Below are 40,544 nucleotides of genomic sequence, written 5' to 3'. Positions count from 1 at the left end.
ATGCGCTGGCTCCCGGATACCCCTCCGCTACGCTGCGGGGTTCCGGGAACGGGGCGGGCGGAAGCCCGCCCTTGGCGTTCCGGAAACAGGCGGACTGGCGTCCGCCTTTTGGGGCTGCGGGCCGCAGGCCCGCCCGCCCCCGGAATGCCGGAGCCTTGGCGAAGGCAGGCCCGGGGCCCAGCGCAATATGTCGCGCGCAGCGCGTCGTGATGGCTTTTTCCAATGAGCGCCGCTGCGCGGCAGCATTCCTACGCTGGCTCCCGGATACCCCTCCGCTTTCACTCCGGGGTTCCGGGAACGGGCGGACTTCGTCCGCGCTTCGGCTCCGCCGAGCGCCTTCCGTCGGCGATTCCCGAACCGCCTCTCAACCCGCCCGCGATTCCCCACCGATCCAGGCGAGACACGACGGACGAGTCCCGCCATGCATGTGGACAACATGCAACCGCGTTCGTCGGAATACAACCAAAGAGAGTAATTCTCAGTGGAAGCGCGCGTCGAATACAACCTGTAGCGATTGAATTCTGTAGCAATATTGTCACTGCCCGAGTTGAAGCGGTCGTTTCGACCTCGAAGGGCCGTCTGTACGGTTGAACGAGGGCGGTGAGCCAAGCATGTTGCCTCTCGTTACCGCTGCCGTTGTGGAGCCTCGCTCCTCGCGGTTCCATTTTAGGGAGCATTTTTTATGCGCATTTCCACCCTCCTGCTGTCGTCCGCGGCGCTGCTCGCCGGCGCGACGGCCGGCCTCGCGGCCGACCTGCCGTCCAAGAAGGCGGCCCCGGTCGAGTACGTCCGCGTCTGCTCGCAGTTCGGCGCCGGCTTCTTCTACATCCCGGGCTCGGACACCTGCCTCAAGGTCTCCGGCCGCGTCCGCGCTGACTACTACTACAACCAGCCGCTGGTCCGCGCGGACAACACCACGACGACCCGCGCGCGCGGCTATCTCGCGCTCGACAGCTACACCGCCACGGACATGGGGCCGGTGCGCGCCACCACCCGCGTCTACGTGACGAAGGACTCCCTTGCGGGCGCCTCGACGACGCTGGACTGGGCCTACATCCAGTTCGCGGGCGTGACGGCCGGCCGCATCGCCACCTCGTTCTTCGAGTTCGCTCCGTTCGGCGGCGTCTCGTTCCTGGGCGGCGGCGCGAACGGCCGCGGTTCTGACTACGGCGCGATCAACACGCTGGCCTACACCTACGCGGCGAACGGCTTCTCGGCCACCCTCGCCATGGAGGACGGCACCGAGCGCCGCACGGGCCTCAACGGCCTGGGCAGCGCCTCGCTCGGCTATGCCGGTCATGCGCTTCCGGACGTCGTGGGTCGCCTCGAGTACGGCGGCAGCTGGGGCGTCGCGGCCCTGACCGCCGCGGTTCACCAGACCCGCTATGCCCTTGCCTCGGACAACACCGACTACGGCTTCGCCATCCAGGGCGGCCTGAAGATCAACCTGCCGATGCTGGCGGCCGGCGACGCGCTGTTCCTGCAGGCGGCCTACGCCGACGGCGCTTCGTCCTACACGGGCTGGGCTTCGGGCGCTGCCAAGAACGGCGCCGGCGCGGCGCTGTTCACGGCCAGCGATTACGAGAAGAACGCGGCCGGCAACTGGGTGTCGGTCAAGACCTGGTCGCTCGTCGGCGGCGTCGAGCACTACTGGGTGCCGACGATCTCGACGGCGCTGTTCGCCGGCTACGGCCACTACGACGGCGCGGACGCGAGCGACTGGTCGATGTTCTCGGTCGGCGCGAACGTGAAGTGGACGCCGGTCAAGAACCTGCTGCTCGCGGCCGAGACGACCTACCAGCGCGCGGTCGACACCCCGGTCGCGGTCGCCGCCGGCACGCAGAAGGACATCTGGAACGCTCGCCTGCGCGTGCAGCGCGACTTCTGATCGGCTTCGATCCCTCAGGATCGAACGCGGGAACCCCGGCGCGCGAGCGCCGGGGTTTTTCGTTGCCCGGCGCGCGCCGCCGAACCGGCCGGGCAGGGCGCTCCGGTCGCCGGCCTTGGCCTCGCCGCCAGCCCCAGCCGCGCGTTCCCTGCCGCTCGGTCCGCCCGCCGCCCTGTGACGTTCAAGCCACATCGCGAGACTTCGTTTCGCATCCGCACAAGCGTTGAGCGCCAAGCTCAAGCCCTGGGCAGGGTGGCGTTTCTTTGATCTTGCCGCAGTGCAGCATGGCCCGGAATCCTCGGGGACAGCGCGCACGGCCGAGGGGGCCGCGCCAGAAGTCCCGGGGTTGTTTTCGATGACTCGTTGCTTTCTTCTCGCCACCGCCGCCGGCCTCGTCGCCAGTTCGGCCTTCGCCGCCGACCTGCCGTCCAAGAAGGCGGCCCCGGTGGAGTATGTCCGCGTCTGCTCCCAGTACGGCGCCGGCTTCTTCTATATCCCGGGCTCGGACACCTGCCTGAAGATCGCCGGCCGCGTCCGCGCCGAGTATTATTACAACGAGCCGCTTGCCCGGACCGACAACACCACCTCGACCCGCGCGCGCGGCTACCTCACGATCGACAGCTATACCGCGACGGACTGGGGCCCGGTGCGCGCCACCAGCCGCGTCTATGTCACGAAGGATTCCGGCTCGTCCGCCACGCCGACGCTGGACTGGTCCTATATCCAGTTCGCCGGCGTCACCGCCGGGCGCGTCGAGACCTCGTTCTTCGAGTTCGCGCCGTTCGGCGGCGTGTCGTTCCTGGGCGGCGGCGACAATGGCCGCGGCTCGGACTACGCGTCGATCAACGTGCTGGCCTACACCTACAACGCCGGCAACGGGTTCCTCGCCACGCTGGCGCTGGAAGACGGCACGGAGCGCCGCGTCGGCATCGGCAACGCCGCCATCATCCCCGGCTACACCGTCGCCAATGGCGGCTATGGCGGGCATGTCATGCCCGACGTGGTCGGCCGCCTCGAATACGGCGCGAGCTGGGGTATCGCGGCGCTCACCGGCGCGGTGCACCAGACCCGCTATGCCGACGGGACCTACGACACCCAGTACGGCTACGCCATCCAGGGCGGCGTAAAGGTCAACCTGCCGATGCTGGCCGCCGGCGACGCCCTGTTCCTGCAGGCCGCCTACGCCAACGGCGCGTCGAGCTACACCGGCTGGAGCAGCTTCACGGTCGGCAACGCCTCGGCCCCGACCTACGACGTCTACGCGACGGCGGCGGGCGGCACGGACACGGCCCGGACCTGGTCGGTCACGGGCGGCATCGAGCACTACTGGGTTCCCACCGTCTCGACCGGCCTGTTCGCCTCCTACGGCGACTTCAACGGGTACGCCACCGACGACTACCGGGTCTTCGCCATCGGCGCGAACGTCAAGTGGAGCCCCGTCACCAACCTGCTGATCGGCGGCGAGGCGACATACCAGCGCGCCGTCGACACGCCGGCGGCGGCTCTCGCGCCCGGCGGCCAGAAGGACATCTGGGGAGGCCGCCTGCGCATCGAGCGCGATTTCTGAAGTCTCCGGGCTCTCAGCACTTTGGGCCCCACGGCCCCGGCGCGCATCGCCGGGGTCTTTTTCACGCGGCGGGGGAGGGGCCGGGCTCTTCCACCCGCGCCACGAAAGCGGCGACGCGGGCGATGGTGGGGGCGTCGCGCAGCAGCGGCGCGTGGCCCTGGTCGGGCACGGTGAGCGTCTCCAGCCTGGGGTGGCGGCGCGCCATCTCCGCCAGCGTCGCCTCGGAGAGAATGTCGGAGTTCGCGCCCCGGATCGCCAGCGCCGGCACGTGGGCGAGCGCCTCGAACAGGGGCCACAGCGCCGGCAGCGGCGCTTCCAGGTCCATCGCCTCCAGGCCGCGCAGCAAGTTGGGGTCGCGGCTGGCGACGAGGCGGCCGTTCTCCTCCCGCCACGTCGCGCGCGCCCAGGCGAGCCAGTCGTCGTCGGCAAGCTTGGGAAACTGCGCGCCGTTGAGATGGCGCATCATCTGCGCCGCCTCCGCCATGTCGCGCGGGGCCGGCAGCCCGGCCATTTGCGCACGGATGCGGATGAGCCCGCCGGCCTCGATCACCGGCCCGACATCGTTGAGCACGACGCCTCGGATGCGGCCCGGCTGCATCGCCCCCAGCGCCATCGTCACCAGCCCGCCGCGCGAGGTGCCGACGAACACCGCCTCCGTCACGCCCAGCGCGGTGAGCACGGCGATCAGGTCGTCAGCCTCGACGCGCGGGTCGTAGCGCCGCCAGTCGCCGTCCCAGTCCGAGAGGCCGCGGCCGCGATAATCCGGCGCGACGACACGCCGGGGCCGGCGCGCGTGGCCGGAGAGGGCGAGGGCGAGGTCGTGGAAATCGGCCGCGTTGCGCGTCAGGCCGGCGAGGCAGACCACCGGCAGCGCGTCGCCGGCGCGCTCGCCATAGTCGCGCGCGTGCAGGCGCAGCCCGTCGCGCGCGCTCACGAAGACGCTGTCGTAGCCCGGCTCGTTCATGACGCCCCCCGCCGCCGCGCCGCGCGGGGCGGCCGGAAGCGGTTGAACCACGCGCCGCGCGGCCTGTCTATCGCGCCCCGCGCCGCAGGTCGGCCTCGATCCGCAGCGGGGCGGAGGCGTCCAGCCGCGCGCGGTAGACCTGCAGGTTCTCCATCACGCGCTGCACGTAGTTGCGCGTCTCGGTGAAGGGGATGCGCTCCACCCAGTCGACGGGATCGACCGTGCGGTCGCGCGGGTCGCCATAGGCCTCGATCCACTTCTTCACGTTGCCGGAGCCCGCGTTATAGGCGGCGATGGTGAGCAGGTACGAGCCGCGCCACTCGCCCACGAGGTCGCCGAGGTGGCTCGCCCCCAGCAGCGCGTTGTAGGCGGCGTCGGTCGTCAGCCGCTCCAGCTCGAAGCCGAGCCCGGCGCGCGACGCGGTGGTGCGGGCCGTCGCCGGCATCAGCTGCATCAGCCCGCGCGCGCCGGCCGATGACACCACGCGGGGATCGAAGGAGCTCTCCTGCCGCGCGATGGCGAACACCAGCGGACGCTCCACCGCCGAGACAGGCGTCGCGAAGGCGGGCACGCCGATCAGCGGGAAGGCGTGGTCCTCCACCGGCACGCCGCGCTGCGCGGCCGTCTTGCCGAGGGCCAGCAGTCCGCGCGCGTCGCCGAGCGCCGCGACGCGCTCCGCCACCGCGTCGATGCGCGCCGGGTCGTCGACCGTCTTGCCGATGTCGACCAGCAGCGCCATGGCGAGGTCGCGGGCGTCGCACTGGTAGAGCATGGCGACGGCGCGCGCCTCGTCGGCGGCCGGGGCGGGGTCGGCGTCCTTGGGGGCGGCGTCCCTGGGGGCGGAGCGCAGCAGGAGCTCGCTGGCCCCCAGCCGCGTGCGCGCGAGCTGGCCGTAATAGGCGGTGCCCTGCGCGGCGGCGCGGGCGAAGAAGGCGGCGGCCTGCCGGCGCACGTCCTCGTCGCGCGACAATTCGGCCGCGCGGCCCTGCCAGTAGGCGGCGCGGGCGACCGAGATGGGCGTCGCGGCGAAGCCGGCGGCGCTGGTGAAATGGCGCAGCGCCAGCGCGGGGTCGTCGAGGAAGCGCAGGGCGATCCAGCCGGCGTGGAACTCGCCGTCGATGCGCGGCGCGCCGTCGTCCTCGGGGTGGGCGGCCGTGACCTCGTAGGCGAGGCGCGGCTCTCCGGCGTCGAGCAGCTCGCGCGCCAGCACGCGGCGCTCCGTCCACCATGCGGTGCTGTCGGCGAGCGATTTCGGATCGCGGGTGACGCCGGCGAGCGCCTTGGCGGCGTCGACGAACTGCTCCTTGCGGCGCAGGTACAGCGCGCGCGTATAGGCGAAGGACGGGTCGCCGCGGAGCGAGGGCGGCACGGCGTCGAGCGCCTTCTGCGCCTTGCGGTCGCGCCGCTCGACGGCGACGCGCGCCTTGACGAGCGCCACGGCGTCGTCGCCGGCGCGGGCGGCGTTGCGCAGGGCGGGCATGAACTGGTCGGCGAGCAGGAAGCGCTCGGCGCGCAGCCTGTGGTCGCGCGCGGTCAGCGTGTCGCCGAAGGCCGCGAGGATTTTCGCCTCGGTCTCCGCGCCGAAATCGTCGTGCCGCCACGTATCGCGGATCAGCTCGATCGCCTCGACGTTGCGGCCCTGCGCGTCGCGGATGCGCGCCAGCGCCACCCGGCCCAGCGTGGTCACGGGCGGATGCGCGGCGAAATAGGCGTCGAGCGCGCGCTGGCTCGGCCCGGAGGCGAGCAGCGCCTCCTCGGCGCGCCGGCGCAGCATGGCCTGGGTCGGCCAGTCCGGATTGGCGTCGATGAAGGCCTCGATGCGCTCAAAGCCGAGCGCCGCGCCGCGCAGGCGGATCGCAGCCCATTCGGCGAGCCGGCGGCCCACGGGGTCGGAGAGCGTCGCCGCCGCGGCGTCGCCGGCGGCCGTGTCGCCCTTGCGGTAGAGGTCGACGGCCGTGCGCAGCGCCGCCGCGTCGGCGGTCGACAGCTCGGCGGCTTGCGGCGGCGTCCAGCCAGCGTAGGAGGAGGGGGGGCCGAAATCGTCGGCGGGGCTGAGGTCGCCGACCAGGTTGGGAACCACCGCCGGCGCGTCGGCGTCGATGGCGGCGACCAAGGTCGGGGCGGGGGGCGCGGGCGGCGCGGGCGTCAGCGCCGGCTCGGGCGACGGCGCGAGGGCCGGCGGGCCCGAGATCGCCGCGATGTCGAAACGCGACAGGGTCGCCTCGTCCTCGGGGGCCATGCTCGAACCCGCCAAGGCCGAGCTCGCCGCGCAGGCGAGCAGCATCGTCGTCAGCCGAGAGAAACCCGATCGGGACATCGCGCGTCGATCCAACAGAGGAAGCCCCCTCGTCAGTCTGGCCCCGCACCGTTGACGGACGGTTAACCAGCGTGCCCGTGCGCCCTGTAGGAAAGCACCGTGGCCGCAAAGCGGCAAGAACGCGGTCCCGCGGCGGCCGGGCCGGTTTCGCGACGCGCGCCCTTCCCGTCCGGCGGGCGATTGTCTATGTGTGGTGTCCGCGCGCGCCCGGACCGGGCTCGAGGCGCGATGAGTAGACCGGGGACGCCAGATGACGAAGAGCCGCGTGAAGTTGGGAGGGTCGATCACCGCCCTGGTGACGCCGTTCCGCAACGGCAAGGTGGACGAGGACGCGTTCCGCGCCCATGTCGACTGGCAGATCGAGAACGGCACCAGCGGGCTGGTTCCGGTCGGCACCACCGGCGAGACGCCGACGCTGAGCCACGACGAACACCGCAAGGTGGTCGAGTGGTGCGTTCAGCAGGCGAGGGGGCGCGTGCCCGTCGTCGCCGGCGCGGGCTCCAACAACACCGCCGAGGCGATCGACCTCGCCGTCCACGCCGAGAATGCGGGGGCGGACGCCGTGCTGATCGTCACGCCCTACTACAACAAGCCGGGCCAGGAGGGGCTGTACCAGCACTTCAAGGCCGTCAATGACGCCATCGGCATCCCGATCATCATCTACAACATTCCCGGCCGGTCGGTGATCGACATGTCGGTCGAGACGATGGCGCGGCTCTACGAGCTGCCGAACATCGCCGGCGTCAAGGACGCCACGGGCAACGTGGTGCGCGCCAGCCAGCAGCGCCACGCCATGGGGCCGGACTTCATCCAGCTCTCCGGCAACGACGACAGCGCGCTCGGCTTCAACGCCCATGGCGGCCACGGCTGCATCTCGGTGACGTCGAACGTCGCGCCGAAGGCCTGCGCCGAGTTCCAGGCGGCGGCGCTGGCCGGCGACTACGCCACCGCGCTGCGCTACCAGGACAGGCTGATGCCTCTGCACCAGGCGCTGTTCATCGAGACCAACCCGTCGGGACCCAAGTACGCGCTCAGCGTGCTCGGCCGCATGACCGACGAGGTGCGCCTGCCCATGGTGAAGCTGACGGAACCGACCCGCGCGGCGGTCCGTTCGGCCATGGTCCACGCCGGCCTGATCAACAGCTGAGCGGGATTATCGGAACGGACCGGACGTGGCGATCAAGGGCAAGAACGACCCCAACTACAAGGTGGCGGCGGAGAACCGCAAGGCGCGCTACGAATTCGCCATTGGCGACACGTTCGAGGCGGGCATCGCGCTGACCGGGACCGAGGTGAAGTCGCTGCGCAACGGCAAGGCGACCATCGGCGAGAGCTATGCCGGCGAGAAGAACGGCGAGATCTTTCTCGTTAACGCCTATATCCCGGAATATCTCCAGGCCAACCAGTTCAACCACGAGACGCGGCGGCCCCGAAAGCTGCTGCTGCATCGGCGCGAGGTCAACCGGCTCATCGGCGCGGTGCAGCGCGAGGGCATGACCATCGTGCCGCTGAAGATCTACTTCAACGATCGCGGCCGGGCCAAGGTCGAGCTGGCGCTGGCCAAGGGCAAGAAGCTGCACGACAAGCGCGAGACCGAGAAGCAGCGCGACTGGAACCGGGAAAAGGCGCGCCTGATGCGCGTCAAGGGCTGAGGCGCGGCGTCAGCGGCCGGCCAGGCGCTCGGCCAGTTCCGCCGCCATGCCGACGAACGGGCGGAACACGAAGCGGACCTCGTGCCGTCCCGGCGGAACGGCGACGGCGCGAAACAGCACGTTGGCCTTGAGCAGCGGGGCCGGCCTGCCGTCGATCTCGGCGCGCCACCACGGGTGCCACGCATCGTTGAGCACCACGTAGCCGCCATTGGCGGACTCCGCGTCGACGATCACCTCGGTATTGGCGTAGCGGCGGATCGCCACCGTCCCCGCCGGCCCGGTTCCGGCGGACCCGCCTTGCGGCCGCTCCAGCAGCACGGTGGCGCGCGGGTCGAAGTCCGGCCACGCGCCGGTGCGGATCAGCGCCTCGAAATCGGCCGCGATCGCGCCGGAGGGAAAGAGCACGCGGGGCAAAGCCCGCGGGTTCTCGTAGACGCGCCCGTCGGCGGTGCGGCCGATCTCGGCGATGTCGCCCGGCGCGAGCGAGCGGTCGATGTCCGCGATGTCGCCGCGCGTGGCGATCAGGCGCAGGCCCAAGAGGTCGGCGAGACGCGAGCGGTAGGAGGGCATGAGCGGCGCGAAGACGCGCTGGTCCGGCAGGGCGACGTGGTCCTGCGCGCCGGTGGCGCGGCTGTAGTCGTTCAGATGCACCGGGTTGTAGCCGAGCGTGTTGTCGAGCCGGTGGACCATGCTGGCGTTCGGCCAGTGGAAGTCGACCCCCGCCAGCTCCACCCTGTCGCGCCGGTCCGGCTCGTTCGGCAGGCGCGCGCGCAGCAGGGCGATGGTCGCGTTGGCGCTGTCCGGCCGCAGCACGTCGTAGAGCACCGGCGGCAGGGCGGTGGATTCGTTGGGACCGTTGCTCAGCGCGAGGTCGGCCGTGAGCGTCGCGGCGAGCAGCAGGCCGGCGAGCCCGGCATGGCGCGGCGCCAGCCGGGCGGCGACAAAGAGCGCCAGGGCGGAGAGGGCGATGGACACGGCACCGATGGCGATGAACGGCGCCGCCTGCGCCAGCCGGCCCTTCCAGACGGCGACCGCGACGCAGGCCGCGAGCCCGGCGGCGAGCGCGACGCCGCCGCCCAGCGTTCGCGCGAGTCCGGACCGCAGGTCGCCGGCGAGCAGGCGATGGATGCAGTAGCCAGCCAGCACGGCCGCCAGCGCACCCATGAGGAACGTCGCGTCGGCGGGGCGGCGGAACAGGGACGCGCCCGGCAGAGAGTGAAAGGCCGGGGCGAAGGCCGGCGTGTAGCGTCCCAGCGCGTAGAGGGTCAGCGCGACGAACGCGACGACGAAGAAGCGCGCCTCGCGCGCGGCCAGCGCGCCGCGCGCCGCGCCCAGCACGATGAGCGCGACGAGCGGGATCGCGCCGAGATAGACGTCGCTCATGTTGCGGGCGAGGTAGAGGTCGGTGGGTCCCCACGCCGGGCTCGGCTGGCCCCAGAACTCCGCCAGCGGACCGTCGGTGCCGTAGAGATTGGCGACGAAGGCGGTCAGCAGCGAGGCCGGGTGAAGCGAACCGCGCTCGGCGCCCGGCAGATCGATGATGGCGGCGCGGCTCGTCTCGCCCGCGAGCAGCAGCGTCATCGCCATCGGCACGGCGGCGACGAGCAGACCGCCGAGGACGCCGCAGGCGAGCGGAACGAGGCTGGCGCGGAGCCGCCGCGCCCGCCCTTCGCCGGCCAGCCACCACCACGCGACCCAGCCGGCCAGCACGTAGACGGCGAGCAGCGCCACCTGATCGCGGCCGAGCACGAGGAAGCCGGCCACGAACCCCGAGGCGAAGCCCCAGCCGGCGGAGCTACGCTCCAGCGCCCGCATCAGGCAGAACAGCGCGAGCGGGAACCATCCCAGGCTCAGCACCTGCCCGGTATGCTGCACGCGCCACGCCGCCGAGGCCCCGAACGCGAAGGCGATGGCGGCGACGACCGCGCCGATCCAGTGCCAGCCTCGGTCCCGGAAGATCAGCACGATGCCGATCCCGCCGGCCAGCAGCATGCCGAGCGCGATGCCGTCGGCGAGCTGGAAGCCGGGGTTCGGCGTGACCAGCGCCGCGAGCAGGTAGGGCGGCGAGAAGACGAGCGACTGCGGGTCGGCGATCTGCGGCGAGCCGGCGAACACGAAGGGGTTCCAGAACGGCCACTCGCCGCGATGGATGCTGTCGGCGAGGAACTGGAACTGCGCCTGGAAATGCGCCTTCGCGTCCCACGGGATCGTCACCCGGCCGGAGAGCCACGGCCACGCCAGCACGAGCCACGCGCCGCAGACGAGGAGAAGCGCCGGCGCGAGGCGGAAGGCCCGGTTAGTGGGAGGCATGGCGGATCGGGAACCGGGCGAGGGCTGCGGGCGGGGGCGTCGCCCGGTTGTGCGCAAGAATCGCGCGCTTCACAAGGCCGGCCGCCGCCTCAGTCGCGGATCGGCTTGTGGGCGACGAGGTCGTCGAGATCGATGAAATGGCCGGCGCGGTCGCGCTTGGAGGCGAGATAGAGCACGTTCTCGACCGTGGGGCGGCCATGCACGCGGCGATCCTCCGCCACCTCCAGCCCGGCGGCCTGGAGCGCGGCGATCTTCACCGGGTTGTTGGTCATGATCATCACGCGCGTCACCCCGAGCTGCTTCAGCATTTCGGCCGCGAAGTCGAACCGCCGCTGGTCGAGGTCGAAGCCGAGGATCTCGTCGGCGTCGTAGGTGTCGTAGCCCTGGTGCTGCAGCTTGTAGGCGCGGATCTTGTTGGCGATGCCGTTGCCGCGACCTTCCTGGTCGAGATAGAGCAGGATGCCGCCGCCGTTCTCGGCCATCCAGCGCACCGTGCCGCGCAGCTGGTCGCCGCAATCGCACTTCAGGCTGCCGAACAGGTCGCCGGTGAGGCAGGCGGAGTGCAGGCGCACGGCCACCGGCTGGCTGAAATCGGGCTGGCCGACGATGATCGCGACCTGGTCGCGCAGGCCCTCGCCGCCGCGAAACACGACGAACTCGGTCTGCGGCGCGCCTTCGAGCGGCACCGGCGCGCGGCTGACGATATGGATCTGGCGGGCCATGGCGCGGCGATAGTCGCGCACGAGCGCGCCTTCAGCGCACACGACGCCCTCCGGCGCGGCGTCGGCCGGGACCGGCACCACGATCATGGCCGGCAGCACCAGCGAGAGCGACGCCAACTCCAGCGCCAGCATGTCAAGTCCACCGGCGGGCGACACCGGCGCGTCGATGCGGGCGTCGAGCTTCAGCGCGAGGGACTCGACGCGCGCGATGTCGACGGAGGGCAGCGCGATGACGCCGGCCGTGGCGCGCTCCGCGCCGAGACGCCGCAGGCGCGCGGGCGGCAGCACGAGCCGCGCCCGTCCGTCGGCCAGTTGCTCGAGGGCCGACGCGGCGCGCGCGTCGAGCGCCTCCATGCCGAGCGCGATCGCCGCCTCGCCATGGTCGCGCAGCAGCACCGGACGCCCGGCGCGCAATTCGCCGATGGCGCGTTCAACCTTGGCGTGTTCAGGCGTCGGAAGCAGGGAAGCCAATGCGCCAGCACGATCCATTTCGGTCCTCACGCGTACGCAGGCTGGCGGGCCAGCCCTGTTTTCTGACGCCAACGGCGGGCTCGTTTGCCTGTACCGTCCACAACACTATGTTCGGAATACGAGCGAGACGCGGTTCTAGATGCCTGATTCATACCCCGAAACCGAAAAAAGCAAGCCGGAGCTGGGCGGCTCGGACGCGCCTTCGCTGCGTTTCCTGCGCGATGCGCCGCGAGATCGCCCATTCGTGATCGCCCAGCTCGGGCAGTCGCTGGACGGGCGGATCGCCACAACCACGGGTGAATCCCGCTACATCAACCGCGCCGCCGCGCTCGACCATCTGCACCGCCTGCGCGCCCATGTCGACGCGGTGGTGGTCGGCATCGGCACGGTGCTGGCTGACGACCCGCTGCTCGACGTGCGCCGCGTGCCCGGACCGAACCCGGCCCGCGTCGTGCTCGACCCCTCCGGCCGGCTGCCTCCCGAAAGCCGCTGCCTGCGCGACGACGGCACGCGGCGCATCGTCGTTCGCCAGGCCTCGGCGGCGCGGCGGGAGGGCGTCGAGGAAATCGTGCTGCCGTCGGACGCGGGCGCGCCGTGGCCCCGCGCCGTGGTCGCGGCCTTGCTGGAGCGGGGGCTCGGGCGCATTCTCGTCGAGGGGGGCGCGCGCACCATCTCGTCGTTCATCGACGCGGGGTGCGTGGACCGGCTGCACGTGCTGGTGGCCCCGCTGATCATCGGGTCGGGCAAGCCCGGCCTCGAGATGTCGCCCGTCGGCCGGCTGCGCGACGCGTTGCGGCCGGTGACGACGGTGCATGTGTTCGACGACGGAGACGTTCTGTTCGACTGCGATCTGAGACGCCGCCAGGGGGAGCTTGACGCGCCATGACGAGCATCGCTTCGCAACGGGAGGAAGCGGCCGGCTATTCGCCGGCCGCCAAGTGGCTGCACTGGCTGGTGGCCGTGCTGGTCCTCGTCAATTTCGGGCTGGGGCTGGCCCTGGAGAGGGTGCCGGAAGGGCCGATCCAGAACACGTTCTACGATCTCCACCGCTCCACCGGCGCGCTGATCCTGGCGCTGGCAATTATACGCCTCGCGGTGCGGCTGGCGCGTGGCGCGCCGGAGCCGCTGCCCGGCCTCACCGGCTTCGAGCGCACGGCGTCGCTGCTCGTCCACAAGGCGCTCTACGTGCTGATCTTCGTCGTGCCGCTGCTCGGCTGGATCGCCACCTCCGCGTACGGGGCCGACATCTGGGTCTATGGCGCGTTCATCTTGCCGCCGTTCCCGTTCTTCGCCGCCGGGGACCTCGGCGATGCGCACGAGCGCGTCGCCGCGGTGCTGTTCCGGCTGCACAAGCTCTCCGCCGTGCTGCTGGTCGGCCTCGCCGGGTTCCATGTCGCCGGCGCGCTGTTCCATCTCCTCGTGCGCAAGGACGGGGTGATGGCGCGGATGCTGCCCGGCCGCTGACCGCTCAGGACGGCGGCAGCGCCAGCACGTCGACATGGCCGATGAGCGCGGAAAGCGCCACGCGCCGCGCCGCCGCCCAGTTCCGCGCCACCTCCGGCGGAACACGGCCCGTATCCGCCGCCGCCGCCGCGATGCCGTCCGCGAGTTGGCGGATCAGCTCGCGCTCGGCCCCGCCGAGCCGCCAGGGGCTGGCGGCCGTCGCGACGGCGTAGCCGTGGCGGCGCAAGGCGGCCTCCAGCGTGGCGGCGGCGCGCGGTCCGGCGGCGGGCCCGAAACCCTTGTCCCGGCCCTGGTGAGCGTGGAACGCGGCCAGCACCGAGGCGTCGGCGGCGTGCGGCGGCGACCAGCGCTCCTCGCCGTCATAGGTGAGCACGGCGTAGAGCGGCAGCCGGCGCGCGGCGAGCGTCTGGACGAAACGCTCGATCCAGTTCTCCGAAACGAGATCGAAGAACGCCGCCGCGGTCACGAGGTCGGGCGTCGGGTCGAGCGCGGCGTCCACGGATTGCGCGAGGTCGGCCTGCCGGAACTCGACGTCCGAACGGCGTCCGCCAACGGTCAGGGCGAGGCCGGCTCCATCCGCCGCGCCGCCGCCCCAGGCGGCTAGCCGCTGCCGGGCCGCGTCGAGGAGGCGGGGGTCGTGGTCCACCAGCCGCCAGCGCTGCGGAACGTCGAGGGCCGGCGCGAGCGCGCGCAGGTTCGACCCCGCGCCGCAGCCGAGGTCGACGATGGTGACCGCCTCGCGCCCGGCCAGACGACGCGCGAGCGCGCCGAGCAGGCCGGCGTCGCGGGCCCGAAGGTCGGCGGGTTCGCGCAAGGCGAGCCAGTCGGGGCTGAAGCCGCTCATCGGGCGGCCTCCGCCTTGGCCAGACGCAGCGCGTCGGCGACGATGCGCGCGGTGTCGTCCCAGCGCGGCAGGCGCTCGCCCGCGAGGCGGGAGGCCTCGGCCATGCGCCGCCGCAGAGCCGCGTCGCCCAGCACGCGCCGCAGCGCCGCCGCGAGCGCGGGCGCGTCGCCCGGCGTCACCTTCAGCGCCGCGTCGTCCGGCGCGGTGGCCGAGGCCGCCCCGCCGGTGGTGCAGACGATCGGCAGGCCGCGCGCCATCGCCTCGCCCAGCACCATGCCGTAGCCCTCGAACAGGGACGGGGCGACGAACAGGTCGGCTTCGTCCCAGGCGGCCGCCAGCGCCGCCTCGTCCAGCTCGCCGGCGAGGCGGATGCGCTCCGACAGGCCATGCTCCCGCACCGCGTCGGCGAGCCGCGCGGCCTCCTCCGGCGCGCGCTCCAGCGACCCGACGATGACCAGCGACCAGTCGAGGTCGCGCAGCGCCGCGAGCGCCTCCACCAGCACGCCGTAGCCCTTGCGCGGCGACACCGCCCCGACGGCGAGCATCGCGCCGCCGGAGACGGAGCCGCGCGCGATGGGGGCGCGGTCGGTGCCGGGCTCCGCCACCGCGATGCGCTCCGGCGCGACGCCGTAGTCGCTCGCCAGGATGGCGGCGGTGGTCGGGCTGGTGACGATGACGCGCGCCGCGCGGGCCAGCGCGGCGGTCTCGCTGTGGCGCAGCGCGCGCTGCTGGCGGTCGTTCAGGCCGGTCTCGAGGGCCAGCGGATGATGGACGAGCGCCACCATCGTGCGGTCGACATCCTTCAGCACGAGGTCGGTCAGCGCACCGTAGGCGAGGCCGTCGATCAGCAGCACGGCGTCGGGCGGCGTGGTCCTCAGGCGGTAATAGCTTTCGCTCAGGTCGGCGACGCTGGCGAACGGGAACGAGCCGGGCAGGCGAAGATGCCTCACCGCCAAGCCGTGGGCCGGCAGCAGCTCCAGAAGGCGGCGGTCATAGGCGTAGCCGCCCGTCCGCGTCGCCAGGTCGCCGGGGATCGCGAAGACGACGTCAGGCACCGGAAACCGGGCCTTCGTACCAGGCGCGCGCCACGTGGGATTCGTGCAGCGTCACGCGGATCCGCGCGATACCCTCGCCGCCGGGGCCGAGATCGCCCCGCCGGCAGGCCTGCGCCATGCGGTCGAAGATGTGGCGGGACAGGAACTCGGTGGTCGTCTGCTTGCCCGCGAACTCGGGGACATCGTCGAGGTTGCGGTAGTTGAGCGGGCCGAGCGTGGCCTTCAGCGCGTCATGCGCGCGGCCGATGTCGACGACAACGCCGTCCTCGGTGATGTCCTCACGGAAGAACGCGACGTCGACCACGAAGGTCGCCCCGTGCAGGCGCTGGGCCGGGCCGAACAGCTCGCCCCGGAAACTATGCGCGATCATGATGTGGTCGCGCACCTCGACAGCGTACATGGGGGATCCTCCGAAGGCGGGTCAGCGGTAACGGACGGCGGTGGCGAGGCCAGGCGCGCGCTCCGCCAGAATACGCGGAATAGCGGCGGGCAGATCGTCGAACGCGACCTCTTCGGTGATCAGCGCGTCGAGCGCGTCGTCGCGCAAGAGGTCGAGCGCCGCCGCGAGGCGTCTGGCGTGGGTCCAGCGCGCCCGGCGCGCGGCGGCGACGTGACCGACCTGCGACGACACGATGCGCAGCCGGCGGCTGTGGAACGCGCCGCCGAGCGGGGCGGGCACGTCGCCCTCGCCGAACCAGCTCATCTCGACGACGCGGCTTTCGAACCCCGCGCAGCCGATCGCCGTGGCGAGGCCCGCCGGCGCGCCGCTGGCGTGGAACACGACATCGGCGTCGACGGGCGCGTCGGCCGGGGCGGCGAAGCGCGCGCCGAGGCTGCCGGCCAGCGCCGCGCGGGCGGCCTCGACGTCGACCACCGTCACCTCCGTTCCCGGCATGCGCGCGCACAGATAGGCGACGAGCAGGCCGACGAGGCCCGCGCCGACCACGACCACCCGGTCGGCGGGGCCGACGCCGCCGTCCCATGTCGCGTTGAGCGCGGTCTCCATGTTGGCGGCCAGGATGGCGCGCCGCGCGGGCAGGCCGGCGGGCAAAGGCTGCACGAGATGCGCCGGGGCGCGGAAGCTGTCCTGGTGCGGATGCAGGCAGAACACCGTGCGGCCGATCAGCGCGTCCGGCCCGCCCTCGGCGACCCCGACGGCGCAGTAGCCGTATTTCACCGGGAAGGGGAAGTCGCCCTCCTGCAGCGGCGCGCGCATGCGCCCGTGCTCGGCGGCCGGCACCCGGCCGGAGGCGACGAGACGCTCCGTGCCCCGGCTGATCCCGCTCCACAGCGCGCGGACCTGCACGTCTTCGGGGCGGCCCCCCAGGCTCGCCGGACGGATCTCCGCGCGCCCGGGCGCGACATACCAGAGCGCGCGCGACGAGGAGCCTCGCGCGCCGCTCTCGTGCTCGTGTCCCGCCGCCTCATTGCCCACGACAAAGTTCCCCTCTATTTCAATGGGGCCCCGCCACCGTTCCCTCCCGCGAGTCCGGCTTTCTTCATGGCATCGACCACTCCCGCCGGCTTGCAGTCAACCCGGGTCCTGGCGCGACGCCGCATTTTCGTGGCCGGGCTGAACGTCGCGACCTATCTCGGCCTCGCCTGGGCGATGGTCGAGGTGCTGGCGGTCGGCGGCTGGTCGCTCATCGACGCCTTGATGCTGCTCTGCTTCCTGTTCGCCGCCCCGTGGAGCGTGCTGGGCTTCTGGAACGCGGCGATCGGGCTGTGGCTGCTGCACGTCTCCCCCGACGCGATGGAGGAGACCGCGCCGTTCGACGCCGCCGGCGACGACCCGGCGCCGCTGCATGTGCGCACCGCCGTGCTGCTCACCATCCGCAACGAGGACCCGGACCGCGCCATGGCGCGGCTGCGCATCGTCAAGGACAGCGTCGACGCCACCGGAGAAGGCGCGCATTTCGGCTGGTTCGTGCTTAGCGACACGAGCGATCCCGAACTCGCCGCCGCCGAGGAGAACGCGTTCGCGGCGCTGCGCGACGCATTCGACGATCCGCACCGCCTGCATTACCGCCGCCGCGACCGCAACACCGGCTTCAAGGCCGGCAATCTCCGCGATTTTTGCGAGCGCTGGGGCGGCGAGTACGAGCTGATGCTGCCGCTCGACGCCGACAGCCTGATGGACGGGACGACCGTCGTGCGGCTCGCGCGCATCATGCAGGCGCACCCGCGCATCGGCATCCTGCAGAGCCTCGTGGTCGGCCTGCCATCGCGCAGCGCCTTCGCGCGGCTGTTCCAGTTCGGCATGCGCCAGGGCATGCGGCCCTACACGATGGGCAGCGCCTGGTGGGCCGGCGAGTGCGGGCCGTTCTGGGGCCACAACGGGATGGTGCGCATCGCCCCTTTCGCCAGCCAGTGCCATCTGCCGACGATCCCGGGCGGGCCGCCGCTCGGCGGGCCGATCCTGTCGCACGACCAGGTGGAGGCGGCGCTGATGCGCCGGGCGGGCTACGAGGTGCGCGTGCTGCCGCGCGAGTGCGGCAGCTGGGAGGAGAATCCGCCCACCGTGGTGGAGTTCACCCGGCGCGACCTGCGCTGGTGCCAGGGCAACATGCAGTATTTCCGGCTGCTCGGCCTGCCGGGGCTGGCGCCGATGAGCCGTTTCCAGCTCGCCTGGGCGATCCTGATGTTCCTCGGCATCCCGGCCTGGACCCTGATGTTCGCGCTGGCCGCGCTCAAGCCGTTCGACGCCGCCGACCTCCAGGCCGGCTATCGCTCCGGGCTGGCGCTCGCCGTCTATCTCTCCTTCATCCTGATGTACCTCGCGCCGAAGATCGCCGGCGCGCTCGACGTGACGCTGACGCGCGGCGGCGTGGCGCGCTACGGCGGGGGCGTGCGCTTCGCCGCTGGCGTGGCGGCCGAGCTGGCGTTCTCGTTCATGGTTGGCGCGGCGACGACGCTGCGCACCACGCTGTTCATGCTCGGGCTGCTGGTCGGCCGCTCGGTGGTCTGGAACGGGCAGGCGCGCGATGCGCACGCCCTGTCCTGGGCCACGGCGGCGCGCGGCCTATGGCCGCAGACGCTGTTCGGCAGCGTGGTGATGAGCCTGTTGTGGTGGAACGCGCCCGTGGCGTTCTGGTGGGGCCTGCCGTTGCTGGCGGGCTTCCCGCTGTCCATCCCCTTCGCCGTGGTCACCGCCTCGCCCGCGTTCGGCCGCTGGCTGGCGCACATCGGGCTATGCGCCATTCCGGAGGAGATCGACCCGCCGCCGGAGGTGATGGCCCTGGAGCGGCCCGCGCCGGCCTCCGTCCTGGTCAGGGCCGCCTGACGTGCGCCTGGCGGCGGCGCTGGCGACCTGCCGCGGCCTGTGGCGCTCCGTGCGCGTCTATCACTTCGACCGCGCGCACCACCGGGCCATGGACGCGCTGCACCGCCGATGGGTCCGTCCCGGCGACCTCGTGTTCGACATCGGCGCCCATGTCGGAGACCGGACCTCGTCGTTCCGCCGGCTCGGCGCGCGCGTCGTCGCGCTGGAGCCGCAGGCCGGCCCCGCGTTTGTGCTTCGTCTGCTGCACGGGCGCGACCGGCAGGTGACGCTGCTGCGGGCGGCGGCCGGGGCGCGCGAGGGCGAGATCACGCTCAATATCAACAGCGCCAACCCCACTGTCTCCACCGCCTCCCACGATTTCGTCCGCGCCGCCGACGGCGCGGCGGGGTGGGAAGGGCAGGTCTGGGACGAGACGGCGCGCGTGCCCCTCGTCACGCTCGACGGCCTCATCGCCCGCTTCGGCAGGCCGGCCTTCGTCAAGATCGACGTCGAGGGCTACGAGGACGAGGTCCTGGCCGGGCTCGGCGAGGCGCTGCCGGCGCTGTCCTTCGAGTTCACGACCATCGCCCGCGACGTCGCCGGGCGCTGCGTCGAGCGGCTGGGCGCGCTGGGCGACTACCGCTTCAACGTCTCGCCGGGGGAGAGCCAGACGCTCGCCTTCGCCGAGCCGGTCGACGGGGCGGCGATTCTGGCCTATCTCGCGGCCCTGCCGCACGAGGCGAACTCGGGCGACGTCTACGCCTTTCTCGAGGATTCCAGAGGAGTTCGATGATGGGGCCGTTCCGCCCGCTGGTCGCCGCCGCTCTCTGCCTGGGGCTGTCCCTGTCCGCAGAAGCCGCCCGCGCCGACGAGCTCTCCGTCGCCGTCGCCAACAAGAGCGAACCCGAGCTCTGCGCGGAAAAGGACAACATCAACCTCGAATTCACCTCGTCCCAGGTCCGCAGCCTTCGCATCCAGGCCGTCCATCCCAGCTATATCGGCCAGATCGTGGTGGACCGCTGGGCCCCCGACTTCACCAGCTGCGACATGACGCACGATCCGTCCTTCGTGGCGCAGGCGCGGCGCGTCACCTTCTTCGAGAACGAGCGCATGTGGCTGACGGGCCACGTCTACCCGTCCTTCTGGCGGCCGGCCAAGGTGCCGTTCAGGGTCGGCGACCGGGTGGAGCAGGGCCTGCACGTCGTGCAGCTCTGGATGCTGCACAACGAGCGCGCCGAAGAGGTGCTGGTTGTCTATCCGCAGGACGGCTACTGGCGCGCCCGGCCGCTGCCGCCGGCCCACATGCGCTGGAGCGCCTATGGCAGCTCGTTCCTGATCGGCCCGGTGGAAACGCAGGAGCGCCCGATCGTCGACTTCGAGGAGATCTCGTTCGACCCGGCGACCAAGAGCTTCACGATGAAGTTCGCCCGCGGCGGCTCGGCCCGCCTGACGGTCGACACGCTCGACCCCGACCGCATCATCCTTGACGTTTCCTATGACGGGCCGATGCCGGGCGGCCGGCCCTTCATGGCGATGCGCTCCATGTACACGACGGAGTTCAACGCGGACGTCGCCAAGGTGGCTTGGCGCACCGCGACGGGGAAGGGCTGGGGCGAGAGCCCGATCATGAGCTGGCCCGGCGGCGAACTCGTGGAGCTGTGGGCCGGGCGGACGATCGCCTCGCGGCACAACACCAGCGCGCCCGACATGGTGTTCAGCCGGTTCTCGTCCGGGCCGCCCGTGCCGAGCGCCGCGACGCCGAAGAAGTGACGATCAGCCGGGCGGCGGCCCCAGCTCGGCCCTGACGGCGGCGAACACGGCCCGGAACATCTCCGGCGTCAGCCGGCGCGTGCTCGTGTTGTAGCGGCTGCAGTGATAGCTGTCGAAGAGCGCCAGCCCGGGGCGGACCTGGTGGCGCGCGCCGTGCGCGAAGCGGAAATCGTCCTGCCGCAGCACCAGCGCCCGCAGGATGGATTCGTGGGCGATCCGCCCCAGCGCGACGATCGCCGCGAGCCTGGGCAGCCCGCCCATCGTGGCGGCCAGGAACGGCCGGCAATTGGCGATTTCGCCGCCGACCGGCTTGTTCTCCGGCGGCACGCAGCGCACGGCGTTGGTGAGCAGGCAATCGACCAGCGTCAGCCCGTCGTCCGGCCGCGCCGCGAAACGGCCGCGCGCGAAGCCGAAGTCGATGAGCGTGCCGTAGAGCAGGTCGCCGGCGAAGTCGCCGGTGAACGGCCGGCCGGTGCGATTCGCGCCGCGCAGGCCGGGCGCCAGCCCGACCACGAGCAGCCGGCCGGCGGGGTCGCCGAAGGAGGGCACCGGGGCGTTGTGCCACGAGGGCTCGCGCGCGCGGGCCGCCTCGCGGAAGGCGACGAGGCGCGGGCAGAGCGGGCAGTCGCGCGCCGGTTCCGGGCGTGAAAAGGCCGGGCTGTGGGGCCCGGCCGGGTCGTCGTTGGCGTGTGCTGTCGCGGCCATGGGCCGCTCTTACACGTCTCCGCCGGTCGGGTCCACCGGAGGCGCCGGCGGGCGGCGCTCGTAGGTGCGGGCCGGGCGCTCGGCGCGCTCGGCCGGATCGCGGCCGATCTTGGCGGCGAGGTGCAGGATGTCGACGAACTCGTCGGCCTGGCGGCGCAGCTCGTCGGCGACCATGGGCGGCTGCGAGCTGATCGTCGAGACGACCGAGACGCGCACGCCGCGCCGCTGCATGGCCTCGACCAGCGAGCGGAAGTCGCCGTCGCCGGAGAACAGCACCATATGGTTGATGTAGGGCGCGAGCTCGAGCGCGTCGATGGCGAGCTCGATGTCCATGTTGCCCTTGACCTTGCGGCGGCCCGTCGAGTCGACGAATTCCTTGGTCGGCTTCGTCACCACGCGGTAGCCGTTGTAGTCGAGCCAGTCGATCAGCGGCCGGATGGAGGAGTATTCCTGATCCTCGATCAGGGCCGTGTAGTAGAAGGCGCGGACCAGATAGCCCCGCGTCTGGAACTCCTTCAGCAGGCGCTTGTAATCGATGTCGAAACCCAGGGCCTTGGCGGTGGCGTAAAGGTTCGCTCCGTCGATGAAAAGGGCGGTCCGTTCAACGTTTTGCATCGACAATATCCCGTGCGAGTGACGCAATGACTGGTGGATCGTTTCAACCGGACCGCACGCGAAGCCGTGAGCCGTTTTTTTAGGAAGCTCAGCTTCAACTCAGCGTTACAGTTTGCTGCCTTCCGAGCCATTGTGACATATACAACTGGAGGTTGCTCGACTGCAACGGAAAATGCTGTATGTCAAGAAATTGGCTGCAAATAACGCAGGTCACGGTGAACCGTCCCGCGCAGCGCCGCCTTCCGTGAAGCTTGCTTCGACGGCGGTTCCCGTGTAACAGCGCGGGTTCAAATCCTTCCCACGTGCCCGAAAGACCGGAGCGACCATGGCTCGCGTCACCGTCGAAGACTGCATCGACAAGGTCGACAACCGTTTCGAACTCGTCCTGCTCGCCAGCCACCGCGCGCGGATGATTTCGGCCGGGTCGCCGCTGACCATCGAGCGCGATCGCGACAAAAACCCCGTCGTGGCCCTTCGCGAGATCGCCGACGAGACGATCTCTCCCGAGGACCTGAAGGAAGACTACATCCACTCGTTGCAGAAGCACGTCGACGTCGACGAGCCGGAGCCCGAGTCGGTGCCGATGATCGGCGGGCCCGCCGCCGGCGGCGACGACAGCTCGGTCGAGTTCGACCGCATGACGGAAGAGGACCTGCTGCGCGGCCTCGAGGGCCTTGTGCCCCCGGCCGAGACCGAGGACGAGGGCGAGTAAGCCTCCCCCTCATCGCCGTATGACGAAGCCCGGCCCTCGCGCCGGGCTTTTTCGTCCGGGGCGGGCGGTTAGCGCTCCCTTGGGGACTTGTATCCCGCCGCATCGCCGTTATCTCGCATTCGGGCTTGTCGGGGGCATGATTCAGCCTCGATACTGATGGGCAAGGGCCGAATTGCCGGCCCCGGAGCGTGGAAGGCGTAGCCGCCTCATGATGCGGCAGTACGAACTTGTCGAGCGCGTCAAGCGCTACAATCCCAACGCCGACGAGGCGCTGCTGAACCGCGCCTATGTCTACGCGATGAAGGCGCACGGCTCGCAGAAGCGCGCGTCGGGCGATCCCTACATCTCCCATCCGCTCGAGGTGGCGGCCCTGCTCACCGAGCTGCGCCTCGACGATGCGACCATCGTCGCCGCCGTGCTGCACGACACGATCGAGGACACCGAGGCGACGCGCGAGGAGATCGACCACGTGTTCGGCCGCGAGATCGGCGCGCTGGTCGATGGCCTCACCAAGATCAAGAAGCTCGACCTCGTGTCGAAGAAGGCGGCGCAGGCGGAAAATTTCCGCAAGCTGCTGCTGGCCATCGCCGACGACGTGCGCGTGCTGCTCGTCAAGCTGGCCGACCGCCTGCACAACATGCGCACGCTGCACCACGTGCCGCCGGAGAAGCGCGCCCGGATCGCCGAGGAGACGCTGGAGATCTACGCCCCGCTCGCCGGGCGCATGGGCATGCAGGAGCTGCGCGAGGAGCTCGAGGACCTCGCCTTCCGCCATTTCTCGCCCGAGGCGCACGCCATGGTGAGCGCGCGGCTGGACGAGATCGGCGGGCGCAGCGGCAAGCTGATCCACGACATCGAGTCCGAGCTGACGGCGCGGCTCCAGGCCCACGGCATCAAGGCGGCGGTGAAGGGCCGGCGCAAGCGCGCCTATTCCATCTGGAAGAAGATGGAGCGCAAGTCGGTCTCCTTCGAGCAATTGTCGGACATCTTCGGCTTCCGCGTCGTCGTCAGCGACATCGCCGCCTGTTACGCGGTGCTCGGCATCGTCCACACGACGTGGCCGACGGTGCCCGGGCGGTTCAAGGACTACATCTCGACCCCCAAGCAGAACGACTACCAGTCGCTGCACACCACGGTGGTCGGCCCCGGCCGCCAGCGCGTCGAGCTGCAGATCCGCACCGAGGCGATGGATCAGGTGAACGAGTACGGCATCGCCGCGCATGCGCTCTACAAGGAGGGCAGGGGCGGCGACAACAGCGCGCTCGCGCGCGAGAGTCGCGCCTACGAGTGGCTTCGCCGCACGGTCGAAACGCTGTCGGAGGGGGACAGCCCCGAGGAGTTCCTGGAGCACACCAAGCTCGAATTGTTCCACGACCAGGTGTTCTGCTTCACCCCGAAGGGCCGGCTGATCGCGCTGCCGCGCGGCGCCACGCCGATCGACTTCGCCTACGCCGTCCACACCGACGTCGGCAACACGGCGGTCGGCTGCAAGGTCAACGGCCGCATCGTGCCGCTGCTGTCCGAGCTGCACAGTGGCGACGAGGTGGAGATCGCCCGCGCCCCCGGCCAGGCGCCGCCCGCCGCCTGGGAGTCGATCGTCGTCACCGGCAAGGCCCGCGCCGCCATCCGCCGCGCCACCCGCGCCGCGGTGCGCAAGCAGTACGCCGGGCTCGGCCGGCAGATCGTCGAGCGCGCCTTCGAGAGGGCCAAGAAGACCTATTCCGAGGAGAAGCTGCGCGCCGCGCTGCCGCGCCTCGCCCGGACCTCGCTGGACGACGTGCTCGCCGCCGTCGGGCGGGGGGAGATCTTCTCCGGCGACGTGGTCAAGGCGGTCTATCCGGACTTCAAGGAAGAGCGCATCGGCGCGGGCGAGGCCAGCCGGGAGAGCGGCTGGTTCGGGCTCAAGAAGGCCGAGGGCCTGGTGTTCAAGGTGCCCGGCCAGAATGGAGCGGCGGCGGACAAGGCCGCCCGCTCGATCCCGATCCGCGGCATCAACGGCGAATTGCCGGTGCGCTTCGCCCCGAACGGCGGCGCCGTGCCGGGAGACCGCATCGTCGGCATCCTCAATCCGGGGGAGGGCATCACCGTCTACCCCATCCAGTCGCCGGCGCTGACCGCCTTCGACGACCAGCCCGATCGCTGGCTCGACGTGCGCTGGGACATCGACGAGACCGAGCCGCAGCGTTTCCCGGCGCAGATCGCCGTGACGGCGATCAACGAGCCGGGCACGCTGGCGCAGATCACCCAGATCATCGGCGACAACGACGGCAACATCGATTCCATCTCGGTGACGAGCAAGGGCGCCTCCGACTTCCGCGAGGTGGTCATCGATCTCGAGGTGTGGAACCTCAAGCATCTCAACGCGATCATCAGCCAGCTCAAGCAGCGCTCGGTTGTCAGCTCCGTCCAGCGCGTCAACGGCTAGGCGCGCCTGCTTGCATCGCCGCCCTTCATCTGCGATGCCTCCGCGACTTCATTGGGTGAGATCATGACGAAGGACGAGGTTCTCGACGAGTTCCGGGCGGCCGGCGCGTTGCTGGAGGGGCATTTCATCCTCTCGTCCGGCCTGCGCAGCCCGGTGTTCCTGCAGAAGATGTTCGTGTTCCAGGACCCCGCGCGCACGGAGAAACTGTGCCGCGCCCTGGCCGAGAAGGCGCGCGCCGCCTTCGGCGACATCGACATCGTGGTCTCGCCGGCGGTCGGCGGCATCGTGCCGGGCTACGAGACGGCCCGCCAGCTCGGCGCCAAGGCTATCTTCGTGGAGCGCGAGGACGGCAAGTTCCGGCTGCGCCGCGGCTTCGAGATCCCCGAGAACGCGCGCGTGCTGATGGTGGAGGACATCATCACCACCGGGCTGTCCTCGCGCGAGTGCCTGGACGCCATCCGCGAGCACCCCGGCCGCATCGTCGGCGCGGCCTGCCTGATCGACCGTTCGGCCGGCAAGGCGGATATCGGCGTTCCGCTCGTCAGCCTGGCCAGCCTCGACATCCCTGCCTATCCTGCCGACCAGCTGCCGCCCGAACTCGCCGCCTTGCCGCCGGTCAAGCCCGGCAGCCGCGGCCTCAAGGCGTAGGACATGAGCCAGACCCCGACCAAGCTTCGCCTCGGCGTCAACATCGACCACGTCGCCACCATCCGCAACGCGCGCGGCGGCGCGAGGCCGGACCCGGCGCGCGCCGCGCTGCTGGCCATCGAGGCGGGAGCCGACGGCATCACCGCGCATCTGCGCGAGGACCGCCGCCACATCCACGACGAGGACATGGCGCGCCTGAAGCGCGACATCACGGTTCCGCTGAACTTCGAGATGGCGGCGACCGGCGACATGCTGCGCATCGCGCTCGACGTGCGGCCCCACGCCGTGTGCCTGGTCCCCGAAAAGCGCGAGGAGCGCACCACCGAAGGCGGCCTCGACGTCGTGAAGGGGCACAACCACCTCGCCCCCTTCGTGGCCGAGCTGAACGCCGCTGGCATCCGCGTCTCGATGTTCATCGAGGCCGACGCCGAGCCCGTGGCGGCGTCGCGCGAGCTGGGAGCGCCGGTGGTCGAACTGCACACCGGCTCGTGGTGCGAGGCGGTGGAGCACGGCGACCTCAAGCGCGCCGAGCGCGAGTTCGAGCGGCTGGCGCGCGCGGCCGAGAGCGCGGCCGCGCTCGGGCTGGAGGTCCACGCCGGCCACGGGCTCGACTACGACACGGCCGAGCGGATCGCCGGCCTGCCGCAGATCGCGGAGCTGAACATCGGGCATTTCCTCGTCGGCGAGGCCGTTTTCGTGGGGCTCGACGCCGCCATCCGCCGCATGCGGGCGGCCATGGACGCCGGGCGGGCCAAAGCGGCGGGAACGCGCCCGTGATCGTCGGCATCGGCTCGGACCTCTGCGACATCCGTCGCATCGAGAAGACGCTGGCGCGGTTCGGCGAGCGCTTCATCCAGCGCGTCTTCACCGAGACGGAGCAGCGCAAGTCGGAGCGGCGGGCCGAGCGGGCGGCCTCCTACGCCAAGCGTTTCGCGGCCAAGGAGGCCTGCTCCAAGGCGCTCGGAACGGGGTTCAACCGCGGCGTCTTCATGCGCGACATGGGCGTCGTCAACCTGCCCTCCGGCGCGCCGACGATGAAGCTGGAGAACGGCGCGCTGGCGCGCCTGCGGGAGCTGACGCCGCCGGGACACGAAGCCGTGATCCACGTGACGCTGACCGACGAGCACCCCACGGCGCTTGCCGTCGTCGTCATCGAGGCGCGGCCGTCGACGCCTGCCTGACGCGGCCCGCCGAGCGTTTGCCAAGGCAGGGGGGCGGGTCTATACCGCACCGGGGCCGCAGACAGGCGGAGCCGGGAGCTCCAGAGGACGATCAATGACAGAGCCGGGCCGCGTGGCGAACCAGAAGCAGGCCGACGAAGGCGGCATCCTCGAAACGATCAAGGTCATCATCCAGGCGCTGCTCATCGCGCTGGTGGTGCGAACTTTCCTGTTTCAGCCGTTCAATATCCCCTCCGGGTCGCTGATCCCGACCCTGCTGATCGGCGACTACCTGTTCGTCTCCAAATATTCCTACGGCTATTCGCGCTACTCGTTTCCCTACGGCCCCGCCATCTTCTCCGGGCGGATCTGGGCCGCCGAACCGAAGCGCGGCGACATCGTCGTCTTCAAGCTGCCGCGCGACAACGCCACCGACTACATCAAGCGCGTCATCGGCCTTCCGAACGACCGCATCCAGATGATCGACGGCATCCTCCACATCAACGGCGAGCCGGTGAAGAAGGAGCGGCTGGGCCAGCAGGAAGTGCCCGCCGGGGCGGGCTACCGCGACCGCGCCACCTTCTACCGGGAGACCCTGCCGAACGGCGTCAGCTATACGATCCAGGAGTTGGACATGTTCGGCAACCGGCTCGGCCGCAACACGGCCGTCTACGCCGTGCCGGCGGGCCACTTCTTCATGATGGGCGACAACCGCGACAACTCGCTCGACTCGCGCGACATGTCCTCACAGGGCGTCGGCTACGTGCCGTTCGAGAACCTGATCGGCCGCGCGGAGATCATCTTCTTCTCCATCCGGGAGGACGGCGCGGCGTGGCGGATCTGGGAATGGCCCTGGACCGTGCGGTGGAACAGGCTGCTCAAGCCGGTCGGCTGACGATGGCGCGCGCCAGGACGGACCTCTCCCACCTCGAGGCCAGGCTGGGCTACAGCTTCCGCGACCGGCTGCCGCTGGAGCGGGCGCTGACCCATATCAGCGCCCAGCGCACCCCGGCGGCGGGCGGCCCGAACTACCAGCGGCTCGAGTTCCTCGGCGACCGCGTGCTCGGCCTGTCAGTGGCCGAACTGCTCTACCAGGGCTTCCCGGAGGCCACGGAAGGCGAGCTGTCGCGCCGGCTGGCCCACCTCGTGCGGCGCGAGACCTGCGCAGAGGTAGCGGCGGAATGGGACGTCGGCCCGTTCATCCGGCTCGGCCAGGGCGAGATGGCCGCCGGCCTGCGCAAGAAGGAGGCGATCCTCGCCGATGTCTGCGAGGCGATCATCGCCGCTGTGTACCTGGACGGCGGCTTCGGGCCGGCTCGCGACCTGGTGGTGCGGTCCTTCGGCCCGAAGATGACCGAGCCCGGCCGCTCCGTGCGCGACCCCAAGTCCTCCCTGCAGGAATGGGCGCTGGCGCGCGGCAAGCAGCCGCCGACCTACCGGGAGATCGAGCGGTCCGGCCCGGACCACGCGCCGGTGTTCCGCATTTCGGCCGAGATCGACGGGTTCGAGCCGGTGATCGGCGAAGGGCGTTCCAAGCGGCTGGCCGAGCAGGCGGCGGCCGAAGCGTTCATGACGCGCGAAGGCGTCGGCAAGGCGGTGGCATGACGGACCCGACGACCGGGCAGGGGACCTCCGGCCCCACGCGATGCGGCTACGTGGCGCTGATCGGCGCGCCCAACGCCGGCAAGTCGACGCTCATCAATGCGCTGGTCGGCGCCAAGGTGTCGATCGTCTCGCGCAAGGTGCAGACCACGCGCTCGCTGGTGCGCGGCATCGTTCTCGACGGCCCGGCGCAGATCGTCGTCATCGACACGCCCGGCATCTTCGCGCCCAAGCGGCGGCTCGACCGCGCCATGGTCACCTCCGCCTGGGGCGGTGCCGGCGACGCCGACGTGGTGGCGCTGCTGGTCGACGCGCGCAAGGGCGTCGACGAGGAGGTCGAGGCCATCCTCGCCGTGCTGAAGGGCATGGGCCGGCGCAAGGTGCTGATCCTCAACAAGATCGACGCCGTCGAGCGGCCCAGGCTCCTCGACCTCGCCGCCGACCTCAACGCGCGCCTGCCCTTCGACGAGACGTTCATGATCTCGGCGCTCGGGGGCGACGGCGTCGACCGTGTCAGGACGCGGCTCGCGGCGATGATGCCGGAAGGCCCGTGGCTGTTCCCCGAGGACGAGGTGTCCGACGTGCCGCTGCGGATGCTTGCGGCCGAGATCACGCGCGAGAAGCTGTTCGAGCGCCTGCACGACGAGCTGCCCTACCAGTCCACGGTCGAGACCGACCAGTGGAAGACGATGAAGGACGGTTCGGCCCGCATCGAGCAGACGATCTTCGTGACGCGCGAGAGCCAGCGCAAGATCGTGCTCGGCAAGGGCGGCCAGACCATCCGGGCGATCGGCGAGGCGGCCCGCAAGGAGATCGCCGAGGCGGCCGACACCAAGGTCCACCTCTTCCTCTTCGTGAAGGTGCGCGAGGACTGGATCGACGATCCCGCCCGTTACCGCGAGATGGGGCTGGAGTTTCCCAAGGAGTAGGGCGCGCCGGTGGAGTGGCGGGACGAGGCCATCGTCATCGGCGCCCGGCGCCACGGGGAGTCCGGCGTTCTGCTCGAGCTCCTGACGCGGGAGCACGGCCGCCACCTCGGCCTGGTGCGCGGCGGCCGCTCGCCACGCATGCAACCGATGCTGCAGGCCGGCAACGCGGTCGAGGCGGTGTGGCGAGCGCGGCTCGACGAGCATTTGGGGCATTACACGGTCGAGGCGACCAACGCCCGCGCCGCGACGCTGCTGGGTTCGCCCGAGGCGCTCTACGCCCTCTCGGCGCTGGGCGCGCTGACGCGCCTGCTTCCCGAGCGCGATCCGCACCCGGGGCTCTTCGAGGCGCTCGGCGTTGTCATCGACGCGCTGCACGACCCGGAGCTGGCCGCGCCGCTGGTGGTGCGCTACGAGCTGGCCTTTCTCGCGGAGCTCGGCTTTGGGCTGGACCTGGCCGAATGCGCCGTTACCGGCACGCGCGACGATTTGGTCTGGGTGTCGCCGCGCAGCGGCCGCGCGGTCTCGGCTGCGGCCGGCGAGCCGTGGCGCGACCGCCTGCTTGCGCTCCCCGCCTTTCTGCGCGAAGGGCAGGGCCGGGCGATGCCGGACCGCGCCGATCTTGCCGCCGCCTTCGCGCTCACCGGCCATTTCCTAGCCCGCGACCTGTTCGGCCCGCGCGGGCTCCCGCTGCCGGAGGTGCGGGCGGCGTTCGTGGCGGCGGTCACCGCCGGGGGGCGGGACTGAAGCTGGGGACGGCGGGCGCGGCGGCCTTGCTCCGACTCGCCTTGTTCGCTAAGCGTTCCTGTCATTCCACAGGGATCAGCGCATGGGTAAGCCGGTAGATCCGCCAGCCGGGGGCGAAGGCGTCGAGAGCATCGACCTCAAGTCGGCGCTCGAGGAGCGCTATCTCGCCTATGCGCTGTCGACCATCATGCATCGCGCGCTGCCGGACGCTCGCGACGGGCTGAAGCCGGTGCACCGGCGCATCCTGCACGCCATGCGGCTGCTGCGGCTCGATCCCGGCTCCGCCTTCAAGAAATGCGCCCGCATCGTCGGCGACGTGATCGGCAAGTTCCACCCGCACGGCGACCAGGCGGTCTACGACGCGCTGGTGCGCCTGGCGCAGGACTTCGCGCAGCGCTACCCGTTGGTCGACGGGCAGGGCAATTTCGGCAACATCGACGGCGACGGCGCGGCGGCCTACCGCTACACCGAAGCGCGCATGACCGACGTGGCGCGGCTGCTGCTCGACGGCATCGACGAGGACGCGGTCGATTTCCGCGACACCTACAACGGCGAGGACGAGGAGCCGGTCGTGCTCCCGGCGGCCTTCCCGAACCTGCTGGCCAACGGCTCGCAGGGGATCGCGGTGGGCATGGCGACCTCGATCCCGCCGCACAACGCCGCCGAGCTGTGCGACGCGGCGCTGTATCTCATCACCCACCCGACCGCCACGTCCGACCAGCTGATGACCTTTGTGCCGGGGCCGGATTTCCCGACCGGCGGCATCATCGTCGAGGCGCGCGCCTCCATCCTCGAGACCTATCGCACCGGCCGCGGCTCCTTCCGCGTGCGGGCTCGCTGGCACAAGGAGGAGGTCGGGCGCGGCGGCTGGGTGATCGTGGTCACCGAGATTCCCTATCTGGTCCCCAAGGCCCGGCTGATCGAGAAGACGGCCGAGCTGCTCAACGAGCGCAAGCTGCCCATGCTCGCCGACATCCGAGACGAGTCGGCGGAGGACGTGCGCATCGTTCTGGAGCCGCGCAGCCGCACCGTCGACCCCGCCCTGCTCATGGAGGCGCTGTTCAAGCTCACCGAGCTTGAAAGCCGCATTCCGATGAACATGAACGTGCTTTCGGGCGGCGTGGTGCCCCGTGTGCTTGGGCTCAATGAGGCGCTGCGCGAATGGCTCGACCACCGCCGCGTCGTGCTGCAGCGCCGCTCCGCCTTCCGCCTGGCGCAGATCGAAAAGCGGCTGGAGATCCTGCGCGGCCTGCTGATCGTCTACCTGGACCTCGACAAGGTCATCAAGATCATCCGCGAGGAGGACGAGCCGAAGGCCGAGCTGATGCGGTTCTTCGAGCTGACGGACAACCAGGCCGAGGCGATCCTCAACACCCGCCTGCGCTCGCTGCGCAAGCTGGAGGAGATGGAGCTCAAGCGCGAGCTCGACAATCTCGTCAAGGAGAAGGACGAGATCGACGCGCTGCTCGCCTCCGGCGACAAGCAGTGGAAGACCATCGCCTGGCAGATCCGCGAGGTGAAGAAGAGCTTCGGCCCCGAGACCCCCCTCGGCAAGCGGCGCACCAGCTTCGCCGACGCGCCCGACGTCGGCGACTTCGACATCGCCGAGGCCATGGTCGAGCGCGAGCCGCTGACCGTCGTGGCGACCCAGAAGGGCTGGATCCGCGCCCTCAAGGGACACGTCCAGGACCTCTCGACGCTGCAGTTCAAGGGCGACGACGCGCTCAAGACGGCGTTCTTCTCCGAGACCACGGCCAAGGTCCTGGTGCTCGCGACCAACGGCAAGGTCTACACGCTCGACGCCGCGAAGCTGCCCGGCGGCCGCGGCTTCGGCGACCCGATCCGCCTGATGGCGGATATCGACGAGGGCGCGGACATCGTCGACGTGTGGCCCTACAAGGCCGGGGGCAAGCTGCTGTTCGTCTCCACGGAAGGGCGCGGCTTCGTCGCCCTCGCCGACGACGTGGTGGCCAACACCCGCAAGGGCCGGCAGGTGCTCAACGTCGACGCCAAGCACAAGGCGGCGCTGGTCACCCCGGTGGAGGGCGACCACGTCGCCGTGGTCGGGGAGAACCGGAAGCTGCTGGCTTTTCCGCTCGACCAGGTGCCGGAGATGGGGCGCGGCAAGGGCGTTCGCCTGCAACGCTACAAGGACGGCGGCGTCTCCGACGCCAAGGTCTTTAGGCTCGAAGACGGGCTGACCTGGCTCGACACTTCGGGCCGGACCTGGACCGTGTCCGCCGCCGACCTCAAGGACTGGCTCGGCAACCGGGCCGAATCCGGCCGCCTGCCGCCCAAGGGCTTCCCGAAGACGAACAGGTTCAAGGGCTGAGGCCGCCGCTTGTGAGGCCCCGCGTCCGGCCCTAAGCTTCGCCTCTCGGGGCGATGGAGGGGGCCATGGTTCGGGGCTGGCGGATTGCGATGGCGGGCATCCTGATGGCGGCGGGCCTCGGCTGTGGAGCCGCGGTGGCGCAGGACGTGGACATCCTGGCGGTCTTCGCCAAGGCGATGACTGACCAGCGCGTCGGCGTGGCGCGCAAGACGAAGCCGGTCGACGGCCGTCCGGCCAAGGTCGGCGAGGTCGTCGTCACCGTCATCAAGGGCGAGGGCGTCGAGAGCCGCAGCAAGCCGGCGGAGGAGGGCGACATCGTCATCCGCAACCGCTGCCCCGCGACCGGGAACGAGGAATATCTCGTCAAGGCCGCGCGCATGAAGGACCGCTACGGCGAGCCGAAGACCGCGCCAGACGCCGCCGGCTGGGTCGAGTACGAGCCCAAGGGCGCGGAGATGCGCTATTTCATCCTCGGCGACAAGGAAGGCCCGTGGAGCTTCAAGGCCCCCTGGGGTGAGGACATGGTGGCCAAGCCCGGTGACGCCATCGTGCAGGATCCGGCCAATCCCAAGGACACCTACCGGATCGCCGCCGCCTCCTTCGCCTGCACCTACAACGTCACCAAGGCGCCGTGAGGGCGGGCAGAGGTCATTCCGTGCGCTGCCAGCCGTGCGCCAGCAGCCGCTCCTGCGGCGTGAAGCGCGCCTTGTAGGCCATCTTCTCGGAGCCCTCGACCCAGTAGCCGAGATAGACGTAGGGCAGCCCCATGCGCCGCGCCCGCGCGATGTGGTCGAGGATCATGAAAGTGCCGAGGCTGCGCGCCGCGTGGTCGGGGTCGTAGAACGAGTAGACCATCGACAGGCCGTCGGCGAGGACGTCGGTGAGCGCCGAGGCCAGCAGCGGGCCTTCGCCGCGACCGTTCAGGAAACTGTCGGGCCCGCGCCGGCGATACTCGATCAGCTTGGTCTCGACGTGGGAGTCCTCGACCATCATGGCGAAGTCGAGGGCCGTCATGTCGGCCATGCCGCCCTCGCTGTGGCGGCTGTCGAGATAGTGGCGGAACAGCGAATACTGCTCGGAGGAGGGCGAGTTGGCGCGCATCTCGCCGATCAGGTCGCTGTTGGCGTCGCGCACGCGCCGCATGTTGCGCGAGGGCGTGAAGTCGTCGACGACCACCCGCACCGAGACGCAGGCCCGGCAGGCGTCGCAGGCCGGACGGTAGGCGATGGTCTGCGAGCGGCGGAAGCCGCCATGGGTGAGCAGGTTGTTGAGTTCGCCCGCCCGCTTGCCGATCAGGTGCGTGAACACCTTCCGCTCCTGCCGGCCCGGGAGATAGGGGCAAGTCGTGGGAGCGGTCAGGTAGAATTGCGGCTGGTCGCGGGACTGGGTCGTCACCGGTATTCCCCTGCGGCGCAAAGCCGCCGAACATTGAAGAAGATAGCACCGGCGCGCACGCGCTCAAGTGCGGCCTTGGCTGTTCCCGATCCGCCGTCCCGGCGCCTCTAGCGCCGCCGCACGGCGATCACGCCCGCCAGCAGGTCGTGAAGCAGCCGCCGGTCCGAGCGCAGCAGGCCGAACAGGACGATGAAAGGCGTGAGGAACGACACGCTGACGTAGAAGAAAATCGCGTGAACGGCGGCCACCACGAAGGGCACCGTCCCGCCGTCGAGCGTCCGCAGCTCCACGCCGGCCATGCGCATTCCCACGGTGCCGCGATTCGGCCCGGAGACGGTGAGCCCGCTGTAGAGCACCGCGACGACGGGGAACAGCGGCGCGATCAGCATCCAGGCGAGGCCGAAGGTGAGGAAGCCGAGCACCAGCAGCACGACCACGAACACGCCCCACAGCAGGCCGACGATCGCCAGGTCGACCAAATAGGCGAGCAGGCGGCCGCCCAGCACGCCCGCCGTGTCGGCCTGGCGCGGCGCGTAGGGGGCGGGCGGGTAGGGGGTGGTGGGGATCTGTGTCATGGCGACCTCTGGCGGCGGGTCGGGGCCCGCCCGTCCGCGTATGTGGGCATTGCGCGCCCGGATACAACGACGGGGCCGCGCCGAAGCTCCATCAGAACTGGCTTCGGCGCTCGATCCGGCGCGGGTTGAGGCCGTCGCGGGCGAGCGCGTCCAGCACCGCCTCGGTGTGCGCCGCGTCACGCGTCTCGATCGTCAGGTCCAGCGACACGCCCTTGGCGGGCACGTCGAGGAACAGCCGCCCGTGGGAGACTTCGAGGATGTTCGCCCCGAGTTCCCCGAGCCGCGACGCGATCTGGCCGAGCAGGCCGGGCCGGTCCTGCACGGTGACGCGGAAGGAGGAAATGCGCGCCTCGCGCTCCAGCTCGCGCACCATGATGCTGGCCAGGAGCCGCGCGTCGATGTTGCCGCCGCAGAGCACCAGGCCGACCTTGCGGCCCCTGAACCGATCCGGCGCGGCGAGCAGGGCGGCGAGCCCGGCGGCGCCCGCGCCCTCGGCCATGGTGCGCGCCAGCGTGGCGTAGGCGTTCACCGCGCTCTCGATGGCAGCTTCGTCGACAAGCAGAATCTCCTCGACGAGGTCGCGCACGATGGGCAGGGTGAGCGCGCCGACGGTCTTCACGGCGATGCCTTCGGCAAGCGTCGGCCCGCCGATGGGCCGCTGCCCGCCGTCGATGGCGTTGACGAAGGACGGGTACAGGGCCGCCTCGACCCCGACGAGGCGGATCGAGGGCGAGACGGAGCGCGCGGCCACGGCGCATCCGGCGCACAGCCCGCCGCCGCCGATGGGGATGACCAGCGTGTCCAGGCCCGGCGCCTCGGCCAGCATTTCGAGCGCCACCGTGCCTTGGCCGGCCATGACGGCGGGATCGTCGTAGGGGTGAACCAGCACCAGCCCCTGCTCGGCCATCAGCTGGCGGGTGCGCTCCTCCGATTCCACCAGCGTCGCGCCATGGAGCACCACGGTCGCCCCGTAGCCGCGCGTGTTCTCCACCTTCACCAGCGGCGTCGCCTCGGGCATCACGATGGTGGCGGGGATGCCGAGGCGGCTGGCGTGGAATGCGACGGCCTGCGCGTGGTTGCCCGCCGACATCGCCACCACGCCGCGCCGCCGTTCGTCCGCCGTCAGCCCGGCCAGCTTCACATAGGCGCCGCGCTCCTTGAACGAGCCGGTCGTCTGCATGTTCTCGTACTTGACGAACACCTCGGCCCCGGTCAGCGCCGACAGGCGCGGCGAGGGCAGCATGGGAGTGCGCTGGATCTGACCTTCGAGCAGGCGCCGCGCCTTCCCGACGTCCTCTGCCGAGATCGCGTGCGCGGATGGGGAGGAGGGCATGGCGGGGCTCGCGGGCTTCAGATGCGCCTCGGCAGGGCGTCGCCGTATCCGAACAACCCGCCCGGCCGCAACGCAAGCACAATCGCCAGCAGCGCGTAGACGAAGATGTCACGCGCCTCGATGGGCAGCACCGACGACCACAGCGCCTCGGCGAGGCCGATCAGCAGCCCGCCCAGCAGCCCGCCGCCGACCGAGCCGATGCCCCCGAGCACCGCTGCCGTGAGCGCCTTGAGGCCGAGGCCCAGGCCCGCCCCGTAGCCGACCCCGCCATAATAGGCGGAGGTGACGAGGCCAGCGAGGCCGGCGAGGCCGGCCGCGAGGCCGAAGGTCGCGATGAAGATGCGCAGCGGATCGACCCCGAACAAAGCGGCGGTGGCGGGGTCGTCGGCGAAGGCCCTCCAGGCGCGCCCGAACCCGCTGAAGCGCAGTAGCGCCGTCAGCGCCAGCGCCGCGGCCAGCGAGACGCCGGTCACCACCAGCGCCCCGGGCGTCACCGTGGTGACGAAGCCGCCGCTGCGCAGAAGGGAAATCGGGCCGTTCAGGACCGGCGGGATCCAGCGCAGGTCGTTGCCCTGGGCGAGGCGCAGATATTCCGCCCCCGCCAGCATGGCTCCGGTGGTGGCGATGAGGATCGGCAGGCCCGGCCCCGGCAGCAGCGGCGCCACGACTCGCCGGCCGAGCACGATCCCGTGCAGCACGGCGGCGCAGATCGCCATCACCCCGGCGATGGCCAGCCCCGCGAGCGGGCTCGGCCAGCCGAACTGCACGGCGAGCACGACGCCGATCAGGCAGGCGTAGCCGCCGATCGCCGCCAGTTCGCCGAAGCCGAACACGATGCGGCCGACCAGGCCGTAGATCAGCGAGTAGGCGGCGGCGAGCAGGCTGTACACGCCCGCCTGCGGCAGGCCTGACAGCACTTGCTGGACGCCGTAGGCGAACGCCATCGGCACGTCCGGCAGCGTCTCGCCCTGGCCGAGCCCGCCGGGATCCTCCAGCCCCGCCTCCGGCGCGGCGAGGAAGAACCGGCGCAGGAACAGGAAGGAGGCGTCCGACAGCGGGCCGTTCTCGGTCGACACGCGCAGGATGTCCTGCCGGGTGCGCGACAGCCCGTCTCCGGCGAAGACGCACTCGACGAAGCGGTTGCGGGCCGGCAGATCGGGCGGCTGGGCGCGGTAGAACACGCGCACGCTGTTCGGCGCGCTGCCCGGCACGACCCGGCTGATGGCGATGGTCGAGCCCGCCGGGTTGAGGGCGGGGGCGATGGTGCGGCACACGCGGGCCTGGTCCGCGTCGATCAGCCCGGCGCAGCCCGACAGCAGGGCCGCCAGGCCGGACGCCGCGACGAGGGCCGGGACCGCGGCCGCCGGCTTGGGACTCACCGCCAGGCCGACGCCTTGAGCTTTTCGGCGACGGCGACGGCGAAATAGGTGAGCACGCCGTCGGCGCCCGCGCGCTTGAAGGCGAGCAGGCTTTCGATCATCGCCTTCTCGCCGTCGAGCCAGCCATGGTCGGCGGCGGCGCGGATCATCGCGTACTCGCCGGACACCTGGTAGGCGAAGGTCGGCACGCCGAACGTCGTCTTCACCCGGTGGACGATGTCCAGATACGGCATGCCCGGCTTCACCATCACCATGTCGGCGCCTTCGTCGAGGTCGAGCCCGACCTCGCGTATCGCCTCGTCGCCATTGGCGGGGTCCATCTGGTAGGTGCGCTTGTCCCCGGTCAGCGTGGCGCTGCTGCCCACCGCGTCGCGGAACGGGCCGTAGAAGGCCGAGGCGTACTTGGCGGCGTAGGCCATGATCTGGACGTCGAGCAGCCCCGCCTCGTCGAGGCCCTGACGGATCGCGCCGATGCGGCCGTCCATCATGTCGGAGGGGGCCACCACGTCGCAGCCGGCCTCAGCCTGCACGAGGGCTTGCTTCACCAGCACGGCGACGGTCTCGTCGTTGAGGATGCGCCCGTCGCGCATCAGGCCGTCATGGCCGTGGCTCGTATAGGGGTCGAGCGCGACGTCGGTGAGGACGCCGATCTCGGGCACTTCCTTCTTGATCGCCCGCACGGCGCGGCAGACCAGGTTGTCGGGGTTCAGCGCCTCGCTGCCCGCCTCGTCGCGCAGGGCGCGGTCGGTGTAGGGGAACAAGGCGAGGCAGGGAATCCCCAGCTCCGCTGCGCGCGCCGCCTCGCGGACCGCGTGATCGACGGTCAGACGCTCGACGCCGGGCATCGAGGCGACCGGGTCGCGGCGATTCTCGCCGGCCACGACGAAGATCGGCCAGATCAGGTCGTCGGTCGTCAGCACGTTCTCGCGCACCAGCCGCCGGGCCCACTCGCTCTTGCGGTTGCGGCGCGGACGGTGGGAGAGGGCGAGGCGTTCGTGGGCGGGGGCTGGCGCGGCCTGCGGCTGCGGCGCGCCGGTGAACGGGGTGACTCGCGACGACATCGCCGCCTCCTGCATTGCTGCGGACCCGAGGCGCTTGGGCCTCGCTCGGCGGGCAGCACTAGCATTTCCCGGAAGCTTTCCAAAGCGCGTTGCCGCGCGGCGGGCGCGTTGACGGCCCCACGCGGCGCGGGCTAACTCGCGCGGTCCGCGCCAGCGCCGGCGTCCTCGCGAGATCGACATCAGATGACCTCACCCGAGACCACCGACCCGACGAGCGAAGCCGTCTGCGAACGGATCGGCGCGGCGGGGGTGATCACGCTCAACCGGCCGCAGGCCCTCAACGCCCTGACGCTGGGGATGGTGCGCGCCGTCCGCGCCGCCCTGGACCGCTGGGAGCGCGATCCCGCCGTCACTCGCGTGGTCATCCGCGGCGCGGGCGACAGGGCGTTTTGCGCCGGCGGCGACATCCGCCGCATTCACGATTGCGGCAAGGCCGGCCAGCGCGACGAGCCGATGGCGTTCTGGCGCGAGGAGTACGAGCTCAACATCCGCATCAAGCGATACGCCAAGCCCTACGTCGCGCTCGTCGACGGCATCGTCATGGGCGGGGGCGTCGGCATGTCGGCGCATGGCAGCCATCGCGTCGCCAGCGAGCGCGCGCTGTTCGCGATGCCGGAGGTCGGGATCGGCTTCTTCCCGGACGTCGGGGCCACCTATTTCCTGCCCCGGCTTCCCGGCGCGGCCGGCATGTGGCTGGCGCTGACGGGCGCGCGCATCCGCACCGCCGACCTGCGCGCGCTGGGGCTTGCGACGCACGTCGCGCCGAGCGCCGCGATGGCCGGGATCGTGGAGCGCCTGGCGGCGGGCGACGACGTCGACGCCACGCTGGCGGCGCACGACGTCCCGCCCGGGGCGTCGCCTTGGCAGGCCGAGCGCGCCACCGTCGATCGCTGCTTCGCCGCCGACAGCGTGGCGGGCGTGCTGGGGGAACTGGACCGCGCGGCGGCGGAGGGCTCCGCCTTCGCTGCGGAGGCCGCCGCCGCTGTGCGCACCAAATCGCCGACCAGCCTGGGCATCGCCTTCGAGCAGGTGCGCCGGGGGGCCTCGCTGGATTTCGAGGCGGCCATGGCGCTGGAGTTCCGGGTCGTGTCCCGGATGCTGGACAATCCCGACTTCTATGAGGGCGTGCGCGCGGTGGTGGTCGACAAGGACCAGAAGCCGCGCTGGTCGCCCGCCGCGCTCCAGGCGGTCGACCCAGCCGCCGTCGCCGCCTTCTTCGAGCCGGTCGCGGCGGAACTGGTCCTACAAGCCGGGGCGGCGCGATGACGGCTCGGGACACGGGTCGCAACCCGGCGCTGCGCGACGACGAACCGCGCCGGCGCGTCGCCTGGAAGCGCGTGCTGGTGTGGTTCATGCGCACCGTGGCCGCGATGTGGATGGTCAAGGCCCTGGGATCGTGGGCGACCATCATGGGCGTCGACGTGTTCGGCTTCCCGCAGTTCGAGGAGCTGCCGACCGGCCTCAAGGGCCTGGTCATCGCCTTCGCCGTGCTCGACCCGGTGGCCGCCGTCGGGCTCTGGCTCACCAGCACGTGGGGCGGAGTGATGTGGCTCATCGCGGTGCTGAGCCACCTTGCCGTGGCCGGGCTGCAGCCGGCCGGGGCCTCGATCAGCCCCGTGCTGGCCGGCGTCGAGGCTGTGCTGGTCGTGACCTATATCGTGCTGTCCTGGCTGGCCGGCCGGGAGGAGTGAAACCCGCCGTCTTCCCAAGGTAAAGAAGCGGTTTCGATTCAGACTCGATTCAGCCAAAGAAGATGAACGGCCGATTCACGTCGTTGTTTAAACTCGTCTTCACAGGCTCCCCTGTAGTTATGGCATAACGAAAAGCCGGATGAACGCGGCCGCCAGGGAAGTGCTGTGAGGCAGAACATGAAGACCGCTCTGAAAACCGTAGATGAACGCCAGGCCAGCCAAGACAACGCTGCCGTCAAGCCGCTCTACATCGAGGCTCTGACGCTGGTCGAGCGGCTTCACCGCCGGCTTCTCGACGTCATCAAGGACGAGTTCGACCGGCGCGGACGCTCCGACGTCAACAGCGTCCAGGCGCTGCTGCTCTACAACATCGCGGACAAGGAGCTGACGGCCGGAGAACTGCGCACGCGCGGTTACTATCTCGGCTCGAATGTTTCCTACAACGTGAAGAAGCTCGTCGACATGGGCTACCTTCACCACCAGCGTTCGCGCATCGACCGCCGCTCGGTCCGCATCAGCCTGACCGAGCAGGGCCGCGAGATTCACGACATCGTGAAATCCCTCTATGAGAAGCACATCCGCACGGTGGAGCAGATCGGCGGCATCTCGCCCGAGGACTTCCGCAACGCCAACGCGGCGCTGTCGCGGCTCGAACGGTTCTGGACGGACCACATCCGCTACCGGCTCTGACGCCGCTCGCATCCACATCACGAAGGCCGGGCCAACGCCCGGCCTTTTTGCGTTGGCGCGGGGACGGGCGAGTGTCATCTCGGCAACACCGCAGCGCCGGGGACGCTCGTTGGGCCCGCCTGCCTTAAAATCGCCGCCCTGAGCGGCGCTTTTCCGGCTCCAAGCTTTCCAGCTTAAAGACTGACCCGCAACGACAACTAATCGTTTACCCTGACCTGCCATGGATCAGGTGAGCGTTCCTCTCCACGACAATCGGTGCAGA

The 40,544-nt window shown here is 70.9% G+C and carries 38 protein-coding genes; 23 read left to right on the top strand and 15 right to left on the bottom strand.

Annotation, left to right across the window (positions count from 1 at the left end; translation table 11 throughout):
* Positions 1-682 precede the first annotated feature (682 nt).
* Both NK718_RS07705 and NK718_RS07700 read left to right on the top strand, forming a co-directional pair.
* Positions 683-1,888 carry a porin gene (locus tag NK718_RS07705; protein WP_254740263.1) on the top strand — a complete coding sequence of 402 codons (1,206 nt, stop codon included), beginning with the start codon at positions 683-685 and terminating at the stop codon, positions 1,886-1,888.
* A gap of 355 nt (positions 1,889-2,243) precedes the next feature.
* Positions 2,244-3,455 (top strand): porin, encoded by a 1,212-nt coding sequence (locus tag NK718_RS07700; RefSeq protein WP_254740261.1) that lies wholly within the window; start codon positions 2,244-2,246, stop codon positions 3,453-3,455.
* A 61-nt stretch (positions 3,456-3,516) separates the two neighbouring features.
* Here the strand turns inward: NK718_RS07700 and NK718_RS07695 are convergent, their stop codons facing one another.
* Both NK718_RS07695 and NK718_RS07690 read right to left on the bottom strand, forming a co-directional pair.
* Positions 3,517-4,419 carry an alpha/beta fold hydrolase gene (locus tag NK718_RS07695; RefSeq protein ID WP_254740259.1) on the bottom strand — a complete coding sequence of 301 codons (903 nt, stop codon included), beginning with the start codon at positions 4,417-4,419 and terminating at the stop codon, positions 3,517-3,519.
* Positions 4,420-4,486: 67 nt separating this feature from the next.
* The gene (locus tag NK718_RS07690) at positions 4,487-6,736 is read right to left on the bottom strand and encodes a lytic transglycosylase domain-containing protein (protein ID WP_254740257.1); all 2,250 of its coding nucleotides are present in this window, start codon (positions 6,734-6,736) and stop codon (positions 4,487-4,489) included.
* 250 nt (positions 6,737-6,986) lie between these two features.
* Here NK718_RS07690 and dapA point away from each other — a divergent pair, with 250 nt between their 5' ends.
* Positions 6,987-7,883 carry a 4-hydroxy-tetrahydrodipicolinate synthase gene (dapA, locus tag NK718_RS07685; protein ID WP_254740255.1) on the top strand — a complete coding sequence of 299 codons (897 nt, stop codon included), beginning with the start codon at positions 6,987-6,989 and terminating at the stop codon, positions 7,881-7,883.
* A 31-nt stretch (positions 7,884-7,914) separates the two neighbouring features.
* Positions 7,915-8,388, top strand: a complete 474-nt coding sequence (gene smpB, locus NK718_RS07680; RefSeq protein ID WP_254740291.1) for an SsrA-binding protein SmpB — start codon at positions 7,915-7,917, stop codon at positions 8,386-8,388.
* A 9-nt stretch (positions 8,389-8,397) separates the two neighbouring features.
* Here smpB and NK718_RS07675 read toward each other — a convergent pair whose 3' ends face one another.
* Together NK718_RS07675 and ribA are read right to left on the bottom strand one after the other, a co-directional pair.
* Positions 8,398-10,698, bottom strand: a complete 2,301-nt coding sequence (locus NK718_RS07675; RefSeq protein ID WP_254740253.1) for a putative glycosyltransferase family protein — start codon at positions 10,696-10,698, stop codon at positions 8,398-8,400.
* Positions 10,699-10,787: 89 nt separating this feature from the next.
* Positions 10,788-11,909, bottom strand: coding sequence for a GTP cyclohydrolase II RibA (ribA, locus tag NK718_RS07670; protein WP_254740251.1), 1,122 nt, complete (start codon positions 11,907-11,909; stop codon positions 10,788-10,790).
* A 121-nt stretch (positions 11,910-12,030) separates the two neighbouring features.
* On the opposite strand from ribA, the gene NK718_RS07665 reads away from it, so the two are divergent.
* A complete protein-coding gene (locus NK718_RS07665) occupies positions 12,031-12,777 on the top strand; it encodes a RibD family protein (RefSeq protein WP_254740249.1) in 747 nt (248 codons plus the stop codon).
* The gene (locus NK718_RS07660) at positions 12,774-13,355 is read left to right on the top strand and encodes a cytochrome b (protein WP_254740247.1); all 582 of its coding nucleotides are present in this window, start codon (positions 12,774-12,776) and stop codon (positions 13,353-13,355) included. Before NK718_RS07665 ends, NK718_RS07660 begins: the two co-directional genes overlap by 4 nt.
* 4 nt (positions 13,356-13,359) lie before the next feature.
* On the opposite strand, the gene NK718_RS07655 is transcribed toward NK718_RS07660, so the two are convergent.
* The 4 genes from NK718_RS07655 to NK718_RS07640 are packed head-to-tail and all read right to left on the bottom strand — an operon-like array spanning position 13,360 to position 16,689.
* Positions 13,360-14,199, bottom strand: coding sequence for a class I SAM-dependent methyltransferase (locus tag NK718_RS07655; protein WP_254740245.1), 840 nt, complete (start codon positions 14,197-14,199; stop codon positions 13,360-13,362).
* Complete coding sequence (locus tag NK718_RS07650) at positions 14,196-15,254, bottom strand: glycosyltransferase family 4 protein (protein WP_254740242.1); 1,059 nt, start codon at positions 15,252-15,254, stop codon at positions 14,196-14,198. Before NK718_RS07650 ends, NK718_RS07655 begins: the two co-directional genes overlap by 4 nt.
* The gene (locus NK718_RS07645) at positions 15,247-15,654 is read right to left on the bottom strand and encodes a 6-pyruvoyl trahydropterin synthase family protein (protein WP_254740240.1); all 408 of its coding nucleotides are present in this window, start codon (positions 15,652-15,654) and stop codon (positions 15,247-15,249) included. The genes NK718_RS07650 and NK718_RS07645 overlap by 8 nt, the downstream gene beginning before the upstream one ends.
* Positions 15,655-15,675: 21 nt before the next feature.
* Entirely contained in the window at positions 15,676-16,689 is a 1,014-nt protein-coding gene (locus tag NK718_RS07640; protein WP_254740238.1) for a zinc-dependent alcohol dehydrogenase, read from the bottom strand.
* A gap of 66 nt (positions 16,690-16,755) precedes the next feature.
* Between NK718_RS07640 and mdoH the strand changes: the two genes are divergently transcribed.
* From mdoH to NK718_RS07625, 3 genes are read left to right on the top strand one after another with little or no spacing between them, the layout of a single operon-like run.
* A complete protein-coding gene (gene mdoH, locus NK718_RS07635) occupies positions 16,756-18,537 on the top strand; it encodes a glucans biosynthesis glucosyltransferase MdoH (RefSeq protein ID WP_254740236.1) in 1,782 nt (593 codons plus the stop codon).
* Between the two features lies 1 nt (position 18,538).
* Entirely contained in the window at positions 18,539-19,309 is a 771-nt protein-coding gene (locus NK718_RS07630; protein ID WP_254740234.1) for an FkbM family methyltransferase, read from the top strand.
* The gene (locus NK718_RS07625) at positions 19,306-20,286 is read left to right on the top strand and encodes a hypothetical protein (protein WP_254740232.1); all 981 of its coding nucleotides are present in this window, start codon (positions 19,306-19,308) and stop codon (positions 20,284-20,286) included. Before NK718_RS07630 ends, NK718_RS07625 begins: the two co-directional genes overlap by 4 nt.
* Positions 20,287-20,289: 3 nt before the next feature.
* On the opposite strand, the gene NK718_RS07620 is transcribed toward NK718_RS07625, so the two are convergent.
* Both NK718_RS07620 and NK718_RS07615 read right to left on the bottom strand, forming a co-directional pair.
* A complete protein-coding gene (locus tag NK718_RS07620) occupies positions 20,290-20,991 on the bottom strand; it encodes a uracil-DNA glycosylase (protein ID WP_254740230.1) in 702 nt (233 codons plus the stop codon).
* 9 nt (positions 20,992-21,000) lie between these two features.
* Positions 21,001-21,606, bottom strand: coding sequence for a LabA-like NYN domain-containing protein (locus tag NK718_RS07615; protein WP_254740228.1), 606 nt, complete (start codon positions 21,604-21,606; stop codon positions 21,001-21,003).
* Between the two features lie 325 nt (positions 21,607-21,931).
* Here NK718_RS07615 and rpoZ point away from each other — a divergent pair, with 325 nt between their 5' ends.
* The 11 genes from rpoZ to NK718_RS07560 all read left to right on the top strand — a co-directional run bounded on the left by rpoZ (position 21,932) and on the right by NK718_RS07560 (position 32,793).
* Entirely contained in the window at positions 21,932-22,318 is a 387-nt protein-coding gene (gene rpoZ / locus NK718_RS07610) for a DNA-directed RNA polymerase subunit omega (protein WP_254740226.1), read from the top strand.
* Positions 22,319-22,526: 208 nt separating this feature from the next.
* Entirely contained in the window at positions 22,527-24,743 is a 2,217-nt protein-coding gene (locus tag NK718_RS07605) for a RelA/SpoT family protein (RefSeq protein ID WP_254740224.1), read from the top strand.
* A gap of 63 nt (positions 24,744-24,806) precedes the next feature.
* A complete protein-coding gene (gene pyrE, locus NK718_RS07600; RefSeq protein WP_254740222.1) occupies positions 24,807-25,391 on the top strand; it encodes an orotate phosphoribosyltransferase in 585 nt (194 codons plus the stop codon).
* A gap of 3 nt (positions 25,392-25,394) precedes the next feature.
* The gene (locus NK718_RS07595; RefSeq protein WP_254740220.1) at positions 25,395-26,168 is read left to right on the top strand and encodes a pyridoxine 5'-phosphate synthase; all 774 of its coding nucleotides are present in this window, start codon (positions 25,395-25,397) and stop codon (positions 26,166-26,168) included.
* The gene (gene acpS / locus NK718_RS07590) at positions 26,165-26,572 is read left to right on the top strand and encodes a holo-ACP synthase (RefSeq protein ID WP_254740218.1); all 408 of its coding nucleotides are present in this window, start codon (positions 26,165-26,167) and stop codon (positions 26,570-26,572) included. The genes NK718_RS07595 and acpS overlap by 4 nt, the downstream gene beginning before the upstream one ends.
* Positions 26,573-26,666: 94 nt before the next feature.
* Positions 26,667-27,446 (top strand): signal peptidase I, encoded by a 780-nt coding sequence (gene lepB / locus NK718_RS07585; RefSeq protein WP_254740215.1) that lies wholly within the window; start codon positions 26,667-26,669, stop codon positions 27,444-27,446.
* Positions 27,398-28,156, top strand: coding sequence for a ribonuclease III (rnc, locus tag NK718_RS07580; RefSeq protein ID WP_371877241.1), 759 nt, complete (start codon positions 27,398-27,400; stop codon positions 28,154-28,156). Before lepB ends, rnc begins: the two co-directional genes overlap by 49 nt.
* Entirely contained in the window at positions 28,153-29,082 is a 930-nt protein-coding gene (gene era / locus NK718_RS07575; protein WP_254740213.1) for a GTPase Era, read from the top strand. The genes rnc and era overlap by 4 nt, the downstream gene beginning before the upstream one ends.
* Positions 29,083-29,091: 9 nt before the next feature.
* Positions 29,092-29,826 (top strand): DNA repair protein RecO, encoded by a 735-nt coding sequence (gene recO / locus NK718_RS07570; protein ID WP_254740211.1) that lies wholly within the window; start codon positions 29,092-29,094, stop codon positions 29,824-29,826.
* Between the two features lie 82 nt (positions 29,827-29,908).
* The gene (gene parC / locus NK718_RS07565; RefSeq protein ID WP_254740209.1) at positions 29,909-32,158 is read left to right on the top strand and encodes a DNA topoisomerase IV subunit A; all 2,250 of its coding nucleotides are present in this window, start codon (positions 29,909-29,911) and stop codon (positions 32,156-32,158) included.
* Positions 32,159-32,223: 65 nt separating this feature from the next.
* On the top strand, positions 32,224-32,793 hold the full coding sequence (locus tag NK718_RS07560) for a hypothetical protein (protein WP_254740207.1): 570 nt from the start codon (positions 32,224-32,226) through the stop codon (positions 32,791-32,793).
* A 13-nt stretch (positions 32,794-32,806) separates the two neighbouring features.
* Here NK718_RS07560 and NK718_RS07555 read toward each other — a convergent pair whose 3' ends face one another.
* The 5 genes from NK718_RS07555 to hemB form a co-directional block, all read right to left on the bottom strand.
* Positions 32,807-33,553: an arginyltransferase gene (locus NK718_RS07555; RefSeq protein WP_254740205.1), complete on the bottom strand. Its 747-nt coding sequence runs from the start codon at positions 33,551-33,553 to the stop codon at positions 32,807-32,809.
* A gap of 107 nt (positions 33,554-33,660) precedes the next feature.
* Positions 33,661-34,128 carry an RDD family protein gene (locus NK718_RS07550; RefSeq protein WP_254740203.1) on the bottom strand — a complete coding sequence of 156 codons (468 nt, stop codon included), beginning with the start codon at positions 34,126-34,128 and terminating at the stop codon, positions 33,661-33,663.
* Positions 34,129-34,219: 91 nt separating this feature from the next.
* Entirely contained in the window at positions 34,220-35,461 is a 1,242-nt protein-coding gene (locus tag NK718_RS07545; RefSeq protein ID WP_254740201.1) for a threonine ammonia-lyase, read from the bottom strand.
* Between the two features lie 17 nt (positions 35,462-35,478).
* Positions 35,479-36,840 carry a branched-chain amino acid ABC transporter permease gene (locus tag NK718_RS07540; protein ID WP_254740199.1) on the bottom strand — a complete coding sequence of 454 codons (1,362 nt, stop codon included), beginning with the start codon at positions 36,838-36,840 and terminating at the stop codon, positions 35,479-35,481.
* Positions 36,837-37,901 (bottom strand): porphobilinogen synthase, encoded by a 1,065-nt coding sequence (gene hemB / locus NK718_RS07535; protein ID WP_254740197.1) that lies wholly within the window; start codon positions 37,899-37,901, stop codon positions 36,837-36,839. Before hemB ends, NK718_RS07540 begins: the two co-directional genes overlap by 4 nt.
* Positions 37,902-38,084: 183 nt before the next feature.
* On the opposite strand from hemB, the gene NK718_RS07530 reads away from it, so the two are divergent.
* From NK718_RS07530 to ldtR, 3 genes are all read left to right on the top strand, one after another.
* Positions 38,085-39,167: an enoyl-CoA hydratase/isomerase family protein gene (locus NK718_RS07530; RefSeq protein ID WP_254740195.1), complete on the top strand. Its 1,083-nt coding sequence runs from the start codon at positions 38,085-38,087 to the stop codon at positions 39,165-39,167.
* Positions 39,164-39,592: a DUF6163 family protein gene (locus tag NK718_RS07525; RefSeq protein ID WP_254740193.1), complete on the top strand. Its 429-nt coding sequence runs from the start codon at positions 39,164-39,166 to the stop codon at positions 39,590-39,592. Before NK718_RS07530 ends, NK718_RS07525 begins: the two co-directional genes overlap by 4 nt.
* A gap of 177 nt (positions 39,593-39,769) precedes the next feature.
* Positions 39,770-40,282 carry a transcriptional regulator LdtR gene (gene ldtR, locus NK718_RS07520; RefSeq protein WP_254740191.1) on the top strand — a complete coding sequence of 171 codons (513 nt, stop codon included), beginning with the start codon at positions 39,770-39,772 and terminating at the stop codon, positions 40,280-40,282.
* The last annotated feature ends 262 nt before the right edge of the window (positions 40,283-40,544 follow it).

The sequence above is a fragment of the Alsobacter ponti genome (assembly GCF_024294805.1).
Classification (GTDB): Bacteria; Pseudomonadota; Alphaproteobacteria; order Rhizobiales; family Beijerinckiaceae; genus Alsobacter; species Alsobacter ponti.
This window is presented reverse-complemented; position numbering and strand designations above follow the sequence as displayed.

Excerpts from the sequence above, each read along its gene's own strand:
- NK718_RS07705 (WP_254740263.1), top strand. The coding sequence starts at position 683 with ATGCGCATTTCCACCCTCCTGCTGTCGTCCGCGGCGCTGCTCGCCGGC.
- NK718_RS07700 (WP_254740261.1), top strand. The coding sequence starts at position 2,244 with ATGACTCGTTGCTTTCTTCTCGCCACCGCCGCCGGCCTCGTCGCCAGT.
- NK718_RS07695 (WP_254740259.1), bottom strand. The coding sequence starts at position 4,419 with ATGAACGAGCCGGGCTACGACAGCGTCTTCGTGAGCGCGCGCGACGGG.
- NK718_RS07690 (WP_254740257.1), bottom strand. The coding sequence starts at position 6,736 with ATGTCCCGATCGGGTTTCTCTCGGCTGACGACGATGCTGCTCGCCTGC.
- dapA (WP_254740255.1), top strand. The coding sequence starts at position 6,987 with ATGACGAAGAGCCGCGTGAAGTTGGGAGGGTCGATCACCGCCCTGGTG.
- NK718_RS07675 (WP_254740253.1), bottom strand. The coding sequence starts at position 10,698 with ATGCCTCCCACTAACCGGGCCTTCCGCCTCGCGCCGGCGCTTCTCCTC.
- ribA (WP_254740251.1), bottom strand. The coding sequence starts at position 11,909 with ATGGATCGTGCTGGCGCATTGGCTTCCCTGCTTCCGACGCCTGAACAC.
- NK718_RS07665 (WP_254740249.1), top strand. The coding sequence starts at position 12,031 with ATGCCTGATTCATACCCCGAAACCGAAAAAAGCAAGCCGGAGCTGGGC.
- NK718_RS07660 (WP_254740247.1), top strand. The coding sequence starts at position 12,774 with ATGACGAGCATCGCTTCGCAACGGGAGGAAGCGGCCGGCTATTCGCCG.
- NK718_RS07655 (WP_254740245.1), bottom strand. The coding sequence starts at position 14,199 with ATGAGCGGCTTCAGCCCCGACTGGCTCGCCTTGCGCGAACCCGCCGAC.
- NK718_RS07645 (WP_254740240.1), bottom strand. The coding sequence starts at position 15,654 with ATGTACGCTGTCGAGGTGCGCGACCACATCATGATCGCGCATAGTTTC.
- mdoH (WP_254740236.1), top strand. The coding sequence starts at position 16,756 with ATGGCATCGACCACTCCCGCCGGCTTGCAGTCAACCCGGGTCCTGGCG.
- NK718_RS07625 (WP_254740232.1), top strand. The coding sequence starts at position 19,306 with ATGATGGGGCCGTTCCGCCCGCTGGTCGCCGCCGCTCTCTGCCTGGGG.
- NK718_RS07620 (WP_254740230.1), bottom strand. The coding sequence starts at position 20,991 with ATGGCCGCGACAGCACACGCCAACGACGACCCGGCCGGGCCCCACAGC.
- NK718_RS07615 (WP_254740228.1), bottom strand. The coding sequence starts at position 21,606 with ATGCAAAACGTTGAACGGACCGCCCTTTTCATCGACGGAGCGAACCTT.
- rpoZ (WP_254740226.1), top strand. The coding sequence starts at position 21,932 with ATGGCTCGCGTCACCGTCGAAGACTGCATCGACAAGGTCGACAACCGT.
- NK718_RS07605 (WP_254740224.1), top strand. The coding sequence starts at position 22,527 with ATGATGCGGCAGTACGAACTTGTCGAGCGCGTCAAGCGCTACAATCCC.
- pyrE (WP_254740222.1), top strand. The coding sequence starts at position 24,807 with ATGACGAAGGACGAGGTTCTCGACGAGTTCCGGGCGGCCGGCGCGTTG.
- NK718_RS07595 (WP_254740220.1), top strand. The coding sequence starts at position 25,395 with ATGAGCCAGACCCCGACCAAGCTTCGCCTCGGCGTCAACATCGACCAC.
- lepB (WP_254740215.1), top strand. The coding sequence starts at position 26,667 with ATGACAGAGCCGGGCCGCGTGGCGAACCAGAAGCAGGCCGACGAAGGC.
- rnc (WP_371877241.1), top strand. The coding sequence starts at position 27,398 with ATGGCCCTGGACCGTGCGGTGGAACAGGCTGCTCAAGCCGGTCGGCTG.
- era (WP_254740213.1), top strand. The coding sequence starts at position 28,153 with ATGACGGACCCGACGACCGGGCAGGGGACCTCCGGCCCCACGCGATGC.
- parC (WP_254740209.1), top strand. The coding sequence starts at position 29,909 with ATGGGTAAGCCGGTAGATCCGCCAGCCGGGGGCGAAGGCGTCGAGAGC.
- NK718_RS07560 (WP_254740207.1), top strand. The coding sequence starts at position 32,224 with ATGGTTCGGGGCTGGCGGATTGCGATGGCGGGCATCCTGATGGCGGCG.
- NK718_RS07550 (WP_254740203.1), bottom strand. The coding sequence starts at position 34,128 with ATGACACAGATCCCCACCACCCCCTACCCGCCCGCCCCCTACGCGCCG.
- NK718_RS07545 (WP_254740201.1), bottom strand. The coding sequence starts at position 35,461 with ATGCCCTCCTCCCCATCCGCGCACGCGATCTCGGCAGAGGACGTCGGG.
- hemB (WP_254740197.1), bottom strand. The coding sequence starts at position 37,901 with ATGTCGTCGCGAGTCACCCCGTTCACCGGCGCGCCGCAGCCGCAGGCC.
- NK718_RS07530 (WP_254740195.1), top strand. The coding sequence starts at position 38,085 with ATGACCTCACCCGAGACCACCGACCCGACGAGCGAAGCCGTCTGCGAA.
- NK718_RS07525 (WP_254740193.1), top strand. The coding sequence starts at position 39,164 with ATGACGGCTCGGGACACGGGTCGCAACCCGGCGCTGCGCGACGACGAA.
- ldtR (WP_254740191.1), top strand. The coding sequence starts at position 39,770 with ATGAAGACCGCTCTGAAAACCGTAGATGAACGCCAGGCCAGCCAAGAC.